Origin of the sequence: Solicola agrisoli (genome assembly GCF_049059935.1) — a bacterium.
Lineage (GTDB): Bacteria > Actinomycetota > Actinomycetes > Propionibacteriales > Nocardioidaceae > JAURVT01.
Genome location: NZ_JBMGQR010000024.1, coordinates 1 through 55,276, shown reverse-complemented (window position 1 = coordinate 55,276; position 55,276 = coordinate 1). Strand labels below are relative to the sequence as shown.

Sequence of the window (55,276 nt, the reverse complement as noted above, 5' to 3'; positions counted from 1 at the left end):
ACGACGCCGATCTTGAGCGACAGCGCCTCGAGCACGCCGGCCGCCCCGACCACCGGCGCGTCCGAGCGCAGGAACCAGACCACGAAGCCGACGTTGACGAGGTAGAAGCCCACGACGAGCAGCGAGTTGGTGGCCCGCGCGACGGCCTCGTCGCCGGCCACCTCGGCGAGGAACACCCGGCCGTGGCGCGAGAGCGTGTGCCCCACCGCGAGGGTCAGCGGCACGGCGATGGCGAGGTAGAGCAGGTAGCTGATGGTCAGGTCCGACATGGCGGGTCTCCTTGTTTGAACGTGTTCAAGTACGGTAGCACCGAGACTTGAACACGTTCAAGAGGGTTCAGTCGACGAGCCTCGCCCGGAGCCGGCGGACCAGGTCGGGGTCGCCGCCGACGTCGGCCACCCAGGCCGTCGCGCCACCGGGCCAGGCGTCCCACACGTCCAGCGCGGCCTCGATGGCGTCGGTGGGCAGGGCGAGGTGGGCCGGGGTGGCCGGTCGGTCGGGGTCGATCCGCGGCGAGTGCTGCAGCCGCGCGAGCACGTCGCCCATCGCCTCGCCGGTGCGCAGGTAGTCGGTGACGACGTCGTGGCGGCTCACACCGACGCAGCGCAGCGCGAGCGCGACGAGCACGCCGGTGCGGTCCTTGCCGGCGGCGCAGTGGACGAGGACGGGCCCGTCCGCGTCCGCGACGAGCGCGAGCGCGCGCACGACGTCGGGGCCCGCGAGCTCGAGCATGCCGAGGTAGAGCTCGGCGAGCCCGCCCTCGCGCATCCGTCGCCGCGTCTCGGGGTCGCCGGACTGGACGCCGTCGGGCCGCAGCGCCTCGAGCAGCGGCACGTGGTGCATCTCGGGCCCGGTGCCCTCCAGCGGGTGGCCGGGGCCGATCTCGGGTGCCGAGCGGAGGTCGACGACGCGGGCCGGCGGCCAGACGACGCCGTCGGGTGCGCGGTCGTCGCCGTAGGGCAGCGCGCTGCGCAGCAGGACGCCGGAGCGCACCTGCCCGCCGTCGCTGGTGGGGATGCCTCCGACGTCGCGGAGGTTGGGCACGGTGGTGGTCACGCCCGCGACTGTATCCGCGGGGTCGGACGCCTCAGCTGCCGGAGAGCTGGCCCAGCAGGTCGTGACGGGTGAGGACGCCGGTGGGCTGGCCGTCGACGTGCACCAGCACCGCGTCGGCGGTCTCGAGGGCCGCGACGGCGGCCGACAGCGCCTCGCCGGAGCCGATGCTCGGCAGCGGCTCGGACATGTGGTCCTCGACGCGGTCGTTGAGCTTGGCCGACCCGGAGAACAGCCGCTCGAGCAGCAGCCGCTCGCTGACCGACCCGGCGACCTCGGCGGCCATCACCGGCGGCTCGGCGCGCACGACGGGCATCTGCGAGACGCCGTACTCGTGCAGGATCGCGACGGCGTCGGCGATCGTCTCGTCGGGGTGGGTGTGCACGAGGTCGGGCAGCGAGCCGTCCTTCTGCGTGAGCAGGTCGCGCACCGTCTCGCCCTGCTCGGACGGCAGGAAGCCGTACCGGGCGAGCCAGCGGTCGTCGAACACCTTGGTGAGGTAGCCACGGCCGCCGTCCGGCAGCAGCACGACGATGACGGCCTCGGGGTCGTCGAGCTCCTGGGCGAGCTTGACCGCGGCCCACGTCGCCATGCCGCAGGAGCCGCCGACGAGCAGCGCCTCCTCGCGGGCGAGACGGCGCGTCGTCCAGAACGAGTCCTTGTCGCTGACCTCGATGATGCGGTCGCAGATGTCGGGGTCGTACGTGGTGGGCCAGAAGTCCTCGCCCACGCCCTCGACGAGGTACGGACGCCCCGTCCCGCCGGAGTAGACCGAGCCCACCGGGTCGGCGCCGATCACCTGCACGCGGCCGTCGCTGACCTCCTTGAGGTACCGGCCGGTGCCGCTGATGGTGCCGCCGGTGCCGACGCCCGCGACGAAGTGGGTGATGCGGCCCTCGGTCTGGCGCCACAGCTCGGGGCCGGTGGTCTCGTAGTGCGACAGCGGGTTGTTGACGTTGGCGTACTGGTTGGGCTTCCAGGCGCCCTCGATCTCCTGGACCAGGCGGTCGGAGACGTTGTAGTACGAGTCGGGGTGCTCGGGCGCGACGGCGGTCGGGCAGACGACGACGCGGGCGCCGAACGCCTCGAGCACGTTGCGCTTGTCGATGCTGACCTTGTCGGGGCACACGAAGACGCACTGGTAGCCCTTCGCCTGCGCGACGATGGCCAGGCCGACGCCGGTGTTGCCACTCGTGGGCTCGACGATCGTGCCGCCGGGCTTGAGGCTGCCGTCGGCCTCGGCCGCCTCGACCATGCGCAGCGCGATGCGGTCCTTCACGCTGCCGCCGGGGTTCAGGTACTCGACCTTGGCCAGCACCGTGCCCGGCGCGCCGTCGATCACCTTGCCCAGCCTGACGAGCGGGGTGTTGCCGACGAGGTCCATGAGCGAGTTCGCGTACTCCACCTCCCCAGAGTAGGCCGTGCGGCGGGGTGGTCGGCGCCACAGGCCTCGGACGGGCGTCCCGACCCGCCCGCGGGGCAGGATGGGCCCATGGCCGGACCCCGTGCAGCACGTCGTCTCGCCGCTGCCGCGCTCTACGGCGGCGGTGGCATCGGCGTGGTCGGCGGCGGCATCTTCGGCCTGCTCAAGGCCGAGGCCAAGCTCGCGCGGCGGGCCATCGGCATGACGGAGGCGCGCCCGCCGTCCCCCGACGGCACCTACGGCGACGACCTCCCGGGCACCCCGATCCGGCTGCTCGTCATCGGCGACTCCGCGGCCGTCGGCTACGGCATGACCGACGCCGGCGACACCCCGCCCGCGCTGATGGGCCACGGGCTCGCGCAGATCGCGGGCCGTCCGGTGGAGGTGCGCAGCCGCGCGGTCGTCGGCGCCCGCTCGGCCGACCTCGACGGCCAGATCGACCTCGGGGTCGACCCGCTGCCCGACGTCGTCGCCGTGGTGGTCGGCGCCAACGACGTCACCCACTCGGTGCCGCCCGCGCAGGCCGTCCGGTCCCTCGACGGCGCGGTGCGCCGTTTGCGCGCCCTGGGGTGCGAGGTCGTGGTGGGCACCTGTCCCGACCTCGGCACCGTCCGTCCCCTCCCCCAGCCGCTGCGCCTGGTGGCCCAGACGTGGAGCCGCCGACTCGCCGCCGCCCAGATGATCACCACCGTCGAGGCCGGCGGACGCTCGGTGTCGCTGGCCAACCTGCTCGGCCGCGACTTCTCCTCCGCGCCCGACGAGCTGTTCGGCGCCGACCGCTTCCACCCGTCCCTGGCCGGGTACGCCTCGATGGTGGCCGCGATGCTGCCGTCGGTGGCGGTCGCCGTCGACGCCTGGGACGACGAGGAGGAGGCCGCCACCTACCCGTCCGGCACCGTGCTCCCCGTCTCGTTCGCCGCCGCGCGCGCCGCGTCCGTCGGCGGCACCGAGGTCGCCGCCACCGACGTCGCCGGCGACGACCGCGGCCCCCGCGGCCGCTGGGCCTCCCTCCGCCGCCGCTGACCCTCGCTTCCCCGCCGCGCTCCCCCTCCCGTCGAGGTCCGACTTCTGCAACGCTCCGGGCAGCGATGCGTTGCAGAAGTCGGACGTCGACGCGGGGTGGGAGGCCGGGGGTGCTCGGGGGTGCTCCGGGAACGGCCGCGGACGCAGGACGCCCCCGCGGCCCGGTGGGCGGCGGGGGCGTCGGACGACCGGTGGGGTCAGTCGCTGCTGTTGAAGATGGACACCAGGCGCAGGATCTCGATGTAGATCCACACGATGGTGACCGTGAGGCCGAACGCCGAGCGCCAGGACTCGCTCTCGGGCAGGCCGTTGCGGATGCCGTGCTCGATCTCGTCGAAGTCGAGCATGAGGAACAGCGCGCCGAGGCCCACCATGAGCAGGCCGAAGCCGATGGCCAGCGGGCCGTCGCCGCGGATGCCGAGCGGGACGCCGAACAGGCTCATCACCAGGTTGACCAGCATCAGGCCGACGGCCGCGATGCCGGCGATCATCACGCCGCGCTTGAACTTGGTCGTGACGCGCACCAGCCCGGACTTGTAGACGCCGAGCGTGGAGGCCACCACCAGCACCGTGCCGAGGACGGCCTGCGGGACGACGCCCGCGGGCACCGCACCGAACTGGAGCGGGATGACGAGCGAGAGGCCACCGAGGGCGACGCCCTGGGCCGCGGCGTACGCGATGACGAGCGGCGGGCTGACGGCCTTCTTGAAAATGTTGACCATCGCCAGCACGAAGCCGACGATGACGCCCGCGAACGCGAGCAGCGTGGCGCGGCTGAGCTCGGCGTTCGTGGTGATGGGGCTGAGGTAGAACCAGGTGGCGGCACCGACGACCGCGACCGTGCCCAGGGTGATCGCGGACTTCTGGACGACCGTGTCGATCGTCATGGGGCCCTGCTGCACCGGGGTCGTCGGCGCACCGTAGCCGGTGTCGTAGCCCGTCGGCGCGCCTGCGCCGGTGGACCAGGTGGACGGATCGCTCTGGTAGCTCGGGGCGGGACCGGCGGACCGGCCGTTGAACCCCTCGCTGCGGGCGAACACGGGGTTGCTGCTCTGCATGGATTCCTCCGTCGGGCGGGACCACAGTGCCGGGTCTCGTCGCTGTGATCCTAACAACGTGTCGGGCGGCCCGCGTGTTCCCGGCGGCCGGCTGGGGACCGTGGCGGGGCGCTCGGCACAATGGTGCGGTGCAGCAGACCGACTCGGGCGACCGCCACCTGCGCAAGGTCGTCTCCTTCACCGCCCGCGGCAGCCGGCTCGACGCCCGGCGTCAGCGCGTCTGGGACGAGCACGCCGACCGCTTCGTCGTCGACGTCCCCCGCGGTGAGGCGACCACCGAGGTGCACCCCGACTTCCGCCTCGACCTCGCCGGCGTCTTCGGCCGCGAGGCGCCGCTCGTCGTCGAGATCGGGTCCGGCAAGGGCGAGGCCGTCGTCCACGCCGCCGAGACCCACCCCGACGTCGACCACCTCGCCGTGGAGGTCTACCAGCCCGGGGTCGCCCAGACGGTGCTGCTGGCGGCCCGCCGCGAGGTGCCCAACGTCCGGTTGATCCGCGCCGACGCCGTCGGCGTCCTGCAGAACGCCCTCGCTCCCGGCAGCGTCGACGAGCTGTGGACGTTCTTCCCCGACCCGTGGCACAAGAAGAAGCACCAGAAGCGACGTCTGGTCAGCCCGCAGTTCGCCCAGATCGCCGCGCGGGCGCTGCGTCCGGGTGCCCGGTGGCGCCTGGCCAGCGACTGGGCGCACTACTCCGCGCAGATGCGCGACGTGCTCGACGCCGCCCCCGGCTTCACCCGCGGCTTCGACGGCGACTGGGCGCCGCGGTTCGAGGGCCGCCCCGAGACCGGGTTCGAGGCCAAGGCCGCACGCGCCGGCCGCGAGGTCCACGACCTCGTCTACGTCCGCGACTGACCCCCGCGGGCGCGGTGCTCCCGGTGGGGTTCGAACCCACACTGGGACGGGTTTAAGCCGTCTGCCTCTGCCGGTTGGGCTACGGGAGCGCTGGCTGCACCCTATGGCTCAGGGACGGACGCGCTCGCCGCGCACGCGGTAGGCCGCCACGCGTCGGCGGCGCAGGTTCTCGGCGTTCGCCGCGAGCGACAGGCGCCAGACCCTGGCCCGCTGCTCCCCCACCGCGCCCACGACCTCGGCCCAGTGCTCGGCGAGACCCTCCGCGCGACGGGCCAGCGTGTGCAGGGCGTCGTCGCGGACGGACTCCACCGACGTGACCTCGACGTCGTCCTTCTCCCACCCCGCGAGCAGGGCGCTCAGGGGGTCGGGGCTGGTGACGTGCAGGCGCACGCGCTCGGGCGCGTCGGGCTCCTCGGCGTCGCGCTCCTCGTCGGGAAGCGGCACCCCGAGGACGGCGGACGCGAGGTCGTGGGGCAGGTCGCGCTCGATCTCGACGCCCACCGGCGCGAAACCGCCGACCGCCTCGAGAGCCACGTCCGGCGGGCGCGGGGCGGGTCCGACGGCACCGAGCAGCACGGTCGTGCGCAGCACCTCGCGCCGTCCGGCCTGGTCGAGCTCGCGCTCGGTGCCGACCTCCTCGGCGTAGTCGTAGAGCAGCCGGGTGGCCACCGAGAAGTCGCCCTCGACGTCGATCTCGCCGCAGACGTACGCCCGCGCGACGCCCAGCGGGCCGGGCGCCCAGAGCAGGCGTCGCAGGGCCTTGCGCGAGCGGATGTGCACGACGACGCCGTCGGTGCCGTGGTCGACCCGGGAGCCGTCCCAGGTCTGCACCGAGACCGCGGGCACCGTGCCGAAGAGCTGGAGCAGCAGGGCGTCGAGACGCACCGCGGCGCCGCGGGAGCGGGAGTCGGGGTCAGTCGTGGGCACCGGTCACCGCCTTGGCGTGGTGCAGGACGTCGTCGAGCATGTCCGGTGTCAACCTCCCCGTGAAGGTGTTCTGCTGGCTCGGGTGGAAGCACCCGAGCAGGGTCACTTTACGCCCGTCCGGCGTCTCCAGCGCGGCCGAGGCCCCGTGCCCGAAGCGTGGCTGCGGGCGCGGGACGGTGCCGCCGGAGCTGCGCCAGGCGCGCAACGTCGCACCCCATCCGTACGCGCCCAGGGCGACGACGACGCGCACGGACGGTGACACCAGGGCGAGCTCGGCGTGAAGCCACGGGGCGCAGGTGTCGCGCTCGTCGACCGTGGGCGCGTTGTCGGGCGGCGCGCAGCGGACGGCCGCGACCATCCGCGCGCCGACCAGCTCCTGCCCGTCGGCGGCGTGGACGCTCGTCGCGGTACGGGCCAGCCCGGCGCGGTGCATGGCGGCGAACAGCCAGTCGCCCGAGCGGTCGCCGGTGAAGACCCGTCCCGTCCGGTTCGCGCCGTGGGCCGCCGGGGCCAGGCCCACCACGAGCAGCCACGGCTCGTCGTCGCCCCAGCCGGGCACGGGGCGTCCCCAGTAGGGCTCGTCGGCGTACGCGCGCCGCTTCTCGCGGGCGACGTCCTCGCGCCACCGCACCAGCCGCGGGCAGGCCGAGCACACCGACACCCGTGCCCCGAGGTCGTCCAGGTCGTGCACCGAACGGGCCTGACGCGCCACGCCGCCCGCCGACCTCGCCACCGGCGTCGACGCGTCCGCCGGGTCGCCGGGCCACCCCTGCCCCGGCGGCACCGGCGAGCCGAAGCCCTCGGCGCCGGGGGGCACGGTCATGCGCAGGTCCAGGCGATCCCGTCGAGGATGTCGGACTCGGAGACGAGCAGCTGCTGCGTGGCGGACGGGACGGCGTCGAGCAGCCCGCCGAGGACCAGCGCCCCTCCCCCGATGACGTCCGCGCGTCCGGGGTGCAGCCAGGCCAGCTCCCGGCGACGGGCGACGCTGCTGGAGACGAGGTCGTCGCACAGCGTGCGGACGTCGGCGAAGGGCAGGCTCGCGTGGTGGATGCGGTCGCGGTCGTAGCCGTCGAGGCCGAGGACGCCCGCGGCGACGGTGGTGATCGTGCCGGCGACGCCCACGACGGTGCGCACCGACGTCAGGTCGATGCCGCTGGCGTCGAGTGCGGCGTGGACGTCGGCGCGGCACGCCTCGACCTGCTCCGCCGTGGGCGGGTCGTCGGCCAGGTGGCGCTCGGTGAGCCGCACCGAGCCGACGTCGAGCGAGACCGCCTGGTCGGCGGTGCCGCCGGTGCCCACGACGAGCTCGGTGGAGCCGCCGCCGAGGTCGGCCACCAGCACGGGCTCGTCGACGTCGGGGAGGTCGCGGGACGCGCCGAGGTAGGTGAGCGCGGCCTCGTCGTCGCCGCTGAGCACCTCGGGCTCGACGCCGAGGACCTCGCGGACGCCCGCGGCGAAGTCGGCGGCGTTGGACGCGTCGCGGGTGGCCGAGGTGGCGCACAGGCGGATCCGCTCGGCGCCGAGGTCGGCGATGGTCCCGGCGTACTCCCGGCACGCCTCGAGCGTGCGGCGCAGCGCCTCGGGGTCGAGGCGGCCGGTGCGGTCGACGCCCTGCCCGAGCCGCACGATGCGCATGTCGCGCACCAGGTCGTCCTTGCGGTCGCCACGGACGTCGGCGACCAGGAGGCGGATGGAGTTGGTGCCGCAGTCGATCGCGGCGACCCTCGTCACGACGCGTCGTCGTCCGCGACGGGCACGTCGCAGGGCGTGCCCTCCCACCACGGGCCGAGCAGCGCGAGCGTCTCGTCGCCGAGCGGGTTGACGCCCGGTCCCTTGGCCAGCGAGTGGCCGGCCAGGACGTGCAGGCACTTGACGCGCGTCGGCATGCCGCCGGCAGAGACGCCCTCGACCTCGGGCACGTGGGCGATGGCCTCGCGCTCGGCGAGGTACGACTCGTGCGCCCGCCGGTAGTGCGCGGCGAGCTCGTCGTCGACGGCCAGGCGCTCGGTCATCTCGCGCATCAGGCCGGCGGCCTCGAGCGTGCCGATGACGCCGGCGAGCCGGTCGCAGGTGACGTAGTACAGCGTCGGGAACGGGGTGCCGTCGTCGAGCCGGGGCTCGGTCTCGACGACGTTGGGGTGGCCGGCGGGGCAGCGGGACACGACGGCGCGCACGCCGCGCGGCTCACGTCCGAGCTGGGCGGCCACCGCCTGGAGGTCGGCGGGGTCAGTCATCGCTGGATTCGTCGTCCTTCGGTGCGATCTCGTCGGCGTCGGGCACGATCACGTCGTTCGCGTCGCGCGTCCTCTTCTCCGGCTTCTCGCCGGCCTTCTCGACCGTGCCCCACAGGGAGGTGTACCAGTCGGGTCCGTCGGGCTCGCCCGTCGCGCGCACCGGCGGCTTGGACTCGTTGCCGAGCACCGTGCCGTTCGCGTCGACCACGCGGTACCCGACCTCGCCGGGGTTGACCCAGCCGAAGCGCTCACGGGCCTGCTGCTCGACGTAGGCGTCGTCGTTCCAGCGACGCTTGTCGCGCTGGAGGTCGGAGATGGAGCCCTCGGCCCGGGTGATCTCCGCGCGCGCCGCCCGCAGCTCGTCCTGCTGCTGCAGCCAGGCGCGCAGGCTCGACGCGTAGGAGATGACGAGCACGAGCATGACGAGCAGCATCACCGCCGCGCGGCCGGTGAAGCGCGAACGGGGCCGCGTCGTCACCGCCTCGCGGACGGACGGACGCGACCGCGCCGGCCGCGCCGCGCCCGACCGGGGGCCGGGACGCGGGCGCGGCCGCTGGCGCGGGTCGCGGGCCATCAGAGGACCTCGTTCAGCCCTGGACCAGGCGCGGGAACGCCGAGGCACCGGCGTAGCGCGCGGCGTCGTCGAGGAGCTCCTCGATGCGCAGCAGCTGGTTGTACTTGGCGACGCGGTCCGAGCGGGCCGGGGCACCGGTCTTGATCTGGCCGCAGTTGGTGGCGACGGCGAGGTCGGCGATCGTGGTGTCCTCGGTCTCGCCCGAGCGGTGGCTCATCATGCAGGTGTAGCCGTGGCGGTGGGCGAGCTCGACCGAGTCGAGGGTCTCGGTGAGCGAGCCGATCTGGTTGACCTTGACGAGCAGCGCGTTGGCGGCGCCCTCGTTGATGCCGCGCTCGAGACGCTCGACGTTGGTGACGAAAAGGTCGTCGCCCACGATCTGGATCTTGTCGCCGAGGCTCTCGGTCATGGCGATCCAGCCGGCCCAGTCCTGCTCGTCGAGGGGGTCCTCGATCGAGACGATCGGGTAGGACGCGGCGAGGTCGGCGTAGTAGGCCACCATCTCCTCGGACGTCTTGGCGGCGCCCTCGAAGGTGTAGGTGCCGTCGGCGTGGAACTCGGTGGCCGCGACGTCGAGCGCGAGCGCGATGTCGGTGCCGAGCTTCAGGCCGGTCTTCTCGACGGCCACGGCGATGAGGTCGAGCGCGGCGCGGTTGGACGACAGGTTCGGCGCGAAGCCGCCCTCGTCGCCCAGGCCGGTGGCCAGGCCGTCGGACTTCAGCACCGAGCGCAGCGCGTGGTAGACCTCGGCGCCCTGGCGCAGCGCCTCGGCGAAGGTGGGCGCGCCGATCGGCGCGATCATGAACTCCTGGACGTCGACGTTGCTGTCGGCGTGGGCGCCGCCGTTGAGGATGTTCATCATCGGCACGGGCAGCACGTGGGCGTTCGGGCCGCCGACGTAGCGGAACAGCGGGAGCCCGAGCGACTCCGACGCGGCGCGGGCCACGGCCAGCGAGACGCCGAGGATCGCGTTGGCGCCGTACTGGGCCTTGTTGGGGGTGCCGTCCAGGCGCAGCAGGGTGGCGTCGACGATGCGCTGCTCGTCGGCGTCGAAGCCGACCAGCTCGGGCGCGATGGCCTCGTTGACGGCGTCGACGGCCTTGCGGACGCCCTTGCCGCCGTAGCGCTCGCCGCCGTCGCGCAGCTCGACGGCCTCGAACTGGCCGGTGGAGGCACCCGAGGGCACCGCCGCACGGCCGATGGTGCCGTCGTCGAGGGCGACCTCGACCTCGACGGTGGGGTTGCCGCGCGAGTCCAGGATCTCCCGGGCTCCGACTGCCTCGATGCTTGCCACTAGCGCTCCTCGTTCGTGGTCGACGTCGCGGTCAGCCTAGACCCGGGTGGGTGGCCCGGACGGGTGCCGCGCCCGCCGTCAATTTGTGGTCAGGGCGACGATATACCCGTCGGCGCCCATCGACCTCAGCCGAACGCGTCGGCGACCGCGCGTCGCAGCTCCTGCTCGGCGTCGACGCCGTGACGGCGCGCGTCCTGCACGAGCGCCAGCAGGCGGTGGCCGACGCCCTCGGGGCCACCGGGGGCGGCGAGGTCGAGCGGGCCGTCGCGCTCGGCGCGCTCGAGCACCTTGTCGGCAAGCGCCAGGGCGGGGAGCGTGGCAGGGATGCCGTCGACGGGCGAGCGGCGCACGCGTCCGGCGGCCTTGATCGCCTGCCAGTTGGCGTCCACCTCGGCCGCGTCGGCCACCTCGACGTCGCCGAACACGTGCGGGTTGCGCTCGACCAGCTTGGCGACGATCCCGTCGGCCACGTCGTCGACGGTCCACGCCTCGTCGCCGGGGGCGTCCTCGGCGATCCGCGCGTGGAAGACCACCTGCATGAGCAGGTCGCCGAGCTCCTCGCGCAGGTGGTCGCCGTCCTGCTCGTCGAGGGCCTCGAGCACCTCGTGGGTCTCCTCCAGGAGGTAGCGCACCAGCGAGTCGTGGGTCTGCTCCTGCGTCCAGGGGCAGCGGCGGCGCAGCTGGTCCATCACCTCGACGAGGTCGAGCACGCGGGCACCGGGCAGGTCCCACGAGCCGTGCACGACCTCGACGTCGGGTCCCGCGCCGTCTCCCACGACGAGCGCGCTCGCCAGGCCTGAGGCCCAGTCGCTGCCGTCGGCGGGCGCGATCCAGACGGTCGTCCCCTCCCCCGCGGGTGCCGGCCCGCCGACGACGACGTCGACGCCCGCGGCCCGCACCGCCCGCACGGTGGGCGCGTCGAGGTCGGGTGCGACGACGTGGTCGGCGCCGCGGACCGCGTCCCACGCCTCGACCGACAGCAGGCCGGGGGCGACGCGGGGCGAGGTGACGACGATCTGCAGCAGGCTCACGCGCCCAGTCTGCCGGGCGTCAGGAGCAGGTCTGGCCCGCGGGGAGGTTGTTCGGCAGCCGGCTCACCGCGACCGAGAGCGAGCCGGTGCGTCCGGTGGGCTGCAGGGACGAGGTGTCGAGGCCGATCCGCGGGTCGACGGTGATGTCGGCCTCGCCGAGGGCCTTCTGGAGCTGGGCGCTGCCCGCCTGGAGCAGCTGCTGCTCGGCGGCCTGGACCTGCGCGTCGGTGGAGCCGGCGTAGTCGAATCCCGTGTCCTTGGCCCCGAGCGCGGCCACCAGCGCGGAGGTGCGGGCCTGCTCGTCGAGCAGGCCGCGGACGCGGGCGACGGTGTCGGCGCCCAGCGCCTGACGTGCGGCGGCGAGCTGGGCCGGTGCGATCTGCGAGCGGCTCGGCGGGACCGTGACGTCCTCGGCGCGGGCCGCACGCTCGGCGAGCCGCGCGACGATGAAGCTGCTGGCGACGGCGCGGCGTGCGTCGCCGGTGGCCGCGGCCCCCTGACCGGACGCGGGGTCCTGGCCGCCCGCACCGGTGATCACGCAGTAGTCGGCGCTGCGGTCGTCGAGCTGACGCATCGAGAGCGACGCGCCGTCGACCTCCACCGCGACGCCGGGCTTGATCCCGCCGCACCCGGCGAGCACGAGGACGCCGGCAGCGGCCGCGGCCAGACGGACGAGGGTGCGCGTGCTCACGGGGTTCCTCCGAGGGGTCGACACGTCGGGACGGGCGGCGTCAGCCTATCCGTGCACCGGACGGCTGCTGTGTCGTGGGTCTCACCCGGCGGGCACCGGCTGCGGCACCAGGACGGTCTCGACCAGCACGCGGGCCCAGTCGAGCAGCTCCTGGTCGGCGATCGGACGCCCGCCGACCTTGGCCGTGCGCGGGCGCGGCACGAGCGCGGTGCTCGTGGCGGGCTTGATGAGCGTGCCCGGGTAGACGCGCTTGAGACGCATCTGCCCCGACTCGGGGAGGTCGACCGGGGCGAATCGCACCGAGCTGCCCGCGAGGGTGACCTCGGAGATGCCCGCGTCGCGGACGCGCACCCGCAGCCGGGCCACCTCGAGCAGGGCCGCGACGGGCGGCGACGGCTCGCCGTAGCGGTCGACGAGCTCCTCGCGCACCTCGTCGACCTCGGCGTCGGTGCGGACGGCGGCCAGGCGCTTGTACATCTCGAGCCGGAGCCGCTCGCTGGGCACGTAGTCGTGCGGGAAGTGGGCGTCGACCGGCAGCTCGATCTTGACCTCGCGCTCGCGCTCGCCGCCCTCGCCGCGGAACTCCGCGACGGCCTCGCCGACCAGGCGCACGTAGAGGTCGAAGCCGACGTCGGCGATGTGGCCCGACTGCTCTCCGCCGAGCAGGTTGCCGGCGCCGCGGATCTCGAGGTCCTTCATGGCCACCGCCATGCCGCCGCCGAGCTCGGAGTGCTGGGCGATGGTGGCCAGGCGCGCGTGGGCGGTCTCGGTGAGGGGCTTCTCGGGCGGGTAGAGGAAGTACGCGTAGGCGCGCTCGCGTCCACGACCGACACGGCCGCGCAGCTGGTGCAGCTGCGAGAGGCCGAACGCGTCGGACCGCTCGACGATCATCGTGTTGGCGTTGGACACGTCGAGGCCCGACTCGACGATCGTGGTGCAGACGAGGACGTCGTACTTCTTCTCCCAGAAGTCGACCATCACCTCCTCGAGGCGGTGCTCGCCCATCTGGCCGTGCGCCGACGCGATGCGCGCCTCGGGCACCAGGGTCTGCAGGTGGGCGACGGTGCGGTCCATGCTCTGCACCCGGTTGTGGATGTAGAACACCTGGCCCTCGCGCAGGAGCTCGCGCCGGATCGCGGCGATCACCTGGCCGTCGTCGTAGCCGCCGACGAAGCTGAGCACGGGGTGCCGCTCCTCGGGCGGGGTGGCGATCGTCGACATCTCGCGGATGCCGGTGATGGCCATCTCGAGCGTGCGCGGGATGGGCGTGGCCGACATGCTCAGCACGTCGACGGCGGCGCGCAGCTGCTTGAGCGCCTCCTTGTGCTGGACGCCGAAGCGCTGCTCCTCGTCGACGATCACCAGGCCCAGCTTGGGGATCTTGACGCCCGGCTGCAGCAGCCGGTGGGTGCCGACGACGAGGTCGACCGAGCCGTCCTCGAGGCCGGCGAGGGCCTCGCGCGACTCGGCGTCGGTCTGGAAGCGCGACAGCGAGCGGATCGTCACGGGGAACTGGCCGAACCGCTCCTCGAAGGTGGCCGTGTGCTGCTGGACGAGCAGCGTGGTGGGCACCAGCACGATGACCTGCATGCCGTCCTGGATCGCCTTGAACGCCGCGCGCACCGCGATCTCGGTCTTGCCGTAGCCGACGTCGCCGCAGATCAGCCGGTCCATCGGGACCTCGCGCTCCATGTCGCGCTTGACCTCGTCGATGGAGATCAGCTGGTCGGGCGTCTCGGCGAACGGGAACGCCTCCTCCAGCTCGCGCTGCCAGGGGGTGTCGGGGCCGAAGGCGTGGCCCTTGGTGGACTGGCGCGCGGCGTAGAGCTTGATCAGCTCGCCGGCGATCTGGCGCACCGCGCGGCGGGCCCGCGACTTGCGCTTGGTCCAGTCGGCGCCGCCCATCTTGTCCAGACCGGGGTCCTCGCCGCCGACGTAGCGGCTGATCTGGTCGAGCTGGTCGGTGGGGCAGAACAGCCGGTCTCCGGGTTGCCCGCGCTTGCTCGGGGCGTACTCGATGACGAGGTACTCGCGCGTGGCGCCCTGGACGACGCGCTGCGTCATCTCGACGTACCGGCCGACGCCGTGCTGCTCGTGCACCACGAAGTCGCCGACGGCCAGCTCGAGCGGGTCGATCTGCTTGCGGCGCCGCGCCGGCATCTTGCGCTCCTCGCGCTGCGCGGCGCGCTGCCCGACGAGGTCGTCCTGGGTGAGGACGACGAGGTCCTGGGTCTCGCAGACGAAGCCGTGGGCGATCTCGCCGCAGACGACGTGCACGACGTCGCGGACCAGCTCCTCCTCGACCAGCTCGTCGTGGGACGCGGCGGCGACGTCGTGCTCGGCGAGCAGCTCGACGGCCCGCTGCTGCAGCCCGGCGCCGGGCGTCACGACGACGACGCGGCGGCCGTCGTGCTGCCAGCGCTTGACGTCGAGCACCGCCTGCTCGGTGTCGCCGCGGTACAGCGGGGACGGCTCGAACGGCAGGTTGCGGGCCGGGACGGCGCCCGCGTCGGACACCGCCTCGGCGCGCGCGGTGGCGCTGACGGCGGGGTCGAGGCCGAACGGCGAGGTGCTCCACCAGGCCCGTCCGGACGCCAGCACGTGACTGCGGACGTCGGCGAGCGAGCGGTACGCGGCGGCGCCGAGGTCGATGGGTGCCTGGCCCCCGCCGGCGGCGGCCGCCCAGGACGCCTGCAGGAACTCCTCGCTGGTGGCGACGAGGTCGTGCGCGCGGCTGCGGACCCGCTCGGGGTCGCAGACGAGCACGGTGGTGGTGGCGGGCATCAGGTCGACCAGCAGCTCCATGCCGTCGACGAGCACCGGCGCGAGCGACTCCATGCCCTCGACGGCCTGGCCCTCGGCGATGCGCTCGAACAGCTCGGCCAGCTGCGGCTGCTCCGACGCGAGCCGGCGGGCGCGTGCGCGGACCTCGTCGGTGAGCAGCAGCTCGCGGCACGGCGGGGCCCAGACGCGCTCGACCTTCTCCATCGAGCGCTGGTCGGCGACGGCGAAGTGCCGGATCTCCTCGACCTCGTCGCCCCAGAACTCGATGCGCAGCGGGTGGTCCTCGGTGGGCGGGAAGACGTCGACGATGCCGCCGCGGACGGCGAACTCGCCGCGCCGCTCGACCAGGTCGACGCGGGTGTACGCGGCGTCGGCGAGGCCCTGGACGACGGCGTCCAGGCCGACGCCCTGGCCCGCGGTGAGCTCGACGGGCGCGAGGTCGGCCAGCCCCTGCACCTGCGGCTGCAGCACCGAGCGGACGGGGGCGACGACCACCTGCACAGGGCCGTTCTCGACGGTGTCGCCCGGGTGGGCGAGGCGTCGTAGCACCGCCAGCCGGCGTCCGACGGTGTCCGAGCGCGGCGACAGGCGCTCGTGCGGCAACGTCTCCCAGGCCGGGTAGTAGGCGACGACCGAGGGGTCGACGAGGCAGCCGAGCTCGTCGGTCAGCTCCTCGGCCTCACGGGCCGTCGCGGTGACGACGAGCAGGGGGCCGTCGGCGAGCGCGGCGGCCAGGAACGGGCGCAGCGACGCCGGGGCCGTGAGGTCGAGCGCGGCGAGGCCGGAGCGACGGTCGGCGAGGGCGGTGGCGAGGGTGGTTTCGCGCGCGACGGACTGCGCGAGGGCGTGCAGGGACATTGCCCCAAGCGTACGTCCGCCCGCCGACACCGCCGACCGTGAGGCGGGGTCGCGGCGACGTCAGCGCCGCGCGCGGTCGCGGAGCACGCGGGAGCGCGACCCGCGCGCCGTCCGCAGGGCCTCGCGGGGCGAGCGCCGGGCGAGCCGCACCAGCCCGAAGCCACGGAAGCGCGGTGCGCGGCGACCGGCCAGGCGGGCACCCACCAGCCGTCCGAGCAGCGTCTCGCGACGTCGTCGCTGCAGGGGCTGCACCCGGGCGAGGTCGTCGACGTCGATCGGGCGGACCTCCAGCACGCCCGCCTCCACCGCGCGACGGACCAGGTCGGCGCCGCGACGGGTCCGCACGACCAGCGCGCTCGACCCGGCTCCCTCGGCGAAGACCGGGTAGCCGTCGTCGTCCGCGACCCAGAAGTCGGCGGCGGTGACGTCGCTGGACTCCCCCACGCCGTCGGGGCAGATCTTGCAGCGCCACTGGACGGCCGGGCCGAGCGTGCTGCCCCAGGAGTCGTCGTAGCTGGTCTCGAGCCGGCGGCCGGCCCGCGTCACGGCGGTGAAGAACCCGGGCCACCCGCGGCCGCGGTACCACATGGCCTCGAGCGGCTCCCCGTCCTCGACGCCCATCCCGGCGAGGACGGCGGTCGTCGCGTGCTGGCTCGGGGTGCCGGCGCAGAAGAACGACAGGAGCACGGGGGGCTCGGTCCCCCCGGCGGCGGCGAGCTGGCGCAGCGCCGAGACCTCGCACGGCTTGCCGACGAACGCGGGCGCGTCGAGCGCCCCGGGGGCCGCGGCGTTGGAGACCGGCCCGTACCGCGACCCGGCGGCCGCCAGCGCCTCCTCCCGGGAGGTGATCTGCACGGTGACGGTGCGCTCGGGCGAGGCGGGCGACGCGGCGGCCCCGACCACGGCGGCCGCCTCGCCGGTGCTGGTCATCCACGAGGTCAGTGCGGTGATCGTGCCGCCGCTGCTGCCCTGGTGTCGGACCTCGGGGTCGGCGGCCCACGCCTCCCAGGCCTCGAGGTACGACCCCATCGTCGGGTGGTGCCGCGAGCCCGTCTCGACCGGCGCCGTGACGAGGACGCCCGGGCACGACGCCCGGAACCGGCGGACGGCCGTGTCGTCCGCCGTCGGGGCGCCGACGCGACGGGGACGGTTGAAACCGGCCGCGTCGAGGTGCATCTCGAGGCCGGCGTCCAGCTGCGCGCAGGCGCCGCAGCCGGAGCAGCTACCCGCCTCGAGCACCCGGGCGACCTCGTCGTCCAGGGTCCGTGCCACCGTCAGGACACCTTCGTCGAGCTCGGCAGGTTGCCGCCGGGGTTGGCCTCCAGCCAGGTGCCCGGGTCGTCGGCGAGCATCGCACCCCACAGCTCCTTGGCCTTCGACTGGTCGAGGTAGACGACGCTCTGCGCGCCCTCGCGCCCCGTGCCCCTGATCGGGACGGTCGCGAAGTCGATGTCGTTCGACCGCAGGCCACGCAGCGACAGCGCGAGGCTGCGCAGGTCGCCCGTCGACCACTCCTCGTCGATGGTCAGGTACGGCGTGACCGAGTCGAGCAGGGCGTACAGACGGGTGGGGCTCGACAGCGCGCCGGAGTTGCCCGCCTTCTGCATCATCGCCCGCAGGAAGTTCTGCTGACGCTTGACGCGGTCGAAGTCGCCGCCGGGGAGCCCGTAGCGCTGCCGGACGTAGAGCAACGCCTCCTTGCCGTCGAGCGTCTGCCTGCCCGCCTCCCACGTCTTCTTGCGGGCGCTGTCGTAGGTCTTCTCCGGGATGGTGACCTGGACGCCGCCGAGGGTGTCGGTGATGGCCCGGAACCCGTCCCAGTCGACGACCATCACGTGGTCGATGCGCAGGTTGGTCAGCTTCTCCACCGTCGCGACGGTGAGGGACGGCCCGGCGAGCGAGAACGCCGCGTTGATCTTGTTCTTGCCGTAACCGGGGACGTCGACCCAGGAGTCGCGCGGGATCGAGACGATGGTCGCGCTCTTCCGGTCGGCGGCGACGTGCAGCACCATCAGCGTGTCGCTGCGCTGCAGACCGGGCACCCAGCCGCCGTCGCCGTCGTCGGCGTCGGTCTCGTCGGCCACGTCGTCGCGCTTGTCGCTGCCCATGAGCAGGATGTTGAGCGCCTTGCCCGCCTCGCCGCTCGCGCGCGCCGGACGGTCCTTGAGCCCCTCGAAGGCACCGGGGATGCGCGTGAGCTGGCTGTCGAGCTTGTTCTGCAGGTAGAAGCCCGTGCCACCGACGATCACCGCGAGGGCCACCACGCACGCCAGCAGCCCGATCAGCACCTTGCGGCCGCGACGACGGGGCTTGACGTCCGACGTCGCCGGATCCTGGGCAGGGGTGGGCGTCTCGTCGGCATCCATGGTGGCTCCAGGGTAGGCAGTGGCGGTGGGCCGACGGACCGGAACCGCCGAAGTTCAGGGACTCCTCAGGAGGGGAGGTGGCCGGCGACGAACGCGGTCACCACGGCCGCCAGCTCCGGCCTGCACACCAGCACGTCGGGCATCCACGGGTCGGGCCGGTTGTAGACGAGCGCCGCCCCGTCGGCCCGGCTCGTGTGCAGCCCGCAGGCGCGCGCGACGACGACCGGCGCGGCGGAGTCCCACTCGTACTGACCACCGGCGTGGACGTACACGTCGGTGAGGTCGCGGACGACCGACATCGCCTTCACCCCCGCCGACCCCATCGGCACCAGCTCGGCGTCCAGCGCCTCGGCGAGCGCCGTGACGAACTCGGGCGCACGGCTGCGGCTGACGGCGATGCGCGGCCGTCCGTCACCCGGCGGCGGCAGGACGACCGGTCGGTCCGTGCCGAACGTCTCGCCGAGCGCGGGCTGCGCGACGGCGCCGGCCACGAGACCGCCGTCCTCCCACAGCGCGACGTGCACGGCCCAGTCGTCCCGCGGTGGCTCGCTGAACTCACGGGTGCCGTCGAGCGGGTCGACGATCCACACGCGTCGAGCCGTCGACCGGTCGCCGACGTCGGCGCCCTCCTCGCTGAGCACGGCGTCGTCGGGACGCAGCTCGGCGAGCATGCCGACGAGCAGCTCGTGGGCCGCCCGGTCGCCGGCGTCCTTGAGCGCGCTCCCCTGCAGGCCCTGCCCGCGGACGGCGAGGAGCTCGGCGCCGGCGGCGTCGGCCAGGTGTCGGGCGAGGGCGTGGTCGTCGCTCAGGTCGGTCACCGCCCCATTGTGGCGTCCGGCGACGACCGCCGGATCAGGAGGTGATGGCGGTCCCGCCGTCGGTGTGCTCGGTCTCGGCCAGGACGGTGGCCAGCGCGCGGCGGATCATCGAGCTCGAGGTGTGCACGGTGTAGGGGAAGTAGACGACCTCGACGCCGACGGCGGCAAAGTCGGCCTCGAGCTGGTCGCCCTTGGCGGTGCCGCGCCAGTCGTCGCCCTTGAAGATCCGGTGGAACCCCACCTCGCGCCAGGTGTCGACCTTGTCGGGGATGACCTCCTCGTGCACGCGGTCGACGTAGGAGATGTGGCGCACGATCTCGGCGCGCTCGGCGAGCGGGACGAACGGGGTGCGTCCGGTGGCGGCGAGCATCTCGTCGGAGACGACGCCCGCGACCAGCACGTCGCAGTGGCTCTTGGCGTGCTTGAGGATGTTGAGGTGCCCGACGTGGAACAGGTCGTAGGCGCCAGGCGCGTATCCGATGATCGTGCTCAAGGTGCGTCCCCCACGCTCGTGTCCACTCGTCGCTGCACCTCGATGATAGGTGTCGGGCCGCCTGCTCCGAGGGGAAATCGACGTGGCCCCGGTCTCCTCGGCCCACGGCTGCCACGGGACACCCCGCCCATCGGCGATGATGTCCCCGTGACGACCACCTCGGGCGCCTCGCCCCGCCGCTACCGCGACGCACTCGACCGCCTGCTCTCGGCACAGAAGCCCTCCGCGGGGACGGCCGCCTACTCGCGCTACGTCAACCGGCCGCTCGGCCGCCGGGTGACGGCCGCGTGCCACGTGGTCGGCATGACACCGAACCAGGCCACCGCCATCAGCGCCACGCTGTCGGCGTCGGCCATCGCGCTGCTCTGCCTGGTCGAGCCCGGGGTGGCCCTGACGGTGTCCGTCCCGGTGCTGCTGGCGCTGGGCTACGTCATGGACTCGGTCGACGGCCAGCTGTCGCGCCTGCGCGGAGGCGGGTCCCTGAGCGGTGAGTGGCTCGACCACACCATCGACTGCATCAAGACCTCCACGCTGCACCTGGCGGTGCTGATCTCGTGGTTCCGGTGGCCCGTCTCGGACCACGACGCGGTGCTGCTCGTCCCGGTCGGCTTCGAGGTGGTGGCGGCGGTGACGTTCTTCGGGCTGATCCTGGTGCCGACGCTGCGCCCGGTCCGCAACTCGGGCTCGACGCTGCGCGACACCGCCGTGCGGGAGAACCCGCTGCGCACCTACCTGCTGCTGCCCCTCGACTACGGCGTCGTGTGCTGGGTGTTCGTGCTGCTGGCCTGGCCGACGGTGTTCGCCTGGGCCTACTCCTTCCTGTTCGTCGCCGCGGCGGCCGCGCTCGTCCTCGCCCTGCGCAAGTGGTGGCGTGAGCTGCGCGCCCTCGACGCCGCCCGCGCGGAGGCCTGAGCGTGCGCATCGCGATGATCGGCACCCGCGGGGTGCCGGCCCGCTATGGCGGCTTCGAGACCGCCATCGAGGAGGTCGGCCGCAGGCTGGCCGCCCGCGGCCACGAGGTCACGGTGTACTGCCGCCCCGTGGACGGCGAGGAGCGGCCCGCCGTCCACCTGGGCATGCACCTGGTGCACCTCCCGGCCATGCGCAAGCGCTCGCTCGAGACGCTGTCGCACACGGGCCTGTCGGTGCTCCACCTGCTGCGCCACCGCACCGACGTCGCCCTGGTGTTCAACGCCGCGAACTCGCCGTTCCTGCCGCTGGTGCGCGCCGCACGGGTCCCCGTGGCCACGCACGTCGACGGCCTGGAGTGGAAGCGCGGCAAGTGGGGGCCCACCGGGCAGCGCTACTACCGCACGGCCGAGTCGCTCGCCGTGCGCTGGTCGGACGCCCTGGTCGCCGACGCCCAGGGCATCGCCGACTACTACACCGACGAGTTCGGCGTGCCCACCGAGCTGATCGCCTACGGCGCCCCCCGCACGCCCGCCCGCGCCGACCACCGACTGGCCGAGCTCGACCTCGAGCCCGGCGGCTACCACCTCGTCGTCGCCCGCTTCGAGCCCGAGAACCACGTGCGCGAGATCGTCGAGGGCTACGTGCGCAGCGAGGCCACGCGTCCGCTCATGCTGGTGGGCTCCGCCCCGTACGCCGACGAGCACATCGCCTCCATCCACGCGGCGGCCGGCGACGACCCCCGCGTCCGCTTCCTCGGCGGCCTGTGGGACCAGGAGCTGCTCGACGACCTCTACGCGCACGCGCTCACCTACCTGCACGGCCACTCCGTCGGCGGGACCAACCCGTCCCTGCTGCGCGCCATCGGCGCCGGCACGGCCACCACGGCCTTCGACGTCTCGTTCAACCGCGAGGTGCTCGGCGAGTCCGGGCGCTTCTTCACCGGCCCCGACGACGTCGCGGCCCGCGTCGAGTCCGCCGAGCGCGACCCCGAGGGCACGGCGCTGCGCGGCGCGCAGGCCCTGGTCGAGGCAGCCCGCTACGACTGGGACGACGTCGCGTCGCGCTACGAGGAGATGTGCGAGCGACTGGTCGGCGGGGTCCTCCGCCGCCCCCGGGGGCGGACCGGACGGCGGAACGGCGCGCGATGACGACCGCCCCGCCCCGAGGCCGTGTCCTCGGCGAGGTGCTGCACCCGACGCGCAACGGGCTCAACCTCGTCCGGCTGGTCCTGGCGTCGTCGGTGATCTTCTGGCACTCGTTCCCGCTGACCGGCACCCCGTTCCCGTGGGCGCCCGGCGCACCCTTCGCCGGAGGGGTCGCCGTCGACGGGTTCTTCGCGCTCAGCGGCTTCCTGCTCGCCGGCAGCTGGCTCCACCGGCCGCACGTCGTGTCCTACGTCCGCAACCGCGTGCTCCGGATCGTCCCGGCCTTCTGGGTGTGCCTGGTCGTGGTGGCCTTCGTCTTCGCCCCGCTCGGTGCACTCCTCGCCGGCCAGGAGGTCAGCGCGCTCTTCTCCGGACCGCACTCCGCGTGGCGGTTCGTGCTCGAGAACTCCGCCCTGCGCATGCGCTTCTACGACGTCGCCGGCACACCCGCCGGCGTGCCCTTCCCCGGCGTGTGGAACGGGTCCCTGTGGACGCTGTGGTGGGAGGCGCTCGCCTACGTCGGCCTGCTCGCGATCGGTCTGGCCGGCATCCTGCGCCGCCGACCGCTCGTGCTGGTCGTGCTCGGTGCGGTATGGGTCGCCAACGCGTCGCTGTCGCTCGACCTGATCCCGCACGGGTACTACCAGGACCGGGCCGGCCGTCTCGGACTGATGTTCCTGTGCGGCGTCGCCTTCTCGGTGTACCGCGACGTGGTCCCGGTCGGTCGGTGGTGGGTGCTGGCGGCGGTGGCCGTCATCCCGGTCTCACTCGCCCTGCCCGACTTCCGCGTCCTCGCGGCGCCGTTCGTCGCCTACCTCTGCCTGGTGGCCGGCGCCTCCGTCCGGCGGCCATCGCTCCAGCTGCACGACCGGGACATCTCCTACGGCATGTACATCTACGGGTTCCCCGTCCAGCAGGCCGTCGTGCTCGCCGGTGCGGCGACCTGGTCCCCCCTGGCGCTGGCCGTGACGGCCCTCGTCCTCACCGTTCCGCTCGCCGCGGCCAGCTGGATCCTCGTGGAACGACCCGCGTTGCGCCTCAAGGCCCGGCGACCCTCGACCGACCGGGCCTGAGCCGAACCACACCAGACCCACACGTCACACTGGTCACGACACGTAGCTCGAAATAACTACTCCAGTTAGAGTAGAGTTAGTCAAAACCCGGCCGCGGTCCCTCAACTCTCAGGTTTGGCCTACTCCACATGGGGTAGTTCATTTAGAGTACTCAACATGGATGAGACCAAGGGAACCGCGCGCCGCCTCCGCGCCATCGTCGCCACCACGCTCGTGACGTGCCTCGTCGCGGCTCTCATGGCCCTCGTCGGGTCGACCACCGCCTCCGCCGCCACCGTCGTGGGAACGACCGCCGGCGCGAAGAGCCTCTCGTCCTGCAAGCAGAAGGCGGTGTCGTCCTGCCGCAAGGTCACGGCCCGCAAGTGCCGCGCCAGCAAGATCAAGAAGATCCGCGCCCGTGGCGACAAGGTCAACCGTCGCAAGGTCACCAAGACCTGCGCCCGCGTGGCCAAGCGCCACTGCAAGAAGGCCGCCCAGAAGCGCAAGCAGGCCGCGATCGCCAAGCGCTGCGCGGCCAAGCGCACCGAGCGCACCGTGGTCCGGGGCTCCGGGGTCACCCCGACGGCCGCCAGCACCGGCGTCCCCGCCGGCACCCGCCTCAAGGTGGTCCGCGGCGACCTGACGATCAGCAAGGCCGGCACCGTGGTCGACGGCCTGGACGTGCGCGGGTTCGTCACCGTCAAGGCGAGCAACGTGACCATCAAGAACTCGATCATCCGGGGTCGCGACGTCGGTCCCAAGGGCAAGGGCGCCCTGATCGCCGCCTACGGCGACCACACTGACCTCGTCATCAAGGACAGCACGCTCGCGGCGACCTACCCCTCGATGTACGTCGACGGGCTCAAGGGGCGCAACTTCACCGCCTCCCGGCTGGACATCTCCAAGGTGGTCGACACCGCGGTCATCTTCGGCGGCACCTCGACGACGATCGTCGACTCCTGGCTGCACGACAACCTGCACTACGCCACGGGCGACACCACCCACAGCGACGGCAAGACCCACGACGACAACATCCAGATCGAGGGTGGCTCCGGCATCTCCATCGCGAACAACCGCATCGAGGGCTCGGACAACGCCGCCATCATGATCACGCAGAACTACAGCCGGACCTCGGGCGTCCAGGTCGTCGACAACCTCCTGGTGGACGGCGGGTGCACCGTCAACATGACCGAGCAGGGCAAGGGCCCGATCCTCGACTTCACCATCCTCGACAACAAGTTCGGCCCCTCGGCCCACTTCGGCACGACGTGCCCGATGCGCATCCCGCGCAGCTCGAGCGTCAAGATGAGCAACAACATGTTCGTCACGAACAAGCCGGCCAACCCGGTGATGTTCTGACCCACCGCACCACGACGAAGGGCGGGCGGAGCCGATCGGGGCTCCGCCCGCCCTTCGTCGTGCCGGAGACCGTCAGGGTGCGGTGCGCACGGACTCGAAGATGCGGTCCATGATCCGTGACGTGCGGAGGATCTCGCCCGACGTGATCGGCGGTGCCGAGCCGGTCTCGATCGACGTGTAGAACGCCTCCAGGAGCGTCCGCATGCCCGAGTCGTACGGGAAGTGGAACTTGCGACGGGCGAAGTGCCTCGCGTTCCAGCCCGTGTTGGCCAGGTACTGACCGGCGAACTGGGCGGGAGCGACGAGGTAGCGCAGGTAGCTGCGGTAGGACTTGTCCTCCACCTTCACCAGGACCTGGTAGTCGTCGTCGACGACGAGCGAGGCCTTCGGGCCGTAGAGGCGGAACTGGTGGAGCTCGGGCTTGATCTGCGAGGAGAACGTGAACACCGCCGTCGACCGGTCGGCGTCCTTGATGATGACGCGGACCTCGTCGATGATGTCGCCGTGGCCGAGCCCCTCGACGAGCGGGCTGGTGAAGCCGACCGTCGTCACCTCCGGGTCGTCGCTCTCGATGAACTCGGCGATCCGGGCGACACCGTGGCTGATCAGGTTCTGCAGGAGCGAGCCCGGGAGCTTGCGGACCCAGTGGTCCCGGTCGCCGAGCATCGCCTGCGCGTAGGTCGGGTCGCTCATGTCGTAGCAGTAGAGGCTCTCGATGTGGACGGGCTTGCCGCCGAGGTATCCCGAGCGCACCAGGTCGCGCATCCGCACCATCGCGTGCGTGAACTGGCCGTTGTGGCCGGGGATGACCGTCAGCCCCTTGTCCGCGGCCAGCGCGACGACCACCTCGGCCTCGTCGGTCGTGAGCGTGAAGGGCTTCTCGATGTAGACGTGCGCGCCGGCCTCGAGGCACTGCACCGCGAGCGGGAAGTGGCTGGCGGGCGGGGTCGTGATGTGGACGACGTCCGGCCGGCACTCGTCCAGCATCTGGCCGACGTCGGTGAAGCGGTGGGGGACGTCGAAGCGGTCCGCCAGCTGTGCGGCCATGATCGGCTCGCGGTCGCAGACCGCCACCATGCTCGCGCCCTCGATGTGCCCGACGTGGGTGGCGTGCTTCTGTGCGATGTTGCCGCACCCGACCATCGCGACGCTGATCATGCTGTGCCCTTCGTCGATCGGATGTAGGCGAAGCACCGCTCCAGGGCATCGTCCATCGAGATGCGGGGCGACCACCCGAGCCGTTGCTTCGCCTTGGCGTTGGAGTAGGTGTTGCCCTTGTAGTACGTGCGGGCCGATCGACGGTTGAACGTCATCGGCAGCTGGCCCTCGGACCACCGGGAGTAGCGCTCGAGCAGGCCGCTCAGACCGTAGAACGCGCCGTAGGGCACCGTCAGGGTCGGGAACCAGCCGACGCGGTCCTTGTAGCGGCGCAGGTACTCGTGGCCCGTGGGCAGGTCGTCATCGACGATGATGAACCGCTCCCCCTCGACGCCGTCGACCAGACCGGCCAGCACGATGGCGTCGGCGCAGTTGTCGACGTACGTGAAGGGCATCTGGTTGCCGCGTCCGATCTGCAGGAACACGCCGAACGCACCGTTGCCGACACGTCCGGGGATGGCGGGCTTGCCCGGACCGATGACGAACCCCGGGCAGATCGTGACGGTCCGCAGGCCCTGCTCGCTCGCGTACCGTTCCACGAGGTCGTCCTGGAGCGCCTTGGCGTAGGCGTAGGGGTCGTGGCGCTCGGCGATCTCGCGGTCGACCGGGGAGTCGGCCTCGAGCGGACCACGGCGCGCGATGTCGGCGTTGGAGAACACCGACATCGAACTGACGTTGACGAACCGCTGCACCGAGCCGTCGGCGACCAGCGCGTCGAGCAGGTTGCGCGTCGTCACGACGGTGTTGAGCACGCAGGCCGAGAAGTTCCTCCCCCGGCCCGCGGCGAGGTGGTAGACGATCCCGGCACCGCGAGCCGCCTCGGCGCACACCTCCTGCGACAGCAGGTTGCCCTCGACGACGTCGACCCGGGCGTCGGGGAACTCCGACGCCGTCGCCGCGATCGAGCCTCCGCTCGACCGGGTCACGCACACGATGTTGACGAAACCCGCCTCCAGCAGGGCTCGGAGGACACGGCCTCCGACGAACCCGTTGCCTCCGGTGAGGAGGATGCGGGTGCCTGGGTCAGTGCCGGCGATGGGATCGGTGAGCATCGATCGCTTCCTGGTAGGTGGCGGCGTAGCCCCGGGCGACCTCGTGCCAGTCGCGCGCCGAGAGGTCGGGACGATCGGCCGGAGGGTTCGTACGGAGACTCCGGAGAGTCTCCTCGAGGTCTGCTGCGGTGAGGGGTTGGTCGAAGGTGAACACCCAGCCGGGGCCCACCTCTCGGGCGAGGGCCTCGGTGGTGGCGTGTCGCGGGACCAGCACGGGCCGGTCCATGGACAGGGCGACGATCACGGTGCCGGAGTTGAAGATCTCCGTGTACGGCAGGACCACCAGCTCGGCCTGCCCCACCTCGAGCGCGAGGGTCTCGTGCGACACCCACTCGAGCGCCAGGCTCACCCGGGGGTCGCCGGCGGCGGCGCGTCGGACGTCGTCGCCGGACTGCTGGTCGTGCTCGCGCCCCACGACGCGGAGGGTGGCGTCCTCGTCCTCGCTCCGGGCGAAGGCCTCGATCAGGCCGGGGACGCCCTTGTAGCCGCGCACGAGCCCGAAGAACAACAGCCGGCCGCGCACCGACGGCGCGGTGGGCAGCTGGTCGTACACGTTCCGGTAGTGCCCCTGGGGGATCAGCCGCACCTGGCCCGAGCCGGTGATCGGCGGGTCGGGCTGCATGGTCACGTACATCTCGGTCCAGCGGTCGGTCAGCCGCAGGAGCGCGAGCTCGCTCCCGTGCCGCCCCTCGTGCGGGTTGATGTTGTGCAGGGTCCGCACGAGCACCGGTCGTCCCCACCGCAGCCGGAGGAGCAGCAGCAGGTACATCACCCGGCGGGCGACCGTGCTGAGCAGCCCGTGACGCTTGGTCAGGTGGTCGGGCCAGTGGACGTTCAGCACGTCGTACCGGCCGAGGAGGGCACCGCGCCACGAGAAGTGGCGCACGGTCACGTGCGCCGACAGGGCGTCGACGAGCGCGCTCGTCAGAGGGTCGCGGTTGCTGGCTGAGAACGACACCATGACGATCGGCCTGTCTGGGTCGCCCACGCCAGGATCATACGCCACGCCGACCGGCCACATCGTCGTCCGAGGGACCGGTGCAGCGGCGGTGCGTGCTCACAGCCTCCGGTCTTTGACCGGCGTCCTGACCTCGGGCGGAGCGTCCAGGATCACCCGCTCGATGGCGGTGATGCCCTCGACGATCTCGTCCACCGCCTGCTGGAAGTCGCGCCTCTGGCCGTTGATGGGATCGGCGATGTCGTCGTCCTCCGGACGCTCCGGCGGGGTCCGGAGGCTGGAGCCGAACTGCAGGAGCTGGGACCACCGTTCGTCCACGGTCGTGCCCAGGGTGTCGGCCGAGGCGAAGCGGTCCATCACGCGCTCGAGCTCACGCAGCGTGAAGGTCCGGCGGACGTGCGAGGGGCTGAGCTGGACCACGGTCGCGCGGTGCTCGCGCTCCATGGTGACGACCAGGTCGGCGGACCGGAGCATGGGTGCGGTCAGCCGACGGGACGCGAACTCCGCCACGTCGACCCCCCGGTCGGCGAGGATGGCGGCGATCTCCGGGTGCACGGGTTGGCCCTCGCCCGCGATGGTGCCGGCGCTCTCGACCGTGATGCCGGAGTCGGCGAGCGGACCACTGCGCAGCAGCGTCTCGAACGCGGGCGACCGGCAGATGTTCCCCGAGCAGACCGTCAGCACGTGCACCCCGTGATCCTATCGGTCGCGGCGCCGGGCCCGTACCGCCGACCGGGATGTCCAGCGCCCTGTCGGGGGACGGTTCGATCCAGACTCGGACGATCTACGCGGCCCGGCGTGACAGGCCCCTCGTCACCGCGTCGAGCGCCGGCGGACCGCCTCTCGTCCCATCGTGACGAGCGCGGCGACGTCACGCCGCACCGGCCGCACGACCAGGAGCAGCACGCCGACCGTCAGGACCGTGCCGATCACGGCGGCGCCGAGACCGACGTACGCGGGCAGCCCCTCGGTCAGCACGCTGGCGGTGGCCGACCCTGCCGCTGCGACGACTCCGGTGAGGACGATGCGCGCGGCCCCGCCGTACAGGGGCCGCGACGACAGGTCGGCGCGCCTCGACAACCACCACAGCGACAGTGGCCACGCCAGGGCAGGAGCGAGCGCGTAGCCGGCCGCCACGCCCACGACGCCCCAGGTGCTCCCCACCAGGATGCAGGTGACCTTGATCGCCGCCGTGATGAGCGAGTACTGGAACAGGTCGCGCGTGAGGCCCTTGGCGAGGTAGACCCAGTACCCGACGTACGAGAGCGTCTGGAAGATCCCGGCGCAGGCCAGCAGCCGCAGGATCGGCTCGACGCTCGCCCACCGCTCCCCCAGGAAGAGCTCCGTCACGGGCCCGGCGCCGCCGATGACCAGGGCCAGGCCCGGCACCAGGGTGTAGCCGAGCGCCAGCTGGCCGCGGCGCACGAAGAAGTCGAAGCGCTCCCGCTCGTCCTGAAGCCGGGACAGGACGGGCAGCGCCACGGTGGTGGAGGGCGCGCGGATCTGGTTCAGCGGCGTCATGAGCAGCTGGAACGCGCGGTTGTACGACCCGAGCGAGGCCGCCCCGAAACGGCTGCCGATGATCACCGAGTCGAGGTTGTTGGCGGCGTAGCCGATGAGCTGGGTCCCGACCAGGTTCCAGCCGAACCGGAGCAGGCCCTCCATGTCGACGTGCCGTCGCGGGAGGTTGGGGGCCCACCGCGCGTTCGCGACCACCACGACGAGCATGACCGCTGCCTGGGTCAGCTGCTGCGCCACGAGCGCCCAGTACCCCGCCCCGAGGAGGGCGCAGCAGACCGCGACCACCAGCGCCGTGGCCGGACCGACGGTGTCGGCGACGGCGAGACGCATGAACAGCATGCGCCGGTTCAGGTCGGCCCGGTACTGCGTCGACAGCCCGTTCAGCACGAAGGTCAGCGCGAGCACGCGCGTCATGTCGACCAGTCGTGGCTCGTCGTAGAGGTCGGCCACGAGCGGCGCCGCCGCGGCGGCCACGCAGGCCAGCAGCACGCCGATGCCGGTGTTGATCCAGAACAGGTTCGACCGCTGGACCGAGCTGAGGTTCTTGGCCTGGATCGCGGCCGAGGACAGCCCGAAATCGCGGAAGACCTCCGCCACGCCCACCACCGCGACGACCATCGCCAGCAGGCCGTAGTCGGAGGGCAGCAGCAGCCGGGCGAGCACGACGACGGAGAGCACCTGGACGGCGATCCGACCGACCTGGCCGGTCATCGTGACGACGGCTCCTCGGGCGGCGCGCGTGCCCAGGCCCGCCGCGGGTCCGCTCATGTCCTGGCCATGCCCATCACCTGGGCCAGCGCCTGCCGCGCCGGCCTCAGCTGCTCGACCGCAGCGGCCCGCACCTGCACCGCCTGCGCCGCGAGGTCGTCCACGCCGTCGATCGTCGCAAGGACCGAGGCCGCGGCGTCGGGGTCGGTGCGCAGGTCGACGCCGTGCTCCCACCCCAGCCGCCCCATGAGCGGGTCGAACTTGCGCGAGTAGGCCATCGCGATGGCCGGGGTGTCGACGGACAGGGCGTTCAGGCAGGCGTGCATCCGCGACCCGATCACCAGGTTCGCCCCGGCCAGTGCCGAGCGCACCTCGTCCAGGGACGACGGCACCAGCACCTCGGGGTCGCCACCGACCTCGAGCGCCATCTCCTGGACGGCCGGCACGTCGTCGTCGGGACCGGACGAACCGAGGACGTGGGCCAGCAGGGTGACGGTGCGCCCGCGTGCCACCAGCCCGCGGTACAGGTCCACGACGGTGCGCCGGTAGGAAGCGGAGTCCACGTGGGGCCCGGGAGCCCACAGCAGTCCCGAGACGTTCAGCACGACGTCACGCGCCTGGCCGACCGTCGGCTGCTCGAGCGCGAAGACCACGTCGGTGGTGAGGACGTCGATGTCACGTCCGAGCCTGTGGGCCTGCTCGGCGCTGAGCGGGTCGCGTGCCATCACGCAGGCGGCGGTGCGCAAGGTGCGCCGGGCCATGGCACGTCCGCGACGGGACTCGAAGGGGCCGATGGTCTGGGGTCCCAGGACCACGGGCACGCCCGCGCGTCGGCACAGCTCGCCCACGCCCGTCATGCGCAGCTGGCGACTCAGACCGTAGATGTCGGCGAAGCTGTCGCCGGACCTGGTGTCGAGCACGACGTCGAACTGCGAGACCCAGGCGACGAAGCCGCGGTTCGCCGGCGTCAGCTCCCGGACGATCGACCTCGGCGTGTTGACCTTGGTGGGCGCACTGGTCGAGCCGTGGTGGTGGAACTGGACCTCGGCGTCCGGGTCGACCTGGCGCACGAGCTGGGCGTGGCCCTCGGCGAGCACCCGGACCCCGAGGTTCGGCGAGACGTCGTTGGCCCACAGGACGAGCGCGCGCACGGTGAGGTTCCTGTCGAGAGGAGGGGCAGGTCAGCTGTGCCGACCCGCGACCGACCGCAGGCGCGGGGTCTCGTCGTCGGCTCTGCTGGCAGCCAGCATGTCACGTGCGACCAGGCGCGGGACGGTGGTTGCCTCCTCCTCGCTGACGTACCCGTAGTACGCACTTGCCTTGGTGGGCGGCGTGCGCGTGAGCACGACGCCGAGCGCGTGGGCCCCCGACCGCTCGAGCAGCTCCATCGAGTGCCGCAGCTGGTGCGAGCGCACGGTGCCCGCGGCCGCGACGACGATCGCGCCGAGGGTCAGCCTCGCCAGGACGGCGGCATCGGTCACGGGGAGCAGCGGGGGCGCGTCGAAGATCACGACGTCGTAGCGCTCGTCGAGGTCGTCGAGCAGGTCGGCCATCGCCTCCGAACCGAGCAGCTCGCTCGGGTTGGGGGGCAGCTGGCCGGACGTCAGGACGTCCAGCGTCACGTCGAGCCCGATCGGCTGGACCACGTCGTCGACCTCGGCGCGGCCGGCGAGGACGGTGGTGAGACCCGCGGCGCCCTCGAGTCCGAGGTACTCGGCCACCGAGGCGCGGCGCAGGTCGGCGTCGACCAGGAGCACCCGCTGACCGGCCTCGGCACACGCGTAGGCCAGGTTGACCGCGCTCGTGGACTTGCCCTCGGACGGGACCGACGAGGTCACCACCAGGCGGATGGGCCGGCGTCCCACTGCGAGGAAGTCGACGCTGCTGCGCAGGATGCGGTAGGCCTCCGCGGACGGGGTCCGGGCGAAGTCGCGGACGACGAGGTGGGAGCGGGCGAACGAGCGCGACCGCTCGATGGTCCCGATGATCGGCACCTGCGTGACCCGCGCGACCGCGGCGGCGTCGCGCAACCGGTTGTCGAACTTCTCCCGCAGCAGGGCCAGGCCGAGGCCGAGGCCGAGGCCGGCGACGAGCGCCGCGGCGAGGTTGCGGGTGGTCTTCGGGGAGGACGGGGACGCGGGAGCCTGCGCGGCGCCGATCACGGCGACGTCGACGCTGGGGTCGCCCTTGGAGTCCTGCGGCGCGAGGTCCCGGGTCACGACGCGCAGCTGCGCGGCGACCGCGTTGGAGATCCTCGCGGCCTGGGACGGCGAGCGGTCGGTCACCTGGATCTGGAGGATGACGGTGTCGGGCGAGGTGGTCGACGACACCCGTCCCGCCAGCTGTCGCGGGGTGCCGGTGAGCCCCAGCTCGTCGATGACCGGGGTGAGCACGGCGGGCGAGGTCGCGAGGTTGGCGTACGACTGCATCTGGGCCTGCGTGTAGGTCGAGCCCTGCGAGAGATCGTTGGCCGAGCTGCCGTACGGGAGGGAGAAGTACAGGCTCGACGTCGAAACGTAGAGGGGCGTGGCCAGCAGCGAGGCCGCCCCCGCACCCACCATCACCAGGACGACCGTGGCGACGATGGTGATCCACCGCCGGCGCAGCGTGCGCAGCAGATCGGTTGGACTCACGCGGACTACCCCCTTGACCTCCCGAGCGGATCCCGGGGTGACCACGATGGGGACGGGACCCCCGTGGCGGTGTCATCACGGTAGCCGACCCAGGAGCGGTTTCGGGCGAAGTTGTCTGACTTCGCGTCATCAATCTGGAGGAGATCGGGCTCGAGGTCTCGCCCCCTCGTCCGACCCTCGACCGCGGTGCACACGGCCACGCCGACCACGAACCAGAAGAAGATGGCGTACTGGGTGATCAGCGCCACCGTGACCAGGGCCGGCACGTGGGCCACCACGGCGACGGTGGCGGGCGTGGCGTGCCGGGTGACCACGCTCCATCCCGCGGCGGCCAGCAGGCCCACCGCGATCACGAGGGCCACCCAGCCGTAGGTGAGCCCGAGCAGGATCAGCGCGCTGTCGATGGACTGGAAGCGACCGAAGTAGAGCTCTCCGCTGCCGGTCCGCTGGGCGGCGTCGGAGAAGCCGAAGATCGACACCGACGGGATCAGCGACGACAGGTTGCCCCGGTAGGCCGCGCTGTTGGTCGCCTCGCTGCCGGCTGACGCGAAGGTCGACGTGATGATCGGCGTCGCGACCACGGCCCCCAGCACGAGGACCCCTGCCACGACCGCGCGGAGCCTCCGCGTCAGGTCGTTGGGCAGGAACAGCACGGACAGGACGATGCCGGCGACGGTGCAGACGATGCCGATGCGGCTGAAGCTGACGACGGCGCCGGCGACGATGGGGACCAGAAGGAGGGCGCGGGTCGAGGACCGGATCCGCGCGGCCAGCAGCAACGGCACGGCCAGCGCCAGGCACGCGCCCAGCGCGATCGAGTGGCCGTACGCCCACTCGGCACGGATGATGCCACCGCGCTCCTGCAGGTTCCCCCACTTGGCGTACAGCTCGTTGGCGACCGGCAGCTCCACGAAGGGGTTCCAGCCGAGGACGAACTCGACGACCGCTCCCACCCCGACGGCGGCGGCCACCGCGCCGGCGACGAGGTGGACCCGGTCCAGGCCCGCCATGAGAGGAAGGATGCGGCCGACGGTGTAGCCAAGGCCCCACTGGGTGACGATGGTGAACACGCTGGACGCCGTCCCGGCTCCGATCAGCACGGGCGCCACGCAGGAGACGAAGAGCATCCCGACGGCCAGGTCGGGCCACCCCAGGGACGTCCTGGTGCGGCCGATGGCGCAGGCGATGATGAGCGCCCCGACCACGGTGAGCGGTTGGATGTAGACCCGCGCGGTGACCCCGAACCAGAACGGCACGAAGCCGGCGACGACGCACCAGAGCACCACCAGGACGCCGGGGCGCCGACGCAGGAACAGCCAGGAGACGAGTCCGACGGCCAGCACCGCGAGGAGCAGCACGAGCCGGTCCACCGAGGGGCCCGACAGCAGGCCGCTCACCTGCGGCTCCGACCACGGCTGCGGCTGTACTCCCGGTAGACGTACCCGAACGCTCCGGAGGTCATGCCGGCACCACGGGCGAGCGTCCGCGCGCCGCGGGCCTGGCGCTCCGCGGACGACGAGAGCAGGCCCAGCACGAGCCGGCCCAGACCGCCGACGGCACGGACCGTGCCCGGCACCAGCAGTCGGCCACGGTCGACGAGCCGGTGGCCCCTCCCCCGGCTCAGGGCCAGCGTGGTGCGCGACCAGGAGTTGCCGCTGCGGAAGGCCCGCCGGAGCACCCACCCCCGTGTCAGGCGGTCCTCGGGGACGACGTCGACCACCCACGCCTCGTCGCACCAGACCAGGCGGTGCCCGGTCGAGACGAGCTGGCGGGTGAACAGCGTGTCCGAACCACCGCTGAGGCCGAAGTCCTCGTCGAAGCGGACCCCGGAGTCGCTGAGCCGGGGCAGGTCGAGGAGCAGGTTGTTCGTCGCGGCGACGTCGACGGTCGTGCCGGTGGGGAGGCGCCGACGGTCGAAGAACCGGCCCGCGGCCACCCACGGTGTGGGCTCGGCCGCGAACTCCGACACCACGGGGCCGACGACTCCGGTCCAGTCGCCGTCCCGCCACGTCTGGACCATCAGCCTCAGCCAGTGCTCGGAGGGTCGCTCGTCGTCGTCGATGAACACGAGGGCGTCGGCGCCGGAGGCGACGTCGAGGGCCCGGTTGCGCGCGGCGGCGATGCCGGGCGTGGGCTCGTGGGCGTAGCCGACCTCGGGGTCGGGCCAGGCCTCGACGGTGGCTCGGGCGCTCGCCTCGGGGTCGTTGTCCACGACCAGCACCTCGCACCCCGCGAGGTCGGAGGCGTCACGGACCTGGTCGACCAGGAGCGGCAGGGCTGCCGCGAGGTCACCGGGGCGCTTGTAGGTCAGCACCGCCACGACGACGTGCGGCAGGGCCGGACCCGTCACCGACGGCTCCGGCTCGCCTGCTCGACGATCTGGGACACCTGACGACCATAGACCGACGGAGCGTGCCTGTCGTTCGCTATGGCTCGACTGGTCGAGGTCAGCCTGCGCACGTCGGTCCAGTCCGCGACCAGGGCCTCGACGGCGTCGGCGATCGCGAGCGGGTCGCCCGGGCCCACCGAACGGGCGGTCGGGTATCCCGAGGCGGCCTCCAGCAGCCCGCTCGTCGCACTGACGACGAGGGGGCGTGCGGCCAGCACGGCCTCGACCGCGGTGTTCCCGAACGGCTCGTCGAGCCGGGACGGCACGAGCGCGACGTCCGCCGCCTCGAGGTAGGGCCACACCGACGTCGCGAAGCCGTGGAGCCGGACGCGTCCCTCCAGGGGCGCTGCGGCGTCGCGGAGCTCCTCCTCGAACCACTCGTACCCGGGGAAGACGGCTCCCACGACGTCGAGGTTCGCCTCGACCCCACGACGACCGAGCTCGGCGACGGCCTCGACCGCGACGTCCACCCCCTTGCGCGGGGAGAGCCGTCCGACGTACAGCAGGCGGACTCCCCCGTCGAGGCTCTCGCGCGGGGAGGTGACCTCGGAGGGTCCGGGGACCCCGTTGAGCACGACCGTGCAGCGCCCGCCGATCCGGGGCCAGGAGTCGAGCAGGACTCCCAGGCTGAACTGGCTGTTGACCATCACCTGGTGGGCGAGCAGCAGGGGCGCACCCAGGACGCGTCGCAGCAGGGGACGCGCCGAGGCCTCGGCCTCGTGGACGTGCACCACGACCGTGCGACGGGCGAGCCGCGCGAGCAGCGGCCAGAGCGGCACGGTGACCGTGTTGACGAGCACCACGTCGGGGTCCACGCGCCGGATGAGGCGGAGGCCCCGGACGCCGTCGCGCAGGCAACGGTAGGCCAGCCGCACGAGCCCCTTCGGCGACAGCATGGACTTGCGGAGCACCGGGGCCTCGCAGATCTCGACTCCCGCGCCCCGCGACAGCACCTCCTGCACGAGGGGGCCGGCCGCCGGGACCGTGACGGTGACGTCCCAGCCCGAGGCGACCAGCCCCTCGACCGACTCCAGCAGGACTCGGTCCGATCCGTACATGTCGGCGCTCGGGTGCGTGACCAGCACGCGGGGCGTCGACGTCATGTGACCTCAGTTCACGGGCGAGACGATCAGGTTGGTGTAGCGGAACGTCAGCGGCGACGTCGTGGCGGAGGACGACACGAAGCTGGAGAGCCCGACACCGGAGAGGCCCTGGAGCGCGCCCGTGGAGTCGGTGGTGCTCGTCTGCCACGTGGTCGGCTCCGTGGAACCCTTCCAGATCTTCGCACGCACCGTGGTGGTGCCGCTGCCGTTCACCTGCAGCCGGATGCGCAGGGTGTCACCCGCCGCGTAGGTCACGCCGCTCGGCGTCACCGAGGTGAGCGCCGTCTCCGTCCCGCCGACCACCTTGTACAGCGCCAGGTTGAGCGCACCGTTCGCGCTCACCTTGACCCGGGCGCGGTAGGCGTTGGTCGCAGTCCCTCGACCGGTGACGTAGGCGTAGATGCCGCCACCGGTGACGGCCTGGTCGAGCGAGAGGTTGACCGTCGTGTCGGTGTTCCCGCTGCTGACACCGGGCAGGTAGGCGCCCGGGGTGGACCCGGCAGGCACCTTCATCAGACCCGCACCGTTGCCGACCTCGAACCGCGAGGCCGCGCCCACGAGGGACCAGGCGCCGCCCTTGTCGGCGTTGCCCCATCCGCTCGCGAGCGTGCGGGCGAAGGTGTCCTTCGCGAGGTCGGACGTGACCGGAGGAGCGGCGGTGACCGTGACGTCCTTGGTCACCGAGTCGGTCAGACCCTTGTCGTCGGTCACCGTCAGCTTCACCGAGTACGTGCCCGCCGAGGCGTAGGTGCGCTCGGGCTTGGCCGCCGTGCTCGTGCCGCCGTCACCGAACTCCCACGCGTACGAGGCCACCGTGCCGTCGGAGTCGGTCGAGCCCGACCCGTCGAACGACGCCTTCAGGTCGCTCACCGTCGAGGTGAACGCCGCGGTGGGCTTGACGTTCGCCGCGGTGACCGTGACGTCCTTGGTGACCGAGTCGGTCAGACCCTTGTCGTCGGTCACCGTCAGCTTCACCGAGTAGGTGCCCGCCGAGGCGTACGTGTGGTCGGGCTTGGCCGCCGTGCTCGTGCCGCCGTCGCCGAAGGTCCAGGCGTAGGACGCCACGGTGCCGTCGGAGTCGGTCGAGCCCGATCCGTCGAACGAGGCCGCCAGGTTGCTCACCGAGGAGGTGAACGCCGCGGTGGGCTTCACGTTGGCCGCGGTGACCGTCACGTCCTTGGTGACCGAGTCGGTCAGACCCTTGTCGTCGGTCACGGTCAGCTTCACCGAGTAGGTGCCCGCCGAGGCGTACGTGTGGTCGGGCTTGGCCGCGGTGCTCGTGTCCGCGTCACCGAAGGTCCAGGCGTACGAGGCGACCGTGCCGTCGGAGTCGGTCGAGCCCGACCCGTCGAACGACGCCGTCAGGTCGCTCACCGAGGAGGTGAACGCCGCGGTGGGCTTCACGTTCGCCGGCGCGGTGCCCGCACCCAGGTCGTAGAGGGACTTGACGGTGTCGGCCGACAGGGCCTTGCCGAACACGGCGACCTCGTCGAGCGTGCCGTCGAAGAAGGCGCTGGAGGAGCCCCAGGTGTTGTCGCCACCGATGCGCCAGTAGCCGTCGTAGGGCTGCGCGGCGGTCTGCGGGTTGGTGCCGACCAGGGCCCCGTCGACGTACAGCTTCATGCCGTCGCTGGACTGCATGGCCACGACCTGGTGCCACGACCCGTCGTTCAGGGAGGTGGGCGTGGTGATGACGTTGGCCTGGCCGGTCCACGCGCCGAAGACCAGGCGGCCGTCGTCCTGCATGTAGACGTGGCGGTCGTAGTTGCCCGAGGTGCCCTGCGTGCCGTCACCGAACCCGATCAGCTTGCCGCCGCGGGTCGTCGTGGTCTTGAACCAGAGCGACTCGCTGTAGGTGCTGGGGTTGCTGACGCGGTTCTGCGAGACCACGAGGCCGTCGGAGCCGTTGAAGCCGGCAGCCGTGCGCGACTGGGCCTTGAGCGCACCGTCGCGACCCAGCGACACACCACCCTGGATGTTGCCGTTGGTGCCGTTCGGACCGGAGTCCGTGGCCGTGGACCCCGACGCCTCGTCGAGGCGCCAGTACAGGTCGGGCTCCTGGTTGTAGACCGCGGCGCCGTAGGCGTCGGACGGCGCGACCGAGCCCGGCACGGTGCGGCCGCTGGCGTTGTAGTGGTCGACCACGTCGGTGCGGGTCAGCACCTTGTCGTAGATCGCGACGTCGTCGATGTCGCCGTTGAGGTAGTAGCTGCCGGGCTGGTTGGGCCATCCACCGAGGTTGTCGCCACCGATGCGCCAGACACCGCTGTAGTCCTGGCCGGAAGTGACGTCGCCACGGGCGGCGACGCGCTTGCCGTCGAGGTAGAGCTTCATGCCGTCCGAGCCCAGGCTGGCCTGGAACTGGTGCCACTGGCCGTCGTTGTAGCCGGCGGAGGAGTTCAGCGTGGCGACGTAGTTCGGGTAGACGCCGAAGAAGACGCGGCCCTCGTTGTCGAGGTAGACCTGGCGGTCGTAGCAGCCGGAGTTGCCGGTCGCGGAGCAGCCGAAGCCGAGCACCTTGCCGCCGGAGGTGGACGTGGTGCGGAACCAGCCCTCGGTGGTGAAGGTGTTCGGGGCCTGCTGCACGTCCTTGCTCGCCGCGAAGCCCGTGTCGGTGCCGTTGAAGCTCGACGCCTTGTCGGTGTCACCCACCGCGCCGGCGGTCCCACGGGAGACTCCCGCACCTGCCGTCGCGTCGTTGAAGCCGGCGTAGTCGTAGGCGGTCGCACCGGAGGGCTCGCCCAGCCGGTAGTAGGCCTTGGGCTCGTCGGCCTGGACGGCGTCCTGGTAGGCGCTGGTGTCCGAGGAGGCGGGCACGTCGATGATCGTGGCCCCGCGGCTGGTGGTGTTGCCGAACGGGTCGCTGACGTAGACCCGGTAGTTGTAGGTGGCACCGGGCACGGCGGTCTTGTCGATGAAGCCGATCTGCGGGCGCTTCCAGATCGCCGACTTGCTCGTCACGGTGTAGACGGGCGTGTCCGCCGTCGACTTGAAGTTGCGGTAGACCTTGTAGGTCAGGTTCTCGTTGTCCGGGTCGTAGGTCGACTGCCAGGACACGCGGACGGCCTTGGATCCCTGCGCGATCACGGTCGGGGTCAGTCCGTCGTTCGCGTTGGGCCCGCGCTTGTTCGGCGCGATGGACTTCTTCGCGAAGCGGACCAGGCCCGCCTGGGCGTTGTTGTTCACGGCCGGGAACTCGCCGGCGTACGTCACGTAGTCGTCGTTGGCCGACGTCGCGACCGACCAGCCGGCCTGGCCCTGGCCCGTGACCTTGCCCGTGGTGAAGATGGGCTGCCAGTGGGTGTAGGTCGGGCTCGGCAGGCCGAAGAGGTCACCGAATCCACCGATCGGCTTGACCGTTCCGGTGGCCTGCTTGGTGAACGCCTGCGCGTGGTAGTGCGAGCGCGGGTTGGTCTCGGGGAAGCTGCCGATGTTCTCGCAGTAGTGCTTGTGGCTCGCGGTGTAGACGACGTCCTTGGCGGGGGCGACCGAGTAGGTGTCGCCCATGCAGGCGTCGACCCACAGCAGCGCGCCGGTCTCGTTGTCGGCCCGGAAGGTGCCCTCGAGGTTGCCGGTGCCGTAGAAGTTGTACGACGTCCCGTAGACGCCGTCGGCGTCGGTGGCGAGCGAGTTGATCGACGCACCGGGGCCGTAGGACTTGATCTGGTTGCGCGTGTCCCACCGCACCTCGGCGCCCGTGACGGGGTCGACGGCACCGAGGCCCAGGGCCTGTCCACCGGCGAGGACGTCGAAGCGACCGCCCATGACGACCTTGGAACCGGACTTGTTCAGGGTCAGCGCGTTGACGGGCGCGTTGGGTGCGGGGTTCCAGGCCAGGGTCTGACCGTCGGCGGCGCTGACCGCGGCGGCGTACGTGCGGGTGACGCCGTTGACGTTCTGGAAGTTGCCGCCGAGGTAGACCGTGGTGTTCGTCGCGGTGATCGAGCGGACCTGCGTGGACGCCGTCGGGGCGAACGTCGAGATCAGCTGGCCGGTGACCGTGCTGTAGGCGGCGACGCGAGACCGGGACTGGCCGTTGGCGACCGTGAAGTCACCGCCGACGTAGACGCGCGAGCCGTCGGGTGAGGCCGCGACGGCGAGCACCTGCCCGTTCAGGTCGGGCGCGAAAGAGGCGATGTTGACCCCGGTGCGGACGTCGTAGGCCATCAGGTTGTTGCGGGTGGTCGTGTTCGTGCCGGCCGCCGCCCCCGCGGGGCGGACGTTGGTGAACTTGCCGCCGACGTACACGGTGTTGCCCACGATCGCCTGGCTCCAGCCGACGCCGTCGATCTGCGCGGTCGGCAGCTGGTCGGCCGCGACGGTCTCCGGCGTGCCGGCGTCGGGAGCGGTGTCGGCGACGGCGGCGGGCGACAGGCCCGCCAGGCCGAGACCGGCGAGCAGCGCGCTGACGGTGGCTGCCGCGGCGCCGCGGCGCCAGGACGAAGACTTGCTGAACACAGGGACCCCCGAGCTAAGTGATGACCACCCAACTGTAGGCGGGGCGGACATGGCCTCCGGAGGGTTTTCACGCTTTGCCGGGTACGCGACCCAAGATTCATCAATATGGATGAGGACGACTCGCGCACAGGCTCCCCCAAATGCGCGTCAGGTCACTCGAACGGAGCAGTCGAATGCCTTTCAGGAGACATTGGTCACGGCTCTTGCGACATTTCGGCGGCGCCGGGTAATAGCGAATTCTTGAGGAAATCTTGATCTTGGCGCGGCAGCACGACGCCCGGACACCTGCACGAGGTGTCCGGGCGCGTGGTGCGGTCCGCGCTAGAAGCCGTTGGCCAGCGCGGGCCGGCCGTTGCTGACCCAGGTGTTGCCGTTCACGGCGACCTTGGACGACCGGGGCACCCTCATCGGGCAACGCTCGCCCTGGAAGCGCGACGGGCCGAACTTGTTCGAGGAAATGGAGAGATTGTTGATCGGGCCCTTGGCCTGCTCGGAAACATTGATCGTGCAGCTGCCACCAGAAAGAATGTTTCCACTGAATACGACATTAGCGGTGCGACCCCAATTCTGGGTGACCATCACCGCCGCATTGTTGGCGTCTTCGAGACGATTGTTGGTCAGGCGGATGTTCGAGCCACCCTCGATCTGGACGTTGTCGTCGTGGCTCTTGTTGTCCGGCTGGCGCGGGTCCGGCGAGAAGTGCTTGTTGCCGTGCAGCCACGAGTTCTGGATGGTCGCGTTGGAGCCGAAGATCACCGCGGTGTCGACCACGTTCGAGATGTCGACCCGGTCGGCCACGAAGTTGTTGCCCTTGAGCCCGTCGAGGTACGGGGACGGGTAGGCACCCACGAGCGTGGTGTCGACGATCCGCAGGCCCTGCTGGCCTCCGTGAGCACCCACGAGCGAGCGGTTGACCTTGCCGGTCTGCCCGCCGCGGATCACGGAGTTCTTGATGGTGACCCGGTCGGCGCGGACGTCGACGAATCCGCGGACGTCGAGACCGTCGATGACGGCTCCGTCCTGGGTGATCGTCAGGTCGCCCTGGTGCACCGTCAGCTTCGTGCCGTCGGGCACGCCGGTGTTGGACGGACCGGGCCCCTGCCCCGAGGCCGGCGGGGTGGTGGGAGCGGGGGTGGTCGGCGCCGGCGTCGTGGGGGCCGGCTTGCTCGGCGTGGGCTTGACCGGCGTCGGCGTCGGCTTGACCGGGGTCGGCGTGGGCTTGACCGGCGCGGGCTTGGTCGGCGCCGGCGTGGTCGGCGCGGGCGTGGTGGGGGCCGGGCTGCCCGAGCTCGGCGTGATCCAGGCGTCCGAGACGAACGCGTTGCGGTCGCAGCCGTTGGCGGTGAAGTCGTTCGCGAGCGTGATCTCGACGTCGTGGGAGCCGGCCGGCAGCACCTTGCCGCCGGTCGTGTAGGAGCCGTACCGCTTGGCGTCGACGATCTTGGTGCGCCACCAGAACTTCCCGTCGACCCGGATGTCGAGGATCGGCCAGTCCTGGCAGTAGGAACCGATCGCACCGATCTTCAGCTCACCGGCCCCCTTCAACGTGATCGAGGCACGGCTGCCGTTGGACCACAGGGCCACGTCGGTCTTGCTCGACGGGACCGGCGTGCCGCCCGCCGGGCGGATCGTGCCCGCCCGCACCTCGAACGGGGAGGTCAACGCCGGCGTGGCCGCCGAGGCGAACACCGCGCCGCCTCCGGCCGCGGCGGTGGCGACCGCCGCGAGGCACGCGATCCAGATCTTCCACCGAGGTCGCGACGACGGCTGGTCGCTCCGGTGGGTTCCGGCTGGGCTGGTGACGGGGTTAGGGTCGACGTGGGCGTTGGCAGCATGGCGCACTGGAGGAGTCCTCTAGGTCGTCGTCGTTCATCGGGACGACGCCCCCGCGTCGTTTGGTGCAACGATCGACGAACGTAATACAGATTTCGGGCTCAGTCCAAGCCCGTGTCGAGGATCACCCGTGACCTGACGCGTCCGTGCTGGTCAGGAGGACCGCCGTGTGGCCCGGCTCACATCGCACCGTCGCGCTGGATGACGGCGCGGAGCGTCTTGTACGCGATCGCGAACTCGTCGCGAAGGGTCTGGTTGTCGACGTAGTCGAGGTCGAGGCGCACCGACTCGTGCCACCCGAGGTTGGACCTCCCGCTGACCTGCCACAGGCCGGTCATGCCGGGCTTGACCCGCAGGCGTCGCGCGATCCACTCGTCGTAGGCCTCGGTCTCGGACGGCAGGCCGGGCCGCGGCCCGATCAGCGACATCTCCCCGCGGACGACGTTGATCAGCTGGGGCAGCTCGTCCAGGGAGGTCCGACGGAGCGTGCGTCCCGCGCGGGTGATGCGGGGGTCGTTGCGCAGCTTGAACAGCAGGCCGGCACCGTCGTTCATCTCCTGGAGCTCGGCCAGGCGCTCCTCGGCGTCGACGTGCATGGTGCGGAGCTTGTACATGGTGAACGCGCGGCCACCGATCCCGGTGCGGACCTGGCGGAACAGGGCCGGGCCCGGGGAGTCGACCCGGACCCAGACGGCGATCCCGATCAGCACCGGCGCGACGAGCGCGAGCAAGGCCAGCCCGACGCCGCGGTCGATGGCGGCCTTCATCGCACGGTGGACCACACCGGGTCGCGGCGTGCTCACGGCGAGGACGAGACGTCGTCCGATCAGCTCGGGAGCGATGCGGTGCGGGGTGGCGCCGTGGACCTCTGCCGCCACGGCCAGAGCCGTCCGACCGTGCTCCAGGCCCCAGGTGAGACGACGGACGTCGTAGGCGGAGATCCGCGGACCGGGAGCGACGACCACCTGGTCGATGCCGTGGCGCTCGGCGAGCAGCGAGACGTCGCCGAGGGTGCCGAGGACGGCCACCCCGTCGACGGACGCACCGCTCTCCTCGGCGGACTCGTCGTCGAGGCAGACGCCGCGGATGTCGACGCTGGGGTGCTGGTGCCACTGGCTGATCAGGTCGCCGACGGCCTTGCGGTCCCCGACGAGCAGGATGCGACGAGGAGGCTCGCGCAGCCCCTGGAGACCGGCCACGAGCAGCAGGGTGAGCGCGCTGACCACACCTGCGGCGAACACGACGCGGGCGGGCTCCAGCGGCACCGCGCCGGACAGCGTCAGGACGAGGAGCAGCACCAGCAGCAGTGCGCTGGTGCGCTTGACGTAGGCCACCTCGCTGGCGACGTCGAGCTTGGGCGTGAAGGTGGTGCGTGCGACGAGGAGCACGGTCACGGCGGCCGAGACCGCCCAGGTCGTCAGGGCCTCGGGCCCCAGGGCCCAGAGGGCCCACGACGTGACGACGACGGTGACCAGCACGCGGACCAGCCGCGAGCTGTGGCGGGCACGGGTCGTCCCACCCGGGTGCGACGAGGGCGACGGCGTCGACGACGCGACCTCGAGGCGTCCCCCGGACACCGAGTGGTCCTCGCGGACGAAGGGCGCACGGAAGAAGACGAAGTCAGGATCTGCAGAACTCACGGCAGGTCTCCGAGACCACGATTTGGACCCGCCGGCCCACTGAACACACGAGCTCCGGGACCCCTGTGGGTACAGACGGTCTTGCGACCCTCAACCCCTCCCGGCTCTGCCTATGTTATAGGAACCTGAGGGCCCGCGGACCCCCCATCGAAGATCTTGAGGATTCCCGATCCAGGCAGAACGGACACCGGTCACCGACGAGGCACCAGAAGCAACATTCACCTGTTATACGCGTTCTGGACGTGTTCGAGGCCGTGCGTCACGAGCTCGCCGACGGCGTCCGCCGCGCGGTCCACGACCTCGTCCAGATCGGCGTTCTCCCTGCGTGCGAAGGGTTTGAGCACGTAGTCGGCCGGGTCCTGACGACCGGGCGGGCGTCCGACGCCCACCCGCACGCGCAGGAAGTCGCCGGTGCCCAGCGAGGCCCTCATGGACCGCAGACCGTTGTGACCGTTGTCACCACCCCCGAGCTTCACCCGCAGGCGCCCGAGGTCGAGATCGAGCTCGTCGTGCACGGCGACCACCCGCCCAGCGGGCACGCCGTAGAACTTCGACAGCGCCGAGACCGGTCCGCCGGACTCGTTCATGTACCCGCGCGACCGTGCCAGGACGACCCGCGGGCCGCCGATGCCCAGGCGGCTCTCCACCACCTCGGCGAGGCCCGACCGGTCACGCTTCCAGGACGAGCCCACCCGCCCGGCGATCAGGTCGCAGACCATGACCCCGATGTTGTGCCGGGTGTCCGCGTACTTCGCGCCCGCGTTGCCGAGGCCGACGACGAGCCAGGGCCCGTCGACGGCCTCGGTCACGCCGGTGGTCACTCGTCGTCGGAGGAGGACTCGCCCTCGCCGGCCTCGGCGTTCGCCTCGGCGGTGGCGGGAGCGTCGTCGCCGGAGGTCTCGGTGGCCTCGTCGCGCTCGATGCCGGCCTCCTCCTCGGCCTCGGCCAGCTCGGCGTCGATCTCCTCGGCCGTGGGCGCGAGGGTGATGTTGACGACCAGCGTCTCGGGGTCGAGCTCGAGGGTCGAGCCCTCGGGCAGGGTGAGCTCGGAGGCCAGGATCTGGGTGCCGGCCTCGAGGCCCTCGACGGACAGCTCGACCGACTCGGGGATGTTCGTGGCCTCGGCCTCGACGGTGATCTCGTTGTACTCGGTGACCACGAGGGTGCCGGGGGCGGGCTCGCCGGTGACGTGCAGCGGGACCTCGACCGAGACCTTCTCGCCCTTGCGGACGATGAGGAGGTCGACGTGCTCGAGGAAGCCCTTGATCGGGTCGCGCTGCACCTGACGGGGCAGGGCGAGGTGCTTGTCCGAGCCGACCTCGATCGACAGCAGCGCGTTGGAGTTCTTCAGCGCCAGCATCAGCGAGTGGCCGGGCAGCGAGACGTGCACGGGGTCGGTGCCGTGGCCGTAGAGCACGGCGGGCACGCGATCGGCGCGCCGGATGCGGCGGGCGGCGCCCTTGCCGAACTCGGTGCGGGTCTCGGCCTGGATGATCGTCTCGGACATCGCGTGTCACTCCTGCTCGTCGGTGCTCGTCTGGTGGTTCTCGTCAGAGGGAACCTGGGCGCGGTCGCGTGCGCGCTGGAGCGAGCACCGCGTCGATCACGGTGACGCACAGGGCGTCGACCCTCGCCGAGGCAACTTGAACATCCTACGGGACACCGGCATCGGGAGGACAATCGGCGGGCAGGCGCCACCCGGCGAGGCTCCTACCGGCCCCTCAGCACGAACGCGACGCCCTCGGCGGTGCCCCGGAGCACCGACCACAGCATCGACACCGGACGGCGCACGAGCGGGCGCTTGCCGTCGCGCCGCAGGATCAGCCAGGCGTAGCCAGGAGCGTGCAGCACCCAGCGGACGGCGCGACGACGAGGAAGGCTGACGGCGGCGAACAGCAGGCGGTTGCGGCAGTTGTACCGGCGGTACAGGTCGCTCTTGGTCACCGAGCCCTGGGTCGCACCGACGTCGTGGAGCACGGTCAGCTCGCGGTCGACGACCACCCGCGCGCCCAGCCGCCGCGCACGGAAGCTCAGGTCGATGTCCTCCCAGTACATGAAGTAGCGCTCGTCGAACCCGCCGAGGCGGTCCCACAGGTCGGGCTGGAAGGCCAGGCAGGCCCCGGTCACCCAGGGGTGCTCCGCGCGGGTGACGTCGACCCCCGCGGTCCGGGTGCGCCCGTGGTCCATCAACAGCTCGCCCCCGCCGAACCACGTGCTGCCGTCGCGCTTCAGCACCGTGGGGCATAGGAGCTGCGGGGCGTCGGCCGCCACGGTCTCCGCGAGCCTGACGAGGACGTCGCGCTCCAGCACCGCGTCGGGGTTCAGCAGCACCACGGCGTCCAGCGACCGTGACCGGCGCGCGTGCGCGACGCCGCGGTTGACCGCGGCACCGAACCCCGTGTTCGTGTCGAGGGCGAGCAGGTCGAAGCCGCGTTCCCGGCACACCCGCGCCACGGCGACCCGCTCGTCGGCGGAGTGGAGGTTGTCGACGACCACCAGCTCGACCCCCGAGGTGCCGGACAGGGCCTCGAAGTGGTCGGCGTCCAGCAGGTCGTGCGAGCCGTAGTTGACCACCACCACGGCCACCTGGAGGTCCAGGGCTCAGGCCTTGCCGTTGAACAGGCTCGTGACCGAGCCGTCCTCGAAGACCTCACGGACGGCGCGCGAGAGCAGCGGGGCGATGGAGAGCTCGGTGAGCTTGTCGAAGCGGCGCTCGTCGCTGATCGGCAGCGTGTTGGTGACGATGACCTCCCGGGCGCAGGAGTTCTTCAGCCGGTCGGTGGCCGGGCCGGAGAACACCGCGTGGGTGGCGGCGATGATCACGTCGGCCGCACCGGCGGCCTTGAGCGCGTCGGCGGCCTGGACGATGGTGCCGCCGGTGTCGATCAGGTCGTCGACGAGCACGCACACGCGGCCCTCGACCTCGCCCACGACGCGGTTGGCCTTGGTCTCGTTGGGGCGGTCGACGTCGCGCGTCTTGTGGATGAAGGCCAGGGGCACTCCCCCGAGCTCCTCGGCCCACGACTCGGCGACCTTGATCCGGCCGGCGTCGGGCGAGACGACGGCGAGCGGCTCGCCGCCGTAGTTGGCCATGACGTGCTCGGCCAGGATCGGCATCGCGATCAGGTGGTCGACGGGGCCGTCGAAGTAGCCCTGGATCTGGGCGGTGTGCAGGTCGACGGTCATCAGCCGGTCGGCGCCGGCCGCCTTGAACATGTCGGCCATCAGGCGGGCCGAGATCGGCTCGCGTCCGCGGTGCTTCTTGTCCTGGCGCGCGTAGCCGTAGAACGGCTGGATGACGGTGATGCGCTTGGCCGAGGCGCGCTTGAGCGCGTCGACCATGATCAGGTGCTCCATGATCGCGTCGTTGAGCGGCGCGTTGTGGCTCTGGATGACGAACGCGTCGCACCCGCGCACCGACTCCTCGAACCGGACGTAGATCTCGCCGTTGGCGAAGTCGTAGGCCGTGGTGGGGACGAGCCCGGTGCCCAGGAGGTCGACGACCTCCTCGGCGAGCGACGGGTGGGCCCGGCCCGAGAAGACCATCAGGTTCTTCTCGGTGGTGCGCTTGAGTCCGGTCACGGCTGGCTCGTCTCCTCGGTGGTGGTGGGGCTCGCGGCGCGCGCCGCCTCGTCCGAGGCGGACCCCGGACGTCGGCGGGCGACCCAGCCCTCGATGATGCGCTGGGGTCCCGAGGAGACGGCCAGCGCACCGGGTGGGACGTCCTCGCGGACGGTGGTGCCGGCGCCGGTGAACGCACCGTCGCCGATCGTCACGGGTGCGACGAAGATGTTGTCCGAGCCGGTGCGGCAGTGCCGCCCGACCGTCGTGCGGTGCTTGTCGACGCCGTCGTAGTTGGCGACGATCGTGCCGGCGCCGATGTTGCTGCCCTCGCCGACGTCGGCGTCGCCGACGTAGGACAGGTGCGGCACCTTGGCGCCGTCGCCGATGCGGGCGTTCTTGGTCTCGACGTAGGTGCCGATCTTGCCGCCGACGCCGAGCTCGGTGCCGGGGCGCAGGTAGGCGAAGGGCCCGACGGTGGCGCCGGCGCCCAGGACGGCGCCCGACCCGTGGGTGCGGACGACGGTGGCGTCGGCACCGACGACGACGTCGGTGAGCGTGGTGTCGGGGCCCAAGACGGCACCCGAGGCGACCTCGGTGGCGCCGTGCAGCTGCGTGCCCGGCAGCAGGGTGACGTCCGGCTCGAGCACGACGGTGACGTCGACCCAGGTGCTGCCCGGGTCGACGACGGTGACGCCCTCGCGCATCCAGGTGCGCAGGATCCGGCGGTTCAGCTCGGCGCCGACGGCCGCGAGCTGCGAGCGGTCGTTGACGCCCTCGGTCTGCCACGCGTCGTCGGTCCGGTGCGCGCCGACCGCGAGTCCGTCGGCGCGCGCGATCGCCACCACGTCGGTGAGGTAGTACTCGCGCTGGGCGTTGTCGTTGCCGATGCGTCCGAGCGCGTCGACGAGGAAGGCTCCGTCGAGGGCGTAGATGCCGCTGTTGACCTCGCGCAGCGCCTGCTCCTCGGGCGTCGCGTCGCGCTGCTCGACGATGCGCTCCACGTCGCCACCGGGGCCGCGCACGATGCGTCCGTAGCCCGTGGGGTCGGGCAGGTCGGCGGTGAGGACGCTGACCGCCCGGCCGGCTGCCGCGTGGTCGTCGACGAGGGCCCGCAGCGTCTCGGGGCTCAGCAGGGGCACGTCGCCGTAGGTCACCAGGACCGTGGTGCCGGCGGCCAGGGCCGCGGGGCCGAGGGCGTCGACGCCGACCTGCACGGCGTGGCCGGTGCCGAGCTGCTCGTGCTGCACACCGGTGACCGCCTCCGGCGCCAGCTCCCGCACGTGCGGCTCGACCTGCTCGCGGGCGTGGCCCACGACGACCGCGACGTGGTCGGGACCGACCGCCTGGACCGCCGACAGGGCGTGGCCGACGAGCGAGCGGCCGCCCACGGCGTGGAGCAGCTTGGAGGTCCGTGACCTCATCCGGGTGCCACCGCCCGCGGCGAGGACGATGACGGACAGCGCGTCGGGCACGGCGGCGGCTCCTGGTCGTTCGGGACGTGCGGTCACTCGGCTCCCCGGGTAGGAGTCGAACCTACGTCGCGTGATCCGCATTCAAAGTGCGGCGGGCCCTGCCGACAGACCAACCGGGGATCGTTTCGACGCTCAGCGTACGGAACCTGGGCGTCCGAGGCGACAGCGGCTTCGACGCCGCCGCCCCGGACGCCTCAGCCCTGGGGGGCGGTGGTGCGCAGGTCGTCCCACGTCGCCGTCAGCGGCCCGTTGGTGACGTTGGGGTTCGCGTAGGTCCACAGACCGACCCCACCTGCCTGCTGCAGCGACGCGGTGTCGTCCGTGGTCTCGACGGTCCAGGCCGTGGGCTCGTCGGTGCCGGCCTTCCAGACCTTGAACCGGATCGTCGTCGGCGAGGTGCCCACCACCTGCGTGCGCAGGCGCAGCGTGTCGCCGGCGCCGACGGTCAGGCCGCTCACCGCCGCGGACTTGACCGTGGTGGCGGTGCCGCCGACCAGCTTGGACACGTAGGCGGTCGCCGTCCCGGTGGTGGAGACGGCCACGTGGGCCCGGTAGCCGTCGGTCGAGGTGCCGCGGGCGAAGACGCCGAGCGAGATGCCGCCGCCGACCGGGATCCGGTCGGGGCTGACCGAGACGGTGGTGTCGCTGTCGGTGGTGCTCACACCGCCGAGCGTCGCCCGCAGGGACGCACCGGCCAGGGCCGACATCGTGCCCGTCGACCCGGCGGTGGCGAAGTTGGTCTTGCCACCTGCGACCACCCAGTCGCCGCCGGTGTCGGCGGTGCCCCAGCCCGAGGTCGTCGAGCGCCCGAAGGCGTCGGCCGCCAGGGCCGGGACGGGCACCGAGGCCTTCGCCTCGACGTCGCGGGTCGTGGACGAGGTCGCACCGCGGTCGTCGGTGACCTTGAGCGTGACCGTGTAGGTGCCGGCGGCCGCGTAGGTGTGGCTCGTCGTGCGGCCGGTGCCGGTGGTGCCGTCGCCGAAGTCCCACGCGTAGGAGGCGACCGACCCGTCGCTGTCGCTCGACGCCGAGGCGTCCAGGGCGACGTCGAGCAGGTTCGGCGTCGCGGTGAACGAGGCGGTCGGGGCCACGTTCGGCGACTGGCCGAGACCGCGCAGACGGTGGGTGGCGACCTCGTCGGCGCTCAGGGCGCGGGAGTAGATCGCGACCTCGTCGACCTGCCCGACGAGCGGGGTGGGGGAGGCGCCGCTGGTCAGCGCGTCGTACCCGACGCGCCAGTAGCCGGTGAAGTCGAGCCCGCGGGTGGCGTCGTTGCTGCCCACGAGGTCGCCGTCGACGTACAGCTTCATGCCGGCGCTGCTCTGCATCGCGGCGACGTGGTGCCAGGCGCCGTCGTTGTACGACTTGCTCGACGACACGGTGTTGCGGGTGCCGGCGTACTCGGTGCCGAACGTCAGCGTTCCGTCCGCGCCGATGCCGACGCCGCGGTCGGCGACCGTCGACACGTTCGAGCGCTGGTTGCCGAACCCGATCAGGCGCTGCGCGGAGCGGCTGGACGTCTTGAACCACAGCTCGGTGGCGAACGCACCCGGGTTGTTGATGGCCTGCGAGCCTGCACCCGAGCCGCCGTTGGTGGCGCCGGACTTGGCCGCCAGCGTGAGGGAGGCGTTGGTCGACCCGGTGATCGCTCCGGCGGACCCGAGGTTGCCGCGCCCCTGGAGGGTGGCGGTGCGGCCGTTGCCGGTGAGGTCGGCGGCGGTGGAGCCCGAGGTCTCCCCCAGGCGCCAGTAGGTGTCGGGCTGCGAGGCGAGCACGGTGGCCGAGTACGCGTCGTACAGCGAGCTGCTCCCGCTGGAGGCCGCGGTGACGCTGGTCGCCGTGCTGGACACCGTGTTGCCGGTGGGGTCGGAGGCGACGACCTGGTAGGCGTACGAGCGGCCGGCCTGCAGGCCGGTGTCGACCAGGCTCATCTGGGAGAGCTGCCAGAAGGTGCTGTCCTTGCGGCTGGTGCCCACCAGGGTGCCGTCGCGGTAGACCTTGTAGGTGAGGTTCGAGCTGTCGCGGTCGGACGTGGTCGTCCAGCGCACCAGTGCCGTCCCGGCGGCCGGCGACGTGACGGTGGGCGCGGCGATCGCGGCGGGGCCCACCTGATTGGGCGCGTCGGCGGCGGACGCGAAGCGCGCCAGGCCCTGCTGGATCTTGCCGTTGACGGTCGGGAACTCACCGGAGTACAGGACGTACTTGGAGGTGGTCTGGACGTTCCAGGTGGCCTGCCCCTGACCGGTGAAGGTGCCGATGCCGAAGTTCGGGAAGAAGTTCTGCAGGCTCGGCGCGGGCTGCCCGGCGAAGTTGCTGTAGCCGCTCTGGGTGTTGGTCTGCACCGTGCCGGTGCGCGCCTTGGAGAACGAGACGCCGTGGTGCCAGCTGCGGGGGTTCGTCTCGGGGTAGCCACCGATGTTGCTGCAGCTGTGGATGTGCCCGGAGATGTAGACGACGCCGTCGCGCTGGGCGGAGGAGTAGGTGTCGCCGTGGCAGTCCTCCATCCACACCAGCGAGCCGGTCGAGGGATCGGCCCGGAAGGTGCCCTCGTAGTTGCCGCCGGCGCCGAAGTCGTAGCCGGTGCCGTAGATGCTGTCGTCATCGGCGGTGAGCGAGGTGATCGCCGACTGCGCGCTGCCGTTCTGGATGATGGCGTTGGCGGCCCACGGCTGCACGGCGCCGGTGGACACGTCCACCGAGCCCATGCCGTAGGCGGCCGCACCGCCGATCGTCTGGAACCGGCCTCCCATGATCAGACGCGACTTGTCGGGCGTCAGCGTCATCGTCAGGACGGCGGCGTTGGGCGAGGGGTTGAACGCCAGCACCGAGCCGTCGGCGGCGGAGACCGCGGCGGCGTACGTGCGGGCGACGTTGGAGACCTTGGCGAAGTCGCCGCCGAGGTAGACGGTGTCGGCGGTGGCGACGACCGAGCGGACCGTCGTGCCGGCCAACGGCTTGAAGCCGGCGACGAGGGCGCCCGTGGCGGTGTCGAGGGCCGCGATGCGGGAGCGGACCTGGCCGTTGACGTCGGTGAACTGGCCGCCGATGTACAGGCGGGAGCCGTCGGGCGACTTGGTGATCGCGAGCACCTGGCCGTTGGTGGTGGGGGCCCAGTCGGTCTTGAGGACGCCGGTGTCGAGGTCGTAGGCGAGCAGGTTGGCCCGCGGCGTCTCGCCGGTGCCCTTCTGCACACCAGCCGGGCGGGCGCTGGTGAAGCTGCCCGCGGCGTAGACGGTGCTGCCGACGACGACCTGCGACCACACGACGCCGTCCACCTGCGTGGTGGGCAGCGCGTCGGCGGCGACGGTTGCGGGCGTGCGGGCGTCCGACGGGTCACGCGGAGCCGAGTCGGCGGACGCGAGCGACGGGACGGCGAGCGCCGCCGTGGTGAGGACGGCGAGCGCGAGCGGACGCGCACACCGACGAACTAGACCGAGCATTGCTGAGATCCCCCCCGGGAAACAGGCCACGAACAGTGTTCAGGGAACCAGGACGACCCCCGGCTCCGTCCCCGATCGGTGAAAGATCATCCACCTGGATGAGCGCCGACGGCGACGTTCCGCCGATACCGGACACGGGGGTGTGGGCTCGGTCTCAGGAGCGGGCCACGACGGTCGCCTCCGGGCTCGTGACGACGTTGCCGAACGGGTCGGTCGCCGACACCCGGTAGCGGTAGGTGGCGCCGGGGGTCAGGCCGGTGTCGGTGGCGCTGAGCCGCGGCCGGCTGTAGAAGACGCTGTCCCCGGTGAGGGTGCGGACCACCGCGCCGTTGCGGATCAGGCGGTAGGTCAGCGTCGTGTTGTCGAGGTCGGAGGCGCTGGTCCAGGAAGCCGTGACGACGCCGCGGACCGTCGACGTCACGGTGGGCGTCAGGTCGCTGGTGAGGGCGGGTCCGACCTTGTTCGGGGCGCGGGTCGACGTCGACATCCGCACGAGCCCCTGCTGCGCCCGGTTGTTGACGGCGGGGAACTCGCCGGCGAACGTCACGTAGGTGCCGTTGCCCGCCACGCTCCACGCCGCCTGGCTCTGGCCGGTGAAGCTGCCGACGTTCAGCGTCGGGAACCAGTTCAGCTGCGTGGGCGCGGGCTGACCGGCGAAGTTCGCGTAGCCGCCCTGGTTGTTGGGGCGCACGAGGCCGGTCACGGCCTTGGAGAAGGCCACGCCGCGGTGGGCCACGCGCGGCGTGACCTCGGGGAAGCCGCCGATGTTCTCGCAGTGGTGCGGGTGCCCCACGACGTACACGGCCTGGTCGAGCGAGTAGCTGCTGTAGGAGTCGCCGTGGCAGTCCTCGAGCCAGGTGATGGCGCCGTCGCTCGGGCGGGCTCGGAAGGTCCCCTCGAAGTTGCCGCCGCTGCCGAAGACGTAGCCGGTGCCGTAGACGCTGTCGCCGTCGGCGGTGAGCGAGGTGATGGAGGCCGCCGAGCCGGCGTTGCGGACGACCTGGTTGGCGAGCCACGTCCGGCGGGCCCCGGTGGCGGGGTCGACCGCGGCCATGCCGTAGCCGGCGGCCCCGCCGACGGTCGTGAAGCGCCCGCCGAGCACGAGGGTCGAGCGGTCGGGGGTGAGGGTCATGGCCGTGACGGGAGCGTTGGCGCCGGGGTTGAAGGGCAGCAGGGCGCCGGTCGTCCGGGACGCGGCGGCCACGTAGCCCCGCGCGATGGAGTTGACCTTGGCGAAGTCTCCCCCGAAGTAGACGGTGTCGGCGGTGACGGCGACGCTGCGGACCGTGGTCTGCGCCAACGGCTTGAAGGTCGGGTCGAGGGCCCCGGTGGTGGCGTCGAAGGCAGCGATGCGCGAACGGATGGCCCCGTTGGCGCGGTCGAACTGGCCGCCGGCATAGATCTTGGTGCCGTCGGGTGACGCGGCCAGCGACAGCACCTGCCCGTTGAGCACGGGCGCGAAGCCGGTCTTGAGCACACCGGTCGTGATGTCGTAGGCGAGCAGGTACGACCGCGGTGTCTCGTTGGTGCCGGCGGGCGACCCCGCGGGGCGGGCGCTGGTGAAGTTGCCGCCCGCGTAGACCGTGTTGCCGACGACGACCTGCGTCCAGGCGACCCCGTTGATCTGGACGGTGGGCAGCGCGTCGGCGGTGATCGTCGTCGGCGTGCGCGGGTCGGACGGGTTCGTGGGCGCCGAGTCGGCGAAGGCGGTCGGCGCCACCGCGAGCGCGAGCAGGGCGGCGACGGCGGCGGGCACGGCCCGCCGCACGGACAGGATGCTGTGGGCCATGACGGCCTCCCCCGGGTGCGGTGCGAGAGCCCGAAGGTAGCCACGACGACGGGGCCAGGGAAACGTTCCGCGGGAAGTTACCGCACCTGTGGTGGGACGGACACGCCCGCACCACGTCCAGGTGGACGAAGGCCGTCAACCCCGGCGAGACGGGACGCCGGGGGCAGAACGGACTAGTCGGCCGAGCCCTGGAACGCCACCACCGGCGAGAGCGCCGCGTGCGAGATGGTCACCTGGATGCGTCCACGCTGGCGCTCGGGGACGTTGAACACGTACGCCGCCCGTGCCGAGTCGCCCGCGGCGAGGTTGCCGGTGAAGGGCTTGGAGCGCTCGTCCCCGAACAGGGGCGGCGCGGGGTCGCCGGAGCGCCCGTACGCCAGGTTCACGGTGGACTGGGCGAGCGGGATCGCCCGCGAGGTGTCGTTGGTGAGCTCGAGGCGGACGAGGAGCGACGGTCCGTCGACCTCGCCGATGCCCTGCCCCTTGCCCTCGATCGACCGGACCGAGACGATGCGCGCGGTAACGCCGTCGCCGAACTCGGCGGGCTCGTCGATCGGCACGGGCGACCGCGTCGGGATCGGCGTCGGCGCCTCGGTGGGTCCCGTCGTCGGCGCGGGCGACTCCGTCGGTGTCGGGGTGGCCCCGCTGGGCGCCGTCGGCGCCGTCGTCGCACCCGGCGACAGGGTGGGCGTGGCGCTCGGCGTCGCGGAGGCGTCCCCGGCGGAGGGCTCGTCGTCGTCGCCACCGGTCAGGGCGAGCGCCAGCACGACCACGACGGCGACCACGAGCGCGGCGCCCGCGACCAACCAGCGCGTCCTCGACGTCGTGCCCGCGCCCTCGTCCTCGCCCGCCATGTCGCAACCCCCGTGTCGTCGGCGTGTGTCCGCCCGAGCCTACTGGGACCGCCGACGCCGCGAGTGCGAACGCGCACGCCGCCGACGGTCCCGACGCGCCGCCGTGCGGGCCGTCCGGGCGGCGAGGCGGTCGAGGGCCTCGGCGTCGAGGCGGGCGGCCTCGGCGGGCTCGGGGGCGGTGCCACCGAGGGCGTGCGGGAGCCACCAGGGGTCGTCGCCGTCGCGGGGTGGGTCGGGGTACTCGCCCTGGGCGCGCTCGAGCAGCGCCTGCATCCGGGCCCGGAGCTCGGCCGACACGGCGGCGAGGTCGTCGCCGGGCGCGGGGACGAACGGCTCCCCCACCAGCACGGTGACGGGGACGCCCCGACGCGTGGCGCGGCGTCCGTCGACGGTGAGCACCCGGTGGCCGCCCCAGACCACCACGGGCACGAGCGGCACCCCGTGCGCCCGGGCGAGGGCCGCCGCGCCGGGCTGGAAGGGCTTGAGCGTCCACGACCGGCTGATGGTGGCCTCGGGGAAGACGCCCACGACCTCGCCGCGCTCGAGCTCGCGGCTCGCCTGGCGGTAGGCGCCCGCGCCCTGAAGGCGGTCGACGGGGACGTGCCGCATGGCCCGCATCGCCGCACCGACCAGCGGGATCTCGAAGACCCCGCTCTTGGCCATGAAGCGCACCAGTCGGTCGCTGCGTCGAGCGGCGATGCCGGCGAGCGCGAAGTCGAGGTAGCCGGTGTGGTTGCACGCGAGCACCGCAC

Annotated in this window: 44 protein-coding genes, 2 tRNA genes and 1 pseudogene; 6 read left to right on the top strand and 41 right to left on the bottom strand. The window is 72.3% G+C overall.

The window, feature by feature from the left end; genetic code table 11:
* The 3 genes and pseudogenes from ACI6PP_RS10895 to ACI6PP_RS10885 form a co-directional block, all read right to left on the bottom strand.
* Positions 1 to 269: pseudogene (locus tag ACI6PP_RS10895) on the bottom strand (hypothetical protein); the annotation flags it as partial.
* A 67-nt stretch (positions 270 to 336) separates the two neighbouring features.
* Positions 337 to 1,056 (bottom strand): tyrosine-protein phosphatase, encoded by a 720-nt coding sequence (locus tag ACI6PP_RS10890; RefSeq protein ID WP_421111559.1) that lies wholly within the window; start codon positions 1,054 to 1,056, stop codon positions 337 to 339.
* A gap of 31 nt (positions 1,057 to 1,087) precedes the next feature.
* A complete protein-coding gene (locus ACI6PP_RS10885) occupies positions 1,088 to 2,458 on the bottom strand; it encodes a cystathionine beta-synthase (RefSeq protein WP_421111557.1) in 1,371 nt (456 codons plus the stop codon).
* An 87-nt stretch (positions 2,459 to 2,545) separates the two neighbouring features.
* Here ACI6PP_RS10885 and ACI6PP_RS10880 point away from each other — a divergent pair, with 87 nt between their 5' ends.
* Complete coding sequence (locus ACI6PP_RS10880) at positions 2,546 to 3,499, top strand: SGNH/GDSL hydrolase family protein (RefSeq protein ID WP_421111555.1); 954 nt, start codon at positions 2,546 to 2,548, stop codon at positions 3,497 to 3,499.
* Positions 3,500 to 3,696: 197 nt separating this feature from the next.
* On the opposite strand, the gene ACI6PP_RS10875 is transcribed toward ACI6PP_RS10880, so the two are convergent.
* On the bottom strand, positions 3,697 to 4,557 hold the full coding sequence (locus ACI6PP_RS10875; protein WP_421111553.1) for a Bax inhibitor-1/YccA family protein: 861 nt from the start codon (positions 4,555 to 4,557) through the stop codon (positions 3,697 to 3,699).
* A gap of 128 nt (positions 4,558 to 4,685) precedes the next feature.
* Here ACI6PP_RS10875 and trmB point away from each other — a divergent pair, with 128 nt between their 5' ends.
* Positions 4,686 to 5,411: a tRNA (guanosine(46)-N7)-methyltransferase TrmB gene (gene trmB, locus ACI6PP_RS10870; protein ID WP_421111551.1), complete on the top strand. Its 726-nt coding sequence runs from the start codon at positions 4,686 to 4,688 to the stop codon at positions 5,409 to 5,411.
* A 15-nt stretch (positions 5,412 to 5,426) separates the two neighbouring features.
* Here the strand turns inward: trmB and ACI6PP_RS10865 are convergent.
* From ACI6PP_RS10865 to ACI6PP_RS10800, 14 genes are all read right to left on the bottom strand, one after another.
* Positions 5,427 to 5,500, bottom strand: a tRNA-Leu gene (locus ACI6PP_RS10865).
* Positions 5,501 to 5,519: 19 nt separating this feature from the next.
* Positions 5,520 to 6,338 carry a hypothetical protein gene (locus ACI6PP_RS10860; protein ID WP_421111550.1) on the bottom strand — a complete coding sequence of 273 codons (819 nt, stop codon included), beginning with the start codon at positions 6,336 to 6,338 and terminating at the stop codon, positions 5,520 to 5,522.
* Positions 6,325 to 7,161 carry a uracil-DNA glycosylase gene (locus ACI6PP_RS10855; RefSeq protein ID WP_421111548.1) on the bottom strand — a complete coding sequence of 279 codons (837 nt, stop codon included), beginning with the start codon at positions 7,159 to 7,161 and terminating at the stop codon, positions 6,325 to 6,327. The genes ACI6PP_RS10860 and ACI6PP_RS10855 overlap by 14 nt, the downstream gene beginning before the upstream one ends.
* Positions 7,158 to 8,072, bottom strand: a complete 915-nt coding sequence (locus ACI6PP_RS10850) for a Ppx/GppA phosphatase family protein (protein WP_421111546.1) — start codon at positions 8,070 to 8,072, stop codon at positions 7,158 to 7,160. The genes ACI6PP_RS10855 and ACI6PP_RS10850 overlap by 4 nt, the downstream gene beginning before the upstream one ends.
* Positions 8,069 to 8,575, bottom strand: coding sequence for a DUF501 domain-containing protein (locus tag ACI6PP_RS10845; RefSeq protein WP_421111544.1), 507 nt, complete (start codon positions 8,573 to 8,575; stop codon positions 8,069 to 8,071). Before ACI6PP_RS10845 ends, ACI6PP_RS10850 begins: the two co-directional genes overlap by 4 nt.
* Positions 8,568 to 9,149 carry an FtsB family cell division protein gene (locus ACI6PP_RS10840; RefSeq protein ID WP_421111542.1) on the bottom strand — a complete coding sequence of 194 codons (582 nt, stop codon included), beginning with the start codon at positions 9,147 to 9,149 and terminating at the stop codon, positions 8,568 to 8,570. Before ACI6PP_RS10840 ends, ACI6PP_RS10845 begins: the two co-directional genes overlap by 8 nt.
* 13 nt (positions 9,150 to 9,162) lie before the next feature.
* The gene (gene eno, locus ACI6PP_RS10835; RefSeq protein ID WP_421111541.1) at positions 9,163 to 10,443 is read right to left on the bottom strand and encodes a phosphopyruvate hydratase; all 1,281 of its coding nucleotides are present in this window, start codon (positions 10,441 to 10,443) and stop codon (positions 9,163 to 9,165) included.
* A 125-nt stretch (positions 10,444 to 10,568) separates the two neighbouring features.
* Positions 10,569 to 11,474 carry a nucleoside triphosphate pyrophosphohydrolase gene (locus ACI6PP_RS10830; protein WP_421111539.1) on the bottom strand — a complete coding sequence of 302 codons (906 nt, stop codon included), beginning with the start codon at positions 11,472 to 11,474 and terminating at the stop codon, positions 10,569 to 10,571.
* Positions 11,475 to 11,493: 19 nt separating this feature from the next.
* Positions 11,494 to 12,165, bottom strand: coding sequence for a hypothetical protein (locus tag ACI6PP_RS10825; protein ID WP_421111537.1), 672 nt, complete (start codon positions 12,163 to 12,165; stop codon positions 11,494 to 11,496).
* An 81-nt stretch (positions 12,166 to 12,246) separates the two neighbouring features.
* Positions 12,247 to 15,807, bottom strand: coding sequence for a transcription-repair coupling factor (mfd, locus tag ACI6PP_RS10820; RefSeq protein ID WP_421111535.1), 3,561 nt, complete (start codon positions 15,805 to 15,807; stop codon positions 12,247 to 12,249).
* Positions 15,808 to 15,867: 60 nt separating this feature from the next.
* Positions 15,868 to 17,079, bottom strand: a complete 1,212-nt coding sequence (locus ACI6PP_RS10815) for a Coenzyme F420 hydrogenase/dehydrogenase, beta subunit C-terminal domain (protein ID WP_421111533.1) — start codon at positions 17,077 to 17,079, stop codon at positions 15,868 to 15,870.
* 2 nt (positions 17,080 to 17,081) lie between these two features.
* On the bottom strand, positions 17,082 to 18,173 hold the full coding sequence (locus ACI6PP_RS10810; RefSeq protein WP_421111532.1) for an LCP family protein: 1,092 nt from the start codon (positions 18,171 to 18,173) through the stop codon (positions 17,082 to 17,084).
* A 65-nt stretch (positions 18,174 to 18,238) separates the two neighbouring features.
* The gene (locus tag ACI6PP_RS10805; protein WP_421111530.1) at positions 18,239 to 18,991 is read right to left on the bottom strand and encodes a 3'(2'),5'-bisphosphate nucleotidase CysQ; all 753 of its coding nucleotides are present in this window, start codon (positions 18,989 to 18,991) and stop codon (positions 18,239 to 18,241) included.
* A 34-nt stretch (positions 18,992 to 19,025) separates the two neighbouring features.
* Positions 19,026 to 19,484 carry an FAD synthase family protein gene (locus tag ACI6PP_RS10800; RefSeq protein ID WP_421111528.1) on the bottom strand — a complete coding sequence of 153 codons (459 nt, stop codon included), beginning with the start codon at positions 19,482 to 19,484 and terminating at the stop codon, positions 19,026 to 19,028.
* A 147-nt stretch (positions 19,485 to 19,631) separates the two neighbouring features.
* Here ACI6PP_RS10800 and ACI6PP_RS10795 point away from each other — a divergent pair, with 147 nt between their 5' ends.
* From ACI6PP_RS10795 to ACI6PP_RS10780, 4 genes are all read left to right on the top strand, one after another.
* Positions 19,632 to 20,396: a CDP-alcohol phosphatidyltransferase family protein gene (locus ACI6PP_RS10795; protein ID WP_421111526.1), complete on the top strand. Its 765-nt coding sequence runs from the start codon at positions 19,632 to 19,634 to the stop codon at positions 20,394 to 20,396.
* Between the two features lie 2 nt (positions 20,397 to 20,398).
* Complete coding sequence (locus tag ACI6PP_RS10790; protein WP_421111524.1) at positions 20,399 to 21,544, top strand: DUF1972 domain-containing protein; 1,146 nt, start codon at positions 20,399 to 20,401, stop codon at positions 21,542 to 21,544.
* Complete coding sequence (locus ACI6PP_RS10785; RefSeq protein ID WP_421111522.1) at positions 21,541 to 22,614, top strand: acyltransferase family protein; 1,074 nt, start codon at positions 21,541 to 21,543, stop codon at positions 22,612 to 22,614. The genes ACI6PP_RS10790 and ACI6PP_RS10785 overlap by 4 nt, the downstream gene beginning before the upstream one ends.
* A 156-nt stretch (positions 22,615 to 22,770) precedes the next feature.
* Positions 22,771 to 23,952 carry a hypothetical protein gene (locus ACI6PP_RS10780; RefSeq protein ID WP_421111520.1) on the top strand — a complete coding sequence of 394 codons (1,182 nt, stop codon included), beginning with the start codon at positions 22,771 to 22,773 and terminating at the stop codon, positions 23,950 to 23,952.
* A 72-nt stretch (positions 23,953 to 24,024) separates the two neighbouring features.
* Here the strand turns inward: ACI6PP_RS10780 and ACI6PP_RS10775 are convergent, their stop codons facing one another.
* The 23 genes from ACI6PP_RS10775 to ACI6PP_RS10665 all read right to left on the bottom strand — a co-directional run.
* The gene (locus ACI6PP_RS10775; protein ID WP_421111518.1) at positions 24,025 to 25,110 is read right to left on the bottom strand and encodes a Gfo/Idh/MocA family protein; all 1,086 of its coding nucleotides are present in this window, start codon (positions 25,108 to 25,110) and stop codon (positions 24,025 to 24,027) included.
* Positions 25,107 to 26,162 carry an NAD-dependent epimerase/dehydratase family protein gene (locus ACI6PP_RS10770; protein WP_421111517.1) on the bottom strand — a complete coding sequence of 352 codons (1,056 nt, stop codon included), beginning with the start codon at positions 26,160 to 26,162 and terminating at the stop codon, positions 25,107 to 25,109. The genes ACI6PP_RS10775 and ACI6PP_RS10770 overlap by 4 nt, the downstream gene beginning before the upstream one ends.
* Positions 26,134 to 27,150 (bottom strand): glycosyltransferase, encoded by a 1,017-nt coding sequence (locus tag ACI6PP_RS10765; protein WP_421111515.1) that lies wholly within the window; start codon positions 27,148 to 27,150, stop codon positions 26,134 to 26,136. The genes ACI6PP_RS10770 and ACI6PP_RS10765 overlap by 29 nt, the downstream gene beginning before the upstream one ends.
* Before the next feature lie 69 nt (positions 27,151 to 27,219).
* Positions 27,220 to 27,810, bottom strand: coding sequence for an arsenate reductase/protein-tyrosine-phosphatase family protein (locus ACI6PP_RS10760; RefSeq protein ID WP_421111514.1), 591 nt, complete (start codon positions 27,808 to 27,810; stop codon positions 27,220 to 27,222).
* A 123-nt stretch (positions 27,811 to 27,933) separates the two neighbouring features.
* On the bottom strand, positions 27,934 to 29,409 hold the full coding sequence (locus tag ACI6PP_RS10755; protein ID WP_421111512.1) for a lipopolysaccharide biosynthesis protein: 1,476 nt from the start codon (positions 29,407 to 29,409) through the stop codon (positions 27,934 to 27,936).
* Complete coding sequence (locus ACI6PP_RS10750) at positions 29,406 to 30,500, bottom strand: polysaccharide pyruvyl transferase family protein (protein ID WP_421111510.1); 1,095 nt, start codon at positions 30,498 to 30,500, stop codon at positions 29,406 to 29,408. Before ACI6PP_RS10750 ends, ACI6PP_RS10755 begins: the two co-directional genes overlap by 4 nt.
* Before the next feature lie 30 nt (positions 30,501 to 30,530).
* Positions 30,531 to 31,982, bottom strand: a complete 1,452-nt coding sequence (locus ACI6PP_RS10745) for a tyrosine-protein kinase domain-containing protein (RefSeq protein ID WP_421111509.1) — start codon at positions 31,980 to 31,982, stop codon at positions 30,531 to 30,533.
* A gap of 5 nt (positions 31,983 to 31,987) precedes the next feature.
* Entirely contained in the window at positions 31,988 to 33,379 is a 1,392-nt protein-coding gene (locus tag ACI6PP_RS10740) for a hypothetical protein (RefSeq protein ID WP_421111507.1), read from the bottom strand.
* Positions 33,376 to 34,332 carry a glycosyltransferase family 2 protein gene (locus tag ACI6PP_RS10735; protein WP_421111505.1) on the bottom strand — a complete coding sequence of 319 codons (957 nt, stop codon included), beginning with the start codon at positions 34,330 to 34,332 and terminating at the stop codon, positions 33,376 to 33,378. The genes ACI6PP_RS10740 and ACI6PP_RS10735 overlap by 4 nt, the downstream gene beginning before the upstream one ends.
* Positions 34,329 to 35,474, bottom strand: a complete 1,146-nt coding sequence (locus ACI6PP_RS10730; protein WP_421111503.1) for a glycosyltransferase family 4 protein — start codon at positions 35,472 to 35,474, stop codon at positions 34,329 to 34,331. The genes ACI6PP_RS10735 and ACI6PP_RS10730 overlap by 4 nt, the downstream gene beginning before the upstream one ends.
* A 6-nt stretch (positions 35,475 to 35,480) precedes the next feature.
* A complete protein-coding gene (locus tag ACI6PP_RS10725; RefSeq protein WP_421111501.1) occupies positions 35,481 to 39,932 on the bottom strand; it encodes a PKD domain-containing protein in 4,452 nt (1,483 codons plus the stop codon).
* A 321-nt stretch (positions 39,933 to 40,253) separates the two neighbouring features.
* The gene (locus ACI6PP_RS10720; RefSeq protein ID WP_421111499.1) at positions 40,254 to 41,774 is read right to left on the bottom strand and encodes a right-handed parallel beta-helix repeat-containing protein; all 1,521 of its coding nucleotides are present in this window, start codon (positions 41,772 to 41,774) and stop codon (positions 40,254 to 40,256) included.
* 170 nt (positions 41,775 to 41,944) lie between these two features.
* Positions 41,945 to 43,405 (bottom strand): sugar transferase, encoded by a 1,461-nt coding sequence (locus ACI6PP_RS10715; RefSeq protein WP_421111498.1) that lies wholly within the window; start codon positions 43,403 to 43,405, stop codon positions 41,945 to 41,947.
* Positions 43,406 to 43,623: 218 nt separating this feature from the next.
* A complete protein-coding gene (gene pth / locus ACI6PP_RS10710) occupies positions 43,624 to 44,214 on the bottom strand; it encodes an aminoacyl-tRNA hydrolase (RefSeq protein ID WP_421111496.1) in 591 nt (196 codons plus the stop codon).
* A gap of 8 nt (positions 44,215 to 44,222) precedes the next feature.
* Entirely contained in the window at positions 44,223 to 44,912 is a 690-nt protein-coding gene (locus ACI6PP_RS10705; protein ID WP_421111494.1) for a 50S ribosomal protein L25/general stress protein Ctc, read from the bottom strand.
* Positions 44,913 to 45,115: 203 nt separating this feature from the next.
* The gene (locus tag ACI6PP_RS10700; RefSeq protein ID WP_421111492.1) at positions 45,116 to 45,991 is read right to left on the bottom strand and encodes a glycosyltransferase family 2 protein; all 876 of its coding nucleotides are present in this window, start codon (positions 45,989 to 45,991) and stop codon (positions 45,116 to 45,118) included.
* A gap of 15 nt (positions 45,992 to 46,006) precedes the next feature.
* Complete coding sequence (locus ACI6PP_RS10695; RefSeq protein ID WP_421111490.1) at positions 46,007 to 46,987, bottom strand: ribose-phosphate diphosphokinase; 981 nt, start codon at positions 46,985 to 46,987, stop codon at positions 46,007 to 46,009.
* Positions 46,984 to 48,441 carry a bifunctional UDP-N-acetylglucosamine diphosphorylase/glucosamine-1-phosphate N-acetyltransferase GlmU gene (glmU, locus tag ACI6PP_RS10690; protein ID WP_421111489.1) on the bottom strand — a complete coding sequence of 486 codons (1,458 nt, stop codon included), beginning with the start codon at positions 48,439 to 48,441 and terminating at the stop codon, positions 46,984 to 46,986. The genes ACI6PP_RS10695 and glmU overlap by 4 nt, the downstream gene beginning before the upstream one ends.
* Positions 48,442 to 48,481: 40 nt before the next feature.
* A tRNA-Gln gene (locus ACI6PP_RS10685) sits at positions 48,482 to 48,561 on the bottom strand.
* 74 nt (positions 48,562 to 48,635) lie between these two features.
* Positions 48,636 to 51,881, bottom strand: coding sequence for a LamG-like jellyroll fold domain-containing protein (locus tag ACI6PP_RS10680; RefSeq protein WP_421111488.1), 3,246 nt, complete (start codon positions 51,879 to 51,881; stop codon positions 48,636 to 48,638).
* Positions 51,882 to 52,035: 154 nt separating this feature from the next.
* On the bottom strand, positions 52,036 to 53,670 hold the full coding sequence (locus tag ACI6PP_RS10675) for a hypothetical protein (protein WP_421111486.1): 1,635 nt from the start codon (positions 53,668 to 53,670) through the stop codon (positions 52,036 to 52,038).
* 173 nt (positions 53,671 to 53,843) lie between these two features.
* Positions 53,844 to 54,524 carry a hypothetical protein gene (locus ACI6PP_RS10670; RefSeq protein ID WP_421111485.1) on the bottom strand — a complete coding sequence of 227 codons (681 nt, stop codon included), beginning with the start codon at positions 54,522 to 54,524 and terminating at the stop codon, positions 53,844 to 53,846.
* Between the two features lie 39 nt (positions 54,525 to 54,563).
* Positions 54,564 to 55,276, bottom strand: a 713-nt coding sequence (locus tag ACI6PP_RS10665) for a lysophospholipid acyltransferase family protein (protein ID WP_421111484.1), incomplete at its 5' end; no start/stop codon positions are given.

What these genes read in the sequence shown, in the direction of transcription:
- ACI6PP_RS10880 (WP_421111555.1), top strand. Translation starts at nt 2,546, where the DNA reads ATGGCCGGACCCCGTGCAGCACGTCGTCTCGCCGCTGCCGCGCTCTAC.
- ACI6PP_RS10875 (WP_421111553.1), bottom strand. Translation starts at nt 4,557, where the DNA reads ATGCAGAGCAGCAACCCCGTGTTCGCCCGCAGCGAGGGGTTCAACGGC.
- ACI6PP_RS10855 (WP_421111548.1), bottom strand. Translation starts at nt 7,161, where the DNA reads ATGACCGTGCCCCCCGGCGCCGAGGGCTTCGGCTCGCCGGTGCCGCCG.
- ACI6PP_RS10845 (WP_421111544.1), bottom strand. Translation starts at nt 8,575, where the DNA reads ATGACTGACCCCGCCGACCTCCAGGCGGTGGCCGCCCAGCTCGGACGT.
- ACI6PP_RS10840 (WP_421111542.1), bottom strand. Translation starts at nt 9,149, where the DNA reads ATGGCCCGCGACCCGCGCCAGCGGCCGCGCCCGCGTCCCGGCCCCCGG.
- mfd (WP_421111535.1), bottom strand. Translation starts at nt 15,807, where the DNA reads ATGTCCCTGCACGCCCTCGCGCAGTCCGTCGCGCGCGAAACCACCCTC.
- ACI6PP_RS10810 (WP_421111532.1), bottom strand. Translation starts at nt 18,173, where the DNA reads ATGGATGCCGACGAGACGCCCACCCCTGCCCAGGATCCGGCGACGTCG.
- ACI6PP_RS10785 (WP_421111522.1), top strand. Translation starts at nt 21,541, where the DNA reads ATGACGACCGCCCCGCCCCGAGGCCGTGTCCTCGGCGAGGTGCTGCAC.
- ACI6PP_RS10780 (WP_421111520.1), top strand. Translation starts at nt 22,771, where the DNA reads ATGGATGAGACCAAGGGAACCGCGCGCCGCCTCCGCGCCATCGTCGCC.
- ACI6PP_RS10775 (WP_421111518.1), bottom strand. Translation starts at nt 25,110, where the DNA reads ATGATCAGCGTCGCGATGGTCGGGTGCGGCAACATCGCACAGAAGCAC.
- ACI6PP_RS10770 (WP_421111517.1), bottom strand. Translation starts at nt 26,162, where the DNA reads ATGCTCACCGATCCCATCGCCGGCACTGACCCAGGCACCCGCATCCTC.
- ACI6PP_RS10755 (WP_421111512.1), bottom strand. Translation starts at nt 29,409, where the DNA reads ATGAGCGGACCCGCGGCGGGCCTGGGCACGCGCGCCGCCCGAGGAGCC.
- ACI6PP_RS10730 (WP_421111503.1), bottom strand. Translation starts at nt 35,474, where the DNA reads ATGACGTCGACGCCCCGCGTGCTGGTCACGCACCCGAGCGCCGACATG.
- ACI6PP_RS10705 (WP_421111494.1), bottom strand. Translation starts at nt 44,912, where the DNA reads ATGTCCGAGACGATCATCCAGGCCGAGACCCGCACCGAGTTCGGCAAG.
- ACI6PP_RS10680 (WP_421111488.1), bottom strand. Translation starts at nt 51,881, where the DNA reads ATGCTCGGTCTAGTTCGTCGGTGTGCGCGTCCGCTCGCGCTCGCCGTC.
- ACI6PP_RS10675 (WP_421111486.1), bottom strand. Translation starts at nt 53,670, where the DNA reads ATGGCCCACAGCATCCTGTCCGTGCGGCGGGCCGTGCCCGCCGCCGTC.
- ACI6PP_RS10670 (WP_421111485.1), bottom strand. Translation starts at nt 54,524, where the DNA reads ATGGCGGGCGAGGACGAGGGCGCGGGCACGACGTCGAGGACGCGCTGG.